Source organism: Enterobacter sp. SCRI0065, assembly GCF_059766475.1.
This window is the reverse complement of sequence record NZ_JCBAJB010000001.1, coordinates 287,824-344,424: the sequence shown is the minus strand read 5'-3', so window position 1 is coordinate 344,424 and position 56,601 is coordinate 287,824. Positions and strand designations below refer to the sequence as shown.

The following is a 56,601-nucleotide window of genomic DNA, read 5'->3' as shown; positions in this document are numbered from 1 at the left end:
CGCAAAGGGATGGCGGGGTATCACCTTACCTTTAGCGGCGTGGCGGCACATGCAGGCAACGATCCGGAGAAAGGCCGCTCGGCGATCGCGGCCCTGGCGAACAGCGTGATTGCCATTAACGCGCTTACCGACTGGGATCGCGGCACCACGCTTAACGTCGGCGTGATTAAAGGCGGCAGCGCCGCGAACGTGGTGGCTGACTGCGCCGTGGCGGAACTCGACGTGCGTTTCTGGGAAAACGACGAAGACGACCGCGTGGATCGCGCCCTGCGTGAATTGTGCGAAAAAGGGTTTCTGGAGGGTGTCACTACGTCGATCGCCCGTGTTAACCACAAGCCTGCTATGGCCGCAGGCGAAGCCACTCAGGCGCTGATGCAGCAGGTTGAAGCAGCAGGAAAAGCCGAAGGTATCGCCATTACCTGGCAGGCGGTGGGCGGTGGCAGCGACGCCAACCACACGGCGGCGCTCGGCATTCCCACGCTCGATGGCTTAGGGCCGATTGGTGCCGGGTTCCACAGCCCGGCGGAATGGCTGGATATTGCGTCGATTGAACCGAGAATTCGGTTACTGAAGCGCGTTGTTTCGATGTTGTGATTTTTTCCCTCTCCCCTATGGGGAGAGGGTTAGGGCGAGGGGTCAGCTATCCCGCGCAATCTACCCCAGCACCATCGTACTTAGCCGACAGGTACAGCAGCGCCGTCCCTGCTCGTCAAACACCACAATCTCCCAACTCTGGCTTTGACGCCCCAGGTGCAGCGGCTGACACACGCCGCGCACCTTACCCTGCGACACGGCGCGATGATGCGTCGCGTTCAGCTCTGTCCCCACGACGTTCTGGCCGTCGTGGGTCATCAGAAAACCGGCCATCGACCCCAGCGTTTCGGCCAGCGCCGCCGACGCCCCGCCATGCAGCAGGCCAAACGGCTGATGCGTGCGGGCATCAACTGGCATTTCGGCTTCCAGCGTCTCATCGCCGATGCGGGTATAGACCATGCCAAGATGCGCCACCATGGTGTTACGGCTGGTGGCGTTCAGCTCATCAAGCGACAGGTGACGTTTCCAGATCATCTTACGCTCCTAGTGTTGAGCCGCCGTCCACCACGATATCCTGCAACGTGATATGGCTGGCCTGGTCGGAAGCAAGGAAGAGCACCGTGCTGGCAATCTCCTGTGGACGGGCAATTTTACCCAGTGGAATACCCAGCTTAAACTGCTCGCCAAAGCCGCGAATGCGCTGCTGCTCGGCGTCATCACTCACCCACAGGGTGCGCTGCATGTCGGTATCCGTTGAACCCGGCGAGACGAGATTACAGCGCACGCCGCTGCCCGCCAGCTCCAGCCCGACGGTCAGCGCCAGGCTTTTCAGCGCCGCTTTCGACGCGCCGTACGCACTCATACCCATGCGCGGCGTGTGCGCCGCATCGGACGCCACGGTGACAATCGCCCCGCCCTGCTGACGCCGGAACTGGCCCATCGTCTGCTGGAACAGGTTAAATGCCCCGCCCACGTTGACCGCAAAAGTCTGCTGCCAGTCGTCCTGCGACAGCCGATCGGTCGCACCCATGCGCAGAATACCCGCCGCATTGACCAGCACGTCCAGGCGCTCGACGTGAGCCAGCGCGCGCCCGCACACCTCGTGAACCTGCTCCGCGTCCGCCACATTCAGCACCTGCGTGGTAAACGGATACTCACCCGCCGGGAAGGCCAGATCGAAGCCCGTCACCTGCGCGCCAGCCTCAACAAAGGCCAGCGCCGTGGCGTAGCCGATGCCCTTACCCGCGCCCGTCACCCAGACGGTTTTGCCGGTAAAATCGAATCCGGCCATTACTTCACCTCACGAGACAGCAGCGCCCACCAGGCGTCGAGGGTTGGATTTTTCGCCAGCATCACAAAATCGATGTCGCCGTGCACTTTGCGCCAGCGGGCCGCCAGCGCCATCATCCGTACCGAGTCCAGGCCGTAATCAATCAGGTTTTCGTCATCCAACGGCTCGTCGGATTCGTCCAGCAGCGGCAGCACCACAGCACGCAGCGCTGCTTTAGAGGCCGGAACGGACGGCAACAGTTCCTGGGTCATCACCACGCGTCCGGTACGACCGGCCACATAGTTGAGCGACATCAGATGCTCTTCACGGCTAAAGTCGGCCAGTGCGTCAGCGACAAAGAACGGCTTGATATCGCGCATAAACGCGTCGGTGGCGGTGGTCATGCAGCCGATATGCGCGTAGACGCCGGTGATCAGCAGCTGATTGCGGCCAGTGTCTTTCAGCATCTGCTCCAGCGGCGAGCGATGAAACGCACTGTAGCGCCATTTCACCAGTACGGTGTCGGCCTCATCCGGCGTCAGTTCAGCCACGATGCGCTGCTGCTCCGGCGAACGGGTCAGGCCCGGTCCCCACATGTCGTTCAGCAACGCGCGGTCTTCGTCGCTTTGTTCCTTCGGCTGCGCGGTGTAGTACACCGGAATATGATGCTTTTTGCAGTACTCGCGCAGTTGGGCGATGTTCGCCACCACCTGCTCCATCATCGGGCTGTTATCGCCCCAGAAGTTGAGGAAGTATTCCTGCATATCGTGGATTAATAACGCCGCACGCTCTGGCTCAAACGCCCAGCTCACTTTGTTATTCGGCAGATCGGCCGCCGTCGGCAGTGCATAGCCGGTTAATTTTGGAATCGCCATATTCTGTTCCTCAGCCCTGTGCGCGTTCTGCGAGCCACAGGCGCAACTGTTTCTTGTCTACTTTCCCGACCGGCGTCAGCGGCAGCGCGTCAACGCTCTCCACGCGGTCCGGCAGCTTGAATTCTGCAACGCCCTGCTCGCGCAGGAAGCGACGCACCTCGACCGCACGCAACGGCGTTTTCACCACCAGATACGCGCAGCTTTTTTCGCCCAGTAGGCTGTCTTCCATACTGACCAGCGCGGCGTGGATCACCGCGTCATGGCGCAGGAGCAGGTTTTCGACCTCTTCCGCCGCGATCTTCTCGCCGCCACGGTTGATCTGATCTTTCTCACGCCCCTGCACGGTGATGTACCCCTGCTCGTCAATCGCAATCAGGTCGCCAGAGCCGTAAAAGCCGTTGGCATCAAAGGCGCTGGCGTTGTGTTCCGGGCTGTTAAAGTAGCCGCGAAAGGTGTACGGCCCGCGCGTCATTAAGCGCCCCACTTCGCCGCGCGGCAGCGGTTGACCCTGTTCATCGGCCACCCACACTTCGTCATCCGGGCACATCGGACGGCCCTGAGTATTCATGATGCGCTCTGGCGTATCGTCGAGCGCGGTGTAGTTCACCAGCCCTTCCGCCATGCCGAATACCTGCTGAAGCTGGCAGCCAATTTCTGCCGGGATGCGCGCAGCAAGCGTTGCGGAAAGCCGCGCCCCGCCGACCTGCAACAGCTGGAGTGACGCCAACTGCGCGTTGCCCGCGCCTTCGGCAATCGCCTGAAGCCACAGACTCACCGCAGGCGGCACCAGCGAGGTGACGGTAATCTGATGCTTTTCAATCAGCGGGAAGCACAGCGTGGCGCTCGGATCGTTTGCCAGCACCACGCAGCCGCCCGCCATAAAGATGCCCAGTGAACCTGGGGAGCTCATTGCAAAGTTATGGGCCGCAGGCAGCGCGTTCAGGTAGCGGGTTTCGGCAGTGATACCGCACACCTCGTTACTGCGGCGAATACTGTATTCGTAGTCGTTATGGGTGCGCGGGATCAGCTTCGGCGTGCCGGTACTGCCGCCGGAGAGCTGGAAGAATGCCACTTCGTCGGCAGGCGTTGGGCTGGCGACAAAGTTATCCGCCGAACGCGCTATCGCCGCCTCCAGCGCATGTTCGCCCGTATCGCCGCGCAGCAGCACGACGCGTACGGAGCGGTGTTCATCGACAAAGGTATTGAGGAAGTCATCGCCCGCAAACAGCGCATGCAGGCGATCGGCAATCACCAGAGCCGGTTCAATCTGGGTCGCGTAGGCGTTTAGCTCGCTGCGCTGATGACTAAAAAGCGCGTTGACCGGAGCCACGCCCACCTGTAACAGCGCAAAAAAGGTGATGTAAAACTCCGCCACGTTGCCAAGCTGCACCAGCGCCGTTTCGCCACGCTTGATGCCCTGCGCCTGAAGCGACGAGGCCAGGTTATTCACCGCCTGATGAAATTCGCGGTAGGTATAGCGGCGGTCACCGTCGACGATAGCCACGGCGTCGTTGTCCGCATGACGAGTCAGAATGTCGGTCAGCGGCAGATCCTGCCAGTAGCCTTTTTCACGGTAGCGCCGGGCAAAATCGTCGGGCCAGCGGGTAAAGGGGATGGTCATGATGATTCCTCAGTGCAAACCAAAAACGTTGAGCATGGTAGAAAGCTTGACGCCGGTTTCGCGCCACTCGCCCACCGGCGAGGAGGCCGGGACAATACCCGCGCCCGCAAACAGGCGAACCGTTTTTTCATGTAGCCGCGCGCAGCGGATAGTGACCACCCACTCGCCGTTGCCTTCGCTGTCGCACCAGCCGACGATGCCGCCGAACAGCTCGCGATCAAACGGCTCCAGATCGGCAATGAGCGCTTTGGCCGCCTGATGCGGAAATCCGCTCAGGGCTGGCGTCGGGTGCAACAGACACGCCAGCGTCAGCGCGTTTTCGTTCTCACGCGCTTCGCCCTCAACCGGCGTTGCCAGATGCCACAGGGTTGGCGTGGTGATCAACTGGGGCGAAGATGGCATGGAGAGCTGATGGCTGCGTTTTTCCAGCACGCTCTTCATCGCCTGCGTCACCAGGTCATGTTCGTGACGATCTTTTTCCGAAGCCAGTAGCTTGTTGCCCGCCTCGCGATCCAGCATGTCGTCCGGCTGACGACGCGCGGAACCAGCCAGTGGCAAGGAGCTAAAGTGCGCGCCCTCTTTACGCAGCAGCAGCTCAGGGCTTGCGCCCAGCAGCACGCCGCCGTCTTCGAGCGGTACGTGGAAGTTAAAACTCGCCGGGTTCTGCGCGATCAGGCGCTCAAGCAGCGCGCCGCTGTCGATCTTCCGATCGGCAGCGATATCGATCAGGCGCGAGAGCACCACTTTGTTCACCTGCGGCGTGGCGGTGAGGGCGGCGGCGCGGGCTACCATCTCTTCAAACACCGGCTGCGGCGGGATTTCGGTGCGTTGCGCGATCGTCAGTGCCTGCGCGCCTGAAAGATAGCGCGCGGATTTTTGACGCGCGGTGCGCGAGAAGGTCTGCCAGCTTTGCGGAATAAACAGTGACGACGGTTTGCGGGTATCGAACGGAATGGCACCCACCATGATCGGGTGGGCAATGCCGCTGGCTTTCGCCTCGGCAAACGCCTGCGCCAGCTTTTGCTGGAAGGCTCCGGCCGGATCGTCGCCGCCGACGGCGGATTCAGAAAAACGGGCAAAGCAGCCTGACGTGGTAAAACTGCGATAAGGCGACATAAAGAAAAAGCTGTCTGATTGCAGCGTGGTCGCGGTGTGGTGAACTTCCTCAGCCAATGACGTATCCATATCATCCTCCTAAAATGATAAACGCAGTAAGAATAATTATCATTTATATTTTCGATGGCTAACCTAATCTTAGAGCGCGGCGGTGTCAACCGCAGAGCGAACATCTTGTGCGACTATTGCTTGCATCCCTCCCCTTCATTCATGAAAATGAGAAGCATTAAGCTCAACAAAATCAGGATGCCGCTTTGTGAAACTCCCCGCTGTTTGCCGTAACGCCCTGCTTTTAGCAGGACTTTTTGTTTTAGGACTAACCTCAGCGACCGCCGCCGACTGGCCGCGCCAGGTCACCGACAGCCGCGGCACGCATACGCTGGAAAGCAAACCGACGCGCATTGTCTCCACCAGCGTGACGCTCACCGGCTCGTTGCTGGCCATTGACGCCCCGGTGATCGCCAGCGGCGCAACGACGCCGAACAACCGCGTGGCGGATGCGCAGGGTTTTATGCGTCAGTGGGGAGATATTGCTAAGCAGCGCAAGCTGGCGCGTTTGTACATCGGGGAGCCGAGTGCCGAAGCCGTTGCCGCGCAAATGCCGGATCTGATTCTGATCAGCGCCACGGGCGGTGATTCTGCGGTCGCGCTTTACGATCAGCTCTCGACGATCGCGCCCACGCTGGTCATCAATTACGACGACAAAAGCTGGCAGACGCTACTCACCCAGCTCGGCGCGATAGTCGGGCAGGAAAAGCAGGCCGCCGCACGCATTGCCGAGTTTGATACCCAGCTTGCGAAGGTAAAGCAGCAGATGAAGCTGCCACCACAGCCGGTTAACGCCATCGTCTACACCGCCGCCGCGCACAGCGCAAACCTGTGGACCACGGAATCGGCGCAGGGCAAATTCCTGCAACAGCTTGGGTTCACGCTGGCCGACCTGCCTGCCGGGCTGCACACCTCGAAAAGCCAGGGTCAACGTCACGACATCATCCAGTTGGGCGGTGAAAATCTGGCGACGGGGCTAAACGGCGAAGGGCTATTCCTGTTTGCGGGAGACCAAAAGGACGTCGATGCGATCTACGCCAACCCGCTGCTGGCGCACCTGCCTGCGGTGCAAAACAAGCGCGTCTGGGCGCTAGGAACGGAAACCTTCCGTCTGGATTATTACAGCGCCATGTTGGTGTTGCAGCGGCTGGATACGCTATTCAAATAAGCGCGGACTATACCCTCTCTCCCGTTTGGGGAGGGGGATTCCCAGTCATTTTTATTTCCACAGCCATGAATATGGTGACATCAAAATATCAGACTTACCGCGATGACCTGGTCCGGCTGTAAATCGCCGAGTCGTTGACTGAAGGCCGGGGCGACGCGCATGGATACGCGGCGAGGGCGCATTTACAGGGACGTTGCAGCGCCCGTCCCCGATAGCCGTAAGGAATAAGACGAGGGTATCGCGAAGCGACGATTTTCGTGCCGGGAGCCCGGGTCGCCAGGGCGGTGGCGATTGAGCCGCCCTGGCACGTTCACCGTTTCCGGGTTCATAGAGAAGCACGAAACTGGAAGTGAACGGAATATCCTCCTGAGCCGCATGCTCCCCTCACCCCCGCCCTCTCCCCAAAGAGGAGAGGGAGTAAATTGTGCAAATCGTCGAGTCAGGCCGCACTATCCTTCAACACCACCTCCTGCCGGAACCGTCTTAACTCCGTCAGCGTCATCAGCAAAATCGCCCCGACGATCGCCAGCACAAATCCGCTGCTGCTCGCCGACGCTACTGGCGTCAGAATCACACCCAGCCCGCCGAGGATCGCCGCGCCAATCGCATCGCCCGTCACGTTCTGCGCGGTCCACAGGCCGTTAATTCGCCCGAGCATCCCTTCCGGCGTTTGGGTTTGAATCAGGGTGTATTGCAGCAGCGAACTGATTGCGCTCAGCCAGCCGAACAGCGCCAGACACACTACGCCCAGCGCCCAGAACGGCATCAGGCTAAACAAAGCAATGGCAATAAACGAGGCGACGGTGGCCGAGAGCATAATCAGCCCCGGCCGTGCGCTGTGCGCCAGGTTGCCGCTGGTCAGCGCGCCGAACGCCGCCCCGAGCGGGATCGCCGCGTACAGCAGGCCAATTTGTGACGCGCCCATTTGCCATTCAATCGCCAGCGCCGGATAAAGCACGCGCACCGCGCTCGCCATGGTCAGCAGGCCGCCCAACAGCGCAATGCCGCCAATCAGCGGGTTGCTGAACAGGAAACGGATCGCCGCCATCAGCGATGTTAAAGGATGCTCGCGCGGCTGCGGTGGCGGTGGCAAAAGCGGCAGGCGCAGCAGGGTCAACGTGGTGATAAAGGTCCCCGCCGCCGCCAGGCCGTAGTTCCAGGCCACGTTGCCGGTCGCTAGCAGCAGCCCGCCAACCATCGGCGAAATCACCGAGCCCAGACGGACGGTGAGCATGGTGATCGCCCCGGCCTGCATCAAATTCTCACGCCCGACCAACGCGGGAGTCGCCGCCAGCAGCGCCGTAACGCCCAGCGAGGCAAAAAATCCGTCCCACAGTCCCAGTAGGTAAATGGCGATGAGCGACGGCTCCGGCAGCATCGCATTCAGGCACAGCCCGATAAACCCGACGCCGCAGGTGCCACGCGCCAGCAGAATCAGCCTCTTACGCTCGTATCGGTCCGCCAGCACTCCGCCTACCATCAGGCCGATAAACATCGCGCTGCCCGTCAGGGTGACGGACAGGCCGACCAGCCAGCTGGACTGGGTCATGGCCTGAATCTGCACCGGGACGGCAACGCCGAGCAGACCAAGGGATAAAATGGAGATAAAGCGGGCGATAAAGACGGCGCGAAACGCCGGATGCGTTTTGAGCAGGCTGAGATTGAGCAGCCAGGATTTTTGATTCATGACAAGGCCTTGAGGTCTAACTATCTACCAATTTCATGGGCGCACATGCTAACATAGCCAAATAAGATAGATAACGATAATTACTATCATTATCAAATCATGGACGTTGCTATGTCGTTTTCCTCTTCCGCGTTGCGCGCCGCTGCGGTGCCCGTTTTATTACTGCTATTAATGCTGGCCGTGGCGCTCAGCCTGCTGGTTGGCGCAAAACCTTTGCCCGCATCCGTAATCGTCGATGCCCTGTCCGGTCGTTGTCAAAGCGCCGACTGCACGATCGTGCTGGATGCTCGCCTGCCCCGCACCCTTGCGGGACTGCTGGCGGGAGGCGCGCTCGGTCTTGCCGGTGCGCTGATGCAAACCCTCACCCGCAACCCGCTGGCCGACCCCGGTATTTTGGGCGTCAACGCCGGTGCCAGCTTCGCTATCGTGCTGGGCGCGGCGCTGTTTGGCTTTTCCTCCCCCACTGAACAGCTGATGATGGCATTCTGCGGCGCGCTCGCCGCATCGTTAATCGTCGCCTTTACCGGCAGTCAGGGTGGCGGGCAACTGAGTCCGGTGCGCCTGACGCTGGCGGGCGTTGCGCTCGGCGCGGTGCTCGAAGGATTATCCAGCGGCATTGCCTTGCTTAACCCGGATGTGTGGGATCAACTGCGTTTCTGGCAGGCCGGATCGCTGGATATCCGCACGCTGGAAACCCTGCGCATCGTCACCCTTCCGGTGCTGATCGCCGCCACCGTGGCGCTGCTTTTAAGCCGGGCGCTCAACAGCCTGAGCCTCGGCAGCGACACCGCCACCGCACTCGGCAGTCGCGTGGCGCGTACCCAGCTTATCGGCCTGCTGGCAATCACCGTGCTGTGCGGCAGCGCGACGGCGGTGGTCGGGCCCATTGCCTTTATCGGCCTGATGATGCCCCACATGGCGCGCTGGATAGTTGGGGCCGATCACCGCTGGTCGCTCCCGGTCACGCTGCTCGCCACGCCGGTATTGCTGTTATTTGCTGACATATTGGGCCGCCTGCTGGTCCCGGGCGAACTACGGGTGTCGGTGGTGAGCGCCTTTATCGGCGCACCGGTACTGATTTTCCTGGTGCGACGCCAGCGCGGAGGTGCCCTGTGATGGCGCCTTCCCGCCGTTTAGTCACCACCTGTCTGTTGCTGGTTATCGCAAGCGTGCTCACCGCCGTCTGGAGCTTGCGCAGCGGCGCGGTAACGCTCGATTTTGTACAGGTTTTTGATGCCCTCACCGGCAATGCGCCGCGTAACATCACTATGGTGGTCACCGAATGGCGACTGCCGCGCGTGATGATGGCGATTCTGGTCGGCGCGGCGCTCGGCGTCAGCGGGGCCATCTTCCAGTCGCTGCTGCGAAACCCGCTGGGCAGCCCGGACGTGATGGGCTTTAACACCGGAGCCTGGAGCGGCGTGCTGGTGGCGATGGTGTTGTTTGGTCAACACCTGACAGCAATTGCTCTGGCGGCGATGGCCGGTGGAGTCCTGACCTCGCTTGTCGTCTGGGCGCTGGCCTGGCGCAACGGCATTGAAACCTTCCGCCTGATTATTATCGGCATTGGCATTCGCGCCATGCTGATGGCGTTTAACACGTGGCTGCTGATGCGCGCGTCGCTGGAAACCTCGCTCACCGCCGGGCTGTGGAACGCCGGATCGCTTAACGGGCTAACCTGGGCTAAAACCCTGCCCGCCACGCCGATTATCGCGCTGATGCTTGTCTGCGCGTGGCTGCTGGTGCGCAGAATGCGCCTGCTGGAAATGGGCGACGATAGCGCCTGCGCGCTGGGTGTGAGCGTTGAACGGTCCCGCCTGACGCTGATGCTGGTCGCGGTAGTCTTAACCGCCGCCTCCACCGCCATCGCGGGCCCGATCTCCTTTATTGCGTTGGTCGCCCCGCACATCGCGCGGCGCATCAGCGGCACGGCGCGCTGGGGCGTGACCCAGTCGGCGCTGTGCGGCGCGCTGTTATTGCTGGTTGCCGACCTCTGCGCCCAGCAGCTGTTTATGCCTTATCAACTTCCGGTGGGCGTCGTGACCGTCAGCCTTGGCGGCATTTACCTTATCGTGTTGTTAGTTCAGGAGTCCCGCAAGAAATGAGTGCAACAACAACCCGCTTGCGCGGCGAAAACCTCACCCTTGGCTACGGCAAAAAAATCGTCGCCAGCGACTTAACCGTGTCGATTCCCGACGGCCACTTTACGGCGATTATTGGCCCGAACGGCTGTGGGAAATCCACCCTGCTGCGCACCCTGAGTCGCCTGATGACGCCCGCACAGGGCAGCGTGTTTCTCGATGGCGAGCCTATTCAGCAGTTTGCCAGCAAAGAGGTGGCGCGGCGCATCGGGTTACTGGCGCAGAATGCCACCACGCCCGGCGATATCACGGTGCAGGAGCTGGTGGCGCGCGGACGTTACCCGCATCAGCCTCTGTTCACCCGCTGGCGTAAAGAAGATGAAGAGGCCGTGACCCGCGCCATGAACGCGACGGGCATTACCGATCTTGCGCTGCAAAGCGTGGATACCCTTTCCGGCGGACAGCGCCAGCGCGCGTGGATTGCGATGGTGCTGGCGCAGGAAACGTCGATCATGCTGCTCGACGAGCCAACGACCTGGCTGGATATCAGCCATCAAATTGACCTGCTGGAGCTGCTGAGCGATCTCAACCGCACGCAGGGATATACGCTGGCGGCGGTGCTGCACGATTTGAATCAGGCGTGTCGATACGCTACGCATCTGATTGCGCTACGCGACGGTAAAATCGTGGCGGAAGGTGCGCCAAAAGAGATTGTGACGCCCGAACTTATCGAGCGGATCTACGGAATGCGCTGCATGATTATTGACGACCCGGTGGCGGGCACGCCGCTGGTGGTACCGCTGGGGAAACGTGCGGTCTGATGGCGGCTCCGGACGGTCCCTTCTCCCCTATGGGGAGAAGGTTAGGATGAGGGGCAAGGTTCAAGTCTTACGCCAGTATCCCCTTCAGCACCGGTCCAATCTGTTCAAACGCCTGCGGTGAGATGATATCCACGTGAGCGCAGTCTTGAGGGTAAACCTCCAGCTCATTCACCCATGGGGCCCAGGCCTGTTGCGGATCCATCGTTCGCGTGCGCTCGGCGACAAACAGTGTGGCTTTGCCGTCGAATCGCGCGCTATGGGCGGTGGTGAGCAACCGCACCGCATCCGCATAGTTGCCTTCGATGGCGGTAAACAGCTCGCTTGACGCCTGGCCCTGCTGGGCGGCGATAAACGCCTGACGTTCGCGCTCGATTTCGGCCAGTACCTCAGGATCCAGCCCGTTGGCCTCTTTCTCGGCCCAGTTCTGCGTCTCTGGCGGCCAGGTATCCAGCAGGCCGAGGAACGCCACCTCTTCACCCTGCTGACGCAGCCGCGCGGCAATGCCCTGCGCTAATGTCCCACCGAGCGAATAGCCGAACAGATAATACGGCCCGTGGGCCTGCTGGGCGCGCAGCGTCGCCAGATGGTGCTCAATCACAGCATCCAGATCCGCGCATCGCGCCATCGGCCCGTCCGGTCGCGGCGACTGAATGCCGATAATCGACCAGCGAGGGCTGAGGTAGCGAGACAGCACGCTAAACTGCCAGGCGAATCCGGACGCCGGATGGAAGCAAAACAGCGTCGGACCATTGCTTTGACGCAGGGGTAAAATCGTCTCAAAGCCCAGACGCTGAGCCTGTTCCTCGCTGATGGGCGAATCCAACAGCGTGCTGAGCTGATTCACCGTAGAGGCCACCATAATCTGCCCCGGCGTAACCCGGCGGGCAAACGCGCGGCTGAGCTGTGCCGCCAGGCGCATCGCCAGCAGCGAATGGCCGCCAAGGGCGAAGAAATCCGCTTCAATATCGTTCACGTCACAGCCCAGCAGAGCAGCAAACGCCTGCGCCACCGCGATTTCCGTGGCGCTTTGTGGCGCACGACCCGTAGCCCTGCTGGTCAATTCCGGCAGCGGCAGCGCCTTGCGATCGAGTTTGCCGTTAGCCGAGAGCGGTAGCGCGCTGATTTGCAGCAGCACCACCGGCACCATGTGCGGCGGAAGCTGGGCTTTTAGCGCCGCCAGCAGCGCGTCGCGATCCAGCGGCAGGCCGGATTCAGAGACCACGTAGCCAACCAGTTGACGCGCATCGCCACCCGTCGCCGCAGCCTGATTAAACACGCAGGCGTGCGCCACCGCCTGTGCCACGTCCGGCAGTGATAGCATCGCGCGGTCGATTTCACCCAGTTCAATGCGCTGGCCGCGAATTTTCAGCTGATCGTCGCTGCGGCCTAAATACTCCACCGCGCCGTTATCCAGCCAGCGGGCCACGTCACCCGTGCGATACATGCGCTCGCCCGGCGCAAAGGGATCGGCGATAAAGCGGCTGGCGGTGAGATCAGGACGCCCAAGATATCCCTGCGCCAGCTGGATGCCGGTGAGATACAGATCACCCGCCACGCCAAACGGTACCGGGCGCATCATCGCGTCCAGAATGCGCAGCCCGGTATTCCACACCGGGAAGCCAATCGGCACGCTGTTGCCCTCGACCGCTGCCAGCTCTGGTCCAAACGCCGGATACCAGCTCACGTCTACCGCCGCTTCCGTTGGGCCGTAGAGGTTGTGCAGCGGCGCGTGAGTGAGCGCTTCCCACTCGCGGCATAATGCCGTCGGCAGCGCTTCTCCGCTACAGAACACCTGCTTCAGGCTCGCGCAGCAGTCGGCGTTTTCCGGCGTCAGCGAGGCGACAAACGCCGCCAGCATCGACGGCACAAAGTGGGTAGTGGTCACGCCGTAGTGAGCAAAGAACTGCTGCATCGCCTGCGGATCGCGGTGTGCGTCCGGCTCGGCCATTACCAGCTTCGCCCCGGCGATAAACGGCCACCAGAACTCCCATACCGACACGTCAAAGCTGCACGGCGTTTTCTGCGCCACCACGTCCTGCGCGGTGAGCGGGTAATGATCCTGCATCCACATTAAGCGGTTAACGATGGCGGTATGCCCCACCATCACCCCTTTCGGGCGACCGGTCGAGCCGGAGGTAAAGATGATGTACGCCGTCTGATCCGGCGTCGCCAGGTTCAGCGGTTCACTGCCCGCAACCGGTAACAGTGTGTTGTAACTAAACGTCTCGACAGGCTGATCGCTAAAGCGCGGGAGGTGATCGTCAGTGGTAATCAGCAATGACGGACGCGCGTCTTCGAGCATCATGCGCAGGCGATCGTCCGGATAGCCGGTATCGAGCGGCAGCCAGGCGGCCCCCGCCTCCACGATGCCGTGCAGCGCCAGCGTCAGGAACACCGAGCGCGGCAGGGCCACCGCCACGCTGTCGCCCGGCTTGACGCCGCGTTCGCGCAGCAGTGTTGCCAGGGCGATAACCTGCTCTCGCATCTGGCGATAAGTGAGTGCAATGTGAGCATCCGCCAGCGCGGGCGCGTCCGGCGTGTTGTGTGCCTGCGCCGCGACCAGCGCGCTAAGCGTAGTGGCGGGCAACATCATGCCGGTGTCATTAATGCGCTCAAGCTGATGATATTCCGACTCAGAAACGGTTTCTGCGTCGCCGCACTTCAGATCAGGGTTGTCAGCAAACTGGGCCAGCAGCGCGTGCAGGCGCGCCACGTGACGGGTCAGCGTCGGCTCGTCGTAACGGTGTTTGTTGGCGAGGATTTCAATACTCAGCCCGCCCTGCTCGTCCGGGAACAGCGCCAGCTCCAGATCGTTGACCGGGCCGGTCGCCAGCGTGTGGGTGATAGCGTCTACGCCATTAATATCCAGTTGATAATCAAACACTTTGACGTTCAGAACCGGGCCAAACAGCGCTTCGTCACCCGCCGCGCGGCCGCTGTCGCGGACAATTTGCTCGGCGTCGTAACGCTGATGGCGACGCATCTTTTTCAACTGATTTGCCAGGCGCTGCGCCAGATCCGGCAGCGTGTCGTGCGCGGCAATGTTCACCGACAGGGGAAGAACGTTCAGCACCGGGCCAGTGGCGGTGAGCGCCGCCGATCCCATCCGCCGCATAAAGATAAACCCGGCGGCGTAGTCCAGCCGTCCGGTTAAGCGCCCTAACCACAGCGCCACCAGTGCGAGGGCCAGATCGGTGCGTTGCACCTGGTGTGCAGCCGACACCAGGCGGCTAAACGCTCGCTTATCGGCAACCAGCTTCAGGCGCAAAATATCGGTGGTTGCCGCACGGCCCGGCAGCGGCGTGGGGGAAAGCGACACGGGTGGCGGAAGCTGCTTGCGCTGCTCGGCCCAGAACGCGCCGTCGCGTTGATACGCCTCGCTGTCGCGGTAGCGCTGATATTCCTCCACCACCTCGGCGAACGGCGTAAACGGTGATGCCGGAATCGGTTCACCTTTGCTGAGCGCGGTATAAATGGCGGCGATCTGGCGGGTAATGGCCGGGAAGCTGAAGCCATCTACCACTAAATGATGATAACGCTGATACCAGTACCAGCGGTTTTCCTCGACCTGAATCAGCAGGTGGAACGCCAGCGGCTGACCGCTGTCTACGCGCAGATCCTGACTGAGATCGGCCTCCATCAGCGCCACGGCGGCGGCGTGCGATTCAGCGCGAACCATTGCCGGTTCCGGCAGCGTGATGGATTCATCGACCCACTGCCACACCTCGCCGTTATCTTCGCTAAAGCGGGTGCGCAGGGTATCGGCCTGCATCATCCCCGCGGCGATGGCTTTTGCCAGCAGCGGTGCGTTGATATCGCCTTTCAGCTCGGTGTAGTGCGCCACGCTCCAGGCATTCGGCAGCGTCGAAAGCTGTTCCGCCATCCAGATACCCGGCTGGGCAGCGACGAGAGGAAGATGCGCGCTCATGCCTTATCCCCCGCAAAATGAGTAGGCTCAAGCGTTCGCCAGTTTTCGGTCAGCCACTGCTGACAGGCTTCCTGTGACTGGGCTTCGCACACCACGCGCCAGCCCGCAGGCAAGGCGCACTGCTGCGGCCACAGGCTGTATTGCGCCTGGTCATTAGACAAAATCGCGAACTGTCCCTGCGGATTATCGAAAGGATTACTGAATTCCATACCAGACTCCGTTATTAAATAAGCGGCTGCCAAAGGGTCATCAGCCCCTGGGTCAGCCCGCCGCGCCAGCAAAGCGCATCATGTCCGCCGTCAACCTGACGCCAGATAACCGGTTGCTGTGTGTGTTGTAGTTCGGCGTAAATCGCCTGATTCGCACGGAAAATCAGCGGCTCGTTGCGGCCCGCCTCAAGGACAATGCGCAGCCCGCGCGCGGTTTTTTCACCCGCTTTGAGCTGTTCGATGAGTAGTCCGTCATGATGTGCGCCACGATGCGGCCACCAGTAGGAGCCGGACTGGCTGAGCACGCAGCCAAAGCGCTGCGGCCAGTTGAGGCCGGCATACAAGGACGACAGGCCGCCAAAACTTTGCCCGGCCACCACCGTACGGTCGGGGCGATCGCTAAATGGCGTAGTGGATGTCACAAGAGGGAGAAGTTCGTCCTGCACCGCCAGCCAGAAATCGGGATTGCAGGGCAGCTCGCGACTGCGGTGGGCAGTGTCGATTACATCGATCAGGATATACACCGCAGGCGGTAATTGACCTTCCTGAGTCAGCGCCGTGAGCGCAGGCCAGACGGGCATGCTTTCGGCCCAGAACTGGCCGTCAAGCAGGACGGCCAGCGGGCGGTCCTGGCTTTCATCGCCAGTGGTAAAAATCCAGACGCGACGACGATTACCCAGCCGCGCGCTCTGCCATTCAATGCAGACGGGCGGTTGATAAGGCGTATCAGGGTGATTCCAGCCAGGCTGGACCGGCGCATTCGGCATTTCGAGCGCCGACACCGGATGCCCGCGCCCACCGCGCCAGCTTTGTGGATTCAGCGGATCGGCAATCGCCTTCGGCAACAGTTTGCGCCAGCCTTCGCGCAGCGCCATGCGGTCGGGCGAGTCGGCGTTAAACACCGCGTCACCAAAGTCGTTGTCATTTTCTGTAGGGATAAAACAGTAGCTGCCGCGCCACTCGGGCGTAAAAGTGCCCTGCCACTGCCAGACGTCGGTGCCGGGTAGCCGCTCAAGCGACTGCGGACGGGCGTTTTGATGATGATCGGTCACGCCAGTGATGTAGATCCAGACCCGCTTAATGAGGGACGACCGCTCCGTACCTGCCGGATCGCGCCACCAGAACGTGACGCGGTAGTCCTCTCCTTCTTTTACCCTTTCCGGCCCCTGTTTCGAGTGCCACCAGGCATCGCTTCCCGCTGTTTGCACCGTCACTCTCTTAACCTCATGTTTCTCGCGTCATTTTTTGTTACAGGACAAATTTTATTGATAATATTATTGATAACTATTTGCATTTGCAATAGCGTAGTGCCCGCGCTGTGGGAAGCGCGCTCACATAATAACCATGCCGCCTCCTCTCCCCTTCGGGAATGGAGTCAAGGGGATGCGGCGCGAAAAGCAGGACGTACAATGAATAAGAAGATTCACTCTCTGGCCTTGCTGGTCAACTTAGGGATTTACGGCGTCGCGCTGCCAGCACTGGCAGACGACACAGCGACCACCAGCGCGCAGCATGAAGACACGATGGTGATCACCGCCGCCGAGCAGAACCTGCAGGCGCCGGGCGTATCAAAAATCACCGCTGACGAAATCCGTAAAAATCCTCCCGCTCGCGACGTGGCCGAAATCATCCGTACCATGCCGGGCGTTAACCTTACCGGTAACTCCACCAGCGGCCAGCGCGGTAACAACCGCCAGATCGACATCCGTGGCATGGGACCGGAAAATACCCTGATCCTGATCGACGGTAAGCCGGTCACCAGCCGCAACTCTATCCGTCTGGGCTGGCGCGGCGAGCGTGATACTCGCGGCGACACCGGCTGGGTACCGCCAGAGATGATCGAAAGCATTGAAGTCATCCGTGGTCCGGCGGCGGCACGCTACGGTAACGGCGCGGCGGGCGGCGTGGTGAACATCATCACCAAAAAATTCGACGACCAGTGGCACGGCTCGTGGAACACCTACCTGAATGCGCCAGAGCATAAAGACGAAGGCTCCACCAAACGCACCAACTTCAACCTGAGCGGCCCGCTGGGCGGCGATTTCAGCTTCCGCCTGTATGGCAATCTGGATAAAACCCAGGCCGACGCGTGGGATATCAACCAGGGCCACCAGTCCGACCGTACCGGCGCGTATGCCGACACGCTGCCTGCGGGCCGCGAAGGTGTCGAAAACAAAGACGTCAACGGCGTGGTTCGTTGGGAATTTGCCCCGATGCAGTCCTTGCAGTTTGAAGCGGGCTACAGCCGCCAGAACAACCTCTACGCGGGCGACACGCAGAACACCAACAACGACAACAGCTCAAACGGGCTGGTGAAGAAAAACTACGGTAAAGAAACTAACCGTATTTATCGCCAGAACTTTGCCGTAACCTGGAACGGGGGCTGGGATAACGGCGTCACCACCAGCAACTGGGCGCAGTACGAGCACACGCGTAACTCACGCCTGGGCGAAGGACTGGCGGGCGGCCTCGAAGGCCTGTTCAACAGCAACAAATTCACCGACACCGATCTGGCTGACGTGATGCTGCACAGTGAGATCAATCTGCCGATCGATTTCCTGGTCAACCAGAACCTGACGCTGGGTACCGAGTGGAACCAGCAGCGCATGAAGGATTCCACCTCTAACTCGCAGGCTCAGCAAGGCGGAACCATCCCGGGCATGAGCGACGATCGCAGCCCGTATTCCTCGGCGGAGATCTTCTCCCTGTTTGCCGAAAACAATATGGAGCTGACCGACAGCACCATGCTGACCCCAGCGCTGCGCTTCGATCATCACTCCATTGTGGGCAACAACTGGAGCCCATCCCTGAACCTGTCACAGGGTCTGGGCGATGAGTTCACCCTGAAGATGGGTATCGCGCGGGCGTATAAAGCGCCGAGTCTGTATCAGACCAACCCGAACTACCTGCTGTACAGTAAAGGCCAGGGCTGCTACGCCAGTTCCGACGGCGTGGGCTGTTACATGATGGGTAACGACGACCTGAAGGCCGAGACCAGCATCAACAAAGAGATTGGTCTGGAGTGGAAACGCGAGGGCTGGATGGCGGGCGTGACCTGGTTCCGCAACGACTATCGCGACAAGATTGAAGCGGGCTACGCGCCGATTGGTCAGACATCCACCAGCAAAGTCAGTACCGATATTTACCAGTGGGAAAACGTACCGAAGGCCGTCGTAGAAGGCCTGGAAGGTTCACTGAATGTGCCGGTCACGGAGACCGTCAACTGGACCAACAACATTACCTACATGCTGCAAAGCAAGAACAAAGAGACCGGCGACCGTTTGTCGATTATCCCGGAGTACACGCTGAACTCAACGCTGAGCTGGCAGGTACAACAGGACGTATCGGTGCAATCGACCTTCACCTGGTACGGCAAGCAGCAGCCGAAGAAATACAACTACAAAGGCCAACCTGTGACAGGCTCTGAGAAGGACGAAGTTAGTCCGTACAGCATTGTCGGCCTGAGCGCGACCTGGGACGTGACCAAAAACCTTAGCCTGACCAGCGGCGTGGATAACGTCTTCGACAAACGTCAATGGCGTGCGGGTAATGCCCAGACCACCGGGAATGCCACCACTGGCGCATATATGTACGGTGCAGGGGCATACACGTATAATGAACCGGGTCGAACCTGGTACATGAGCGTTAACACCCGATTCTGATTCAGGTAATGACTTCCCCTCTCCTCTTTTAGGGGAGAGGGGGAATATGCGACTCCATCGCCGCCGTTAATTTTCCTCGTCAACATCCCCTTTAATTCCTCACCTTCATCTGAAAGTCTACATTCCACCTTCTGAATAAAAGTATACATTTATTTATTTCACCGCATTCGTGATGTCTACATTAAACTTTTTGGTTATTCATCACAAACACCTAACAAACGATGACATTATTTTTCGCGATATTCAAAATGATTATTTAAAATGAAAAATAAGAAATTTTTACAATAACAAACATCTTGTTTCTCCTTTAGCGACAGAGGTATTCTCTGCCTCGCCTACTGACCAAGCAGGCAAACACCTCAAAAAAGCCATGAACTATTACAGGCGTTTTTAATTATCGAGAATGAATAATTCACTTTCTCTGGTAATTAAAAATGACGTAATGCGCGTTGTTACCGTTTGGCATTACCCCAAGGATTTCCATTGTGAATTCCTGGTCCGCTATATTTAATCAAATGCGAGTTTACAATGAAGAAGTCCGTTATTGCCGTTATGCTGTCTGTCGTTATTACGCCTGCCGCTTATGCTGGCTTATATTCCTATGATGTCAATCAATCGGGCGTGGCAACGTCGTTCGTAGACAGGTCAGGGCAAAGCGTGTTTGACGTAAATCCGACTCAGGGCAAGCTGACTTTTTTTGGTTCCGATGATCACGTAATCAACTTTGATCAGATTCAGGGAAATCTGGATCTCCTTGTGGATCATCAAAACCAGATTACTGAAAACCATAATGCTATTGACGATAACACCAAAGACATCGCTGATAACAAAACCAACATCGATAATAATGCTCAGGCGATCCACAACACCGACAACCATTTACAGTCCGTCGACAACCAGACGCAAACCCTGGAAATCAACAATATTCAGGATCGTCAGGAGCTGGCAACCCATGACCAGACCATCAAGGATAACCAGCGCGATATCACCAACAACGTCGCCGCTCTCCAGCAGACCAATGCTGATGTCACTAAAAATACAGGCAATATTGCCGGTAACCGCACTCTTATCGGCGACAATGCCAAAGGCATCGCTGATAACAAAACCGATATTGAAACGAATGCTCAGGCGATCCACAACACGGACAACCATTTACAGTCCGTCGACAACCAGACGCAAACCCTGAAAATCAACAACATTCAGGATCGTCAGGAGCTGGCAGCCCACGACCAGGCTCTTAAGGATAGCCAGCGCGATATCACCAACAACGTCGCCGCTCTCCAGCAGACCAATGCTGATGTCACCAAAAATGCAGGCAATATTGCCGGTAACCGTACCCTTATTGACGACAATGCCAAAGGCATCGTGACCAACAAAACCTCTATCGATAGTCTTACCGTGCAGAACAAGACAACCTATAACCTCGCCGCTGATGCCTCCCGCATGAGCATTAATGGGGAGCACGAAATTGTCGCTCTGGGCAAAGAGACGAAAATCGCCAAAAGCAGCGGTGAGTACGCCCAATCTCGCGCTCAGGCCGCGCTGGATAATACCGAGAAGAACCGTGCTGCATTAAGCGCAACCAACAAAAAAGTTGCCGCGAATAGCGCCGAACTGACCAACCACGAGCAGCGTATTGAGACGCTTGAGCAAAGCAATAGCGCCAGTTTTGGTAAGCTTAAAAACGAAGTGGAAGACAACCGTAAACGTGCATCCGCGGGTATCGCAGGCGTGGCGGCAATGGCAAACATTCCGCAGGTGACTAACACCCAGAACTTCTCCGTTGGCGCAGGCGTGGGTAATAGCGATGGTGAAAACGCGTTGGCAGTCGGTTTCTCGGCGCGCGCCACGGAAAATGTAGTGGTTAAAGCCTCCGTGTCTGACGATTCCCAGCATAGCTTTGTGGTCGGCGGCGGGATCGCTTACGGCTGGTAATGTGACTTGCCGGGTCGCACCTGCTGACCCGGCGCGTTAACTGCGGTATGGTTCTCACTTTCAGAAGACAGCGAGAACCATCATGCAGGCGAATTACTCCACGTTTCTTCTTGCCGGGCACACCGTCCACCGCATCGAATTTTTCCCTGCCACCTTCATTGACGCCGATCTCCTTTGGCTCCCCCACCACGCTCAACTGACTGACGCCGGACGCAAGCGCAAAAGCGATCATCTTGCCGGGCGGATAGCGGCGGCTCATGCGCTCAACGCACTAGGCGAGCGCACTATTCCTGGCATCGGTCCAAGCGGCGAACCGCTCTGGCCGCAGGGTATTTCAGGCAGTATTTCCCACAGCGGTACGCAGGCCATGGCCGTGGCTAGTCGCGATCAAAAGGTACTGATAGGCATCGATTGCGAAGCCATTCTTTCAGAAAATGAAGCGAACGAGATCAAAGAGGGAGTCATTGATGCGCAGGAAGAAAGCGTGATTTCTCGCGCAGGCTTCCCGTTTGCCCTCGCCCTGACGTTGACCTTCAGCGCCAAAGAGAGCCTGTTTAAGGCGCTGTTTCCGGAGGTTAAAACGATGATGGGATTTGACAGCGCCCGCCTCACGATGCTCGATAATGAAAGTTTAACGTTGGCGCTGACCCGCCCACTGGCGGGGTTTGAGGAAGGCACTGCCTTTGCACTTAACTGGATGCGCGATCGCGAGTGTGTCATCACGCTGCTGTAAGATTTTCCCGCCGCTTCGCGTTCACGCTGGTCACCACAAAGGTGACGATAAATACCAGCGCGAACAGCACCACAATCGTCGGCGCGGGGGCGCTGTCGAGGTAAAACGACAGATAAACGCCGCTCACCGACACCAGCATAGAGATAGCTACCGCCACCATTAGCGCGACGTGAAAGCGCCGGGTGATCAGCACCGCAATCGCGCCGGGTGCAATCAACAGCGAAATCGACAGAATAATCCCCACCGCCTTTAGCGTCGCCACGATGGTGAGCGACACCATGCACAGCAGGCCGTAATGCAGCCAGCGGGTGCGCAAGCCGCTTGCCTGCGCCTGCTGATAGTCGAAGCAGAACAGCAGGAAATCGCGCCATTTCACGCCAATCACCACCGCTATCAGCCCCGCCACGATGCCGCTTTGCAGAATGTCCATCCCGTTAATGCCCAGCATATCGCCGAACAGAATGTGGTCGAGATGCACCTCGGGCTTAACGGCAATATAGAGGATTAACCCGACGGCGAACATGCCGGAAAAAACGATCCCCATGACGGTATCCTGCTTGATCCGGCTGTTATCTTTCAGGTATCCGGTGGCAACCGCGCAGAACAAACCGGCGACGAATGCCCCAACCGCCAGCGGCAGGCCCATCATCCAGGCGAGCACGATGCCGGGAAACACCGCGTGGCTCATGGCGTCGCCCATCAGCGCCCAGCCCTTTAACACCAGAAAGACCGACAGCAGCGCGCACGGCACGGCCACCAGCAGTGAAATGAGCAGCGCGTTGTTCATAAACGCAAACTGGAAGGGTTCAAGAAGTAAGGTCATCATTCCTGCACCTCCAGCGCGTGACGCGCCCGGCGGCGACTTGCCAGCAGGCCGTGCTTCGGCGCAAAGACAAAGGCCAGCAGAAACAGCAGCGTCTGGGCGACCACGATAATGCCACCGGTCGCACCGTCCAGATAATAGCTGGCCCACGCGCCGAGGAAGCTGGTGATGCTGCCAATCGCCACCGCAATCATCAGCAGGCGCGGGAAGCGGTCAGTGAGGAGCCACGCGGTCGCGCCAGGCGTGACCACCAGGCAGATGACCAGAAATGCGCCGACGGTTTGCAGCGCCGCTACCGTGGAGACCGCCAGCAGCGTGAAGAACAGGATTTTCAGGCGCTCGGGGCGCAGGCCGATGGCGCGGGCGTGGTTCTCATCGAAAAAGGTCACCATCAGATCCTTCCATTTGAACAGCAGAACGAGGATCGAGACCACGCCAATAATCGTCAACTGCACGATATCCTCCGGGGCGATGGCCAGGATATTGCCCAGCACGATGGTCTGAATATTCACTGAGGTCGGGTTGAGCGATACCATAAACAAGCCCAGCCCGAAAAAGGAGGAGAAGATCAGCCCGATAATGGCGTCCTCCTTCAGGCGGCTGCGCTGGTTCAGAAACAACATGCTGGCCGCCGCCAGCCCACCGGACAAAAACGCGCCCAGCGCGAACGGCAGCCCGAGCATGTAGGCTCCCGCCACGCCGGGTACAATCGAGTGCGACAGTGCGTCGCCAATCAGCGACCAGCCTTTGAGCATCAGATAGCAGGAGAGAAAAGCGCACAGCCCGCCCACCATCGCCGAGACCCACATCGCGTTGAGCATATACTCATAGCCGAAGGGTTCGAGAAGCGTGTTCATTTTGCCTCCCGCTCGACGCCCGGCGGGCGATGCATCACGAAAGGCCGCTCGTCGTCGGTGATAATGCGGTCTTCGGATCCGCTAAGCACCACGTGCCGCAGCACGCCGCTGAAGGCGCGCTCAAGATTATCGGCGGTGAAGGTGGTATCCGTTGGGCCGCTCGCCAGCACGGTGCCTTTGACCATCACCGTGTAATCGCAAAACTCCGTCACCGAACCTAAGTTGTGGGTCGAGACCAGCATCGTTTTGCCTTCGTCGCGCAGTTCGCGCAGCAGGCTGATAATTCTGGCTTCGGTTTTAACGTCGACGCCGGTAAAAGGCTCATCGAGCAGGATCACCTCGCCCTGCTGGGCAATCGCCCGCGCCAGAAAGATGCGTTTTTTCTGGCCGCCGGACAGTTCGCCGATCTGCCGATGGCGCAGTTCGAGCATATCCACGCGCCGCAGCGCCTCGGTCACGATCTCGCGATCCTGCGCTTTGGGAATGCGCATAAAGCCCATGTGGCCGTAACGCCCCATCATCACCACGTCTTCGACCAGCACCGGGAACGACCAATCGACCTCTTCCGACTGCGGCACGTAGGCGACCAGGTTCTGGCGCAGCGCGCGGTGCGGGGCCATGCCCAAAATAGCAATGTTGCCGCTCGCCACCCGCACAAAGCCCATCACCGCCTTAAACAGCGTCGATTTACCCGAGCCGTTGACCCCGACCAGCGCAGCAATCGACCCGCCCGGCACGCTGAACGACGCATCGCGCAGCGCCGTGTGGCCGTTGCGGTAGGTCACCGTTACGTCCGTGACGACAATACCTTTAGCCTGCATGTGCTACTCCTTCATGCCGTCGCGGATCCCCTGCACGAGCGTGCGGGTCGTGACGTTCAAGAGATCGATATAGGTCGGTACCGGGCCGTTTTCCGCACTCAGAGAGTCAACGTACAACACGCCGCCATAATGGGTGTCGGTTTCGCGCGCCACCTGACGAGCGGGTTTATCGGAAACGGTGCTTTCACTGAACACGGCTGGAATGTGATGTTTTTTCACCAGATCGATGACCTTACGCACCTGCTGCGGTGTCCCCTGCTGATCGGCGTTAATCGGCCACAGGTACAGCTCTTTCAGTCCTAAATCCCGCGCCAGGTAGGAGAAGGCCCCTTCGCTGGTCACCATCCAGCGCTTGTCTTCGGGAATATCTGCCACCTGCTTGCGCAGCGGTTCGAGGGTTTTGGTGATTTTCTGTTTGTAGATCTCGGCGTTGCGCTGATAGATCTGGGCGTTCGCCGGATCGTACTTGACCAGAGCGTCGCGAATGTTATCGACGTAAATCAGCGCGTTGTCCGGAGACATCCACGCGTGCGGGTTAGGCTTGCCGTTATACGGCCCTTCGCTGATGCCCATCGGCGTGATGCCCTTCGTGACCTCCACCTCCGGTACGCCTTTCAGGTGCTGGTAGAAGCGCTGGAACCACAGTTCCAGGTTCATGCCGTTGGAGAGGATCAGTTGCGCATTTTGCGCACGCTTGATGTCGCCTGGCGTCGGCTGATATTCGTGGATTTCTGCACCCGGCTTGGTAATGGAGGTCACGTCAGCCGCATCGCCCGCGACGTTTTTCGCCATATCAGCAATGACGGTAAAGGTGGTGACCACCCTGAACTTTTCAGCTGCAAACGCGCCCGTGGTGGTCACGGCGGTTAACAGCATGCTGAATAACACCTTCTTTAATCCTTGCCCTGGTCGCATCGCAGAAATCTCCTGATGTGGTTAAATTCAAAGCAAAATTAGCCTGTGCTATATGGTATAGCACAGGCTATATTTAAATGAAAATAGTTATCATTAAAGTTCTGTCAACGAAGATGTTACAGTATGGCTTGTATCGTCATTTTACGATTAACGCTGTGGCGTAAATGAGCACTGCATTAATCAGTACCGAAGCGACCATCATGCTAATCATATACAGTGCATCCCAGTCTGATTCCGTTATAAAGCTCACGGAGTCACTGTAAAGATGAAAGAGATACACTTCAGGTAATAATATATAACTCACTGAAAAAATTATAAAAAATGAAATAAATTGAATAATCCAAATTCCGACAAATTTTATAGGAGTCATTGTTAATACACCTGTACCGTACCATACGCAGAAAATGAAGCTGACACCATTATTTTGGGTGTACTCATTAACGCCTCCCGGAGCACTGCAAAATGATGGGGAGAAGGCAGCGTGATGCAACCGTTACTTATCCCCGCGTAACCTGCCGGATGAAGCCTGAAGTTTCCTCTAGCCACTTCATTAATAAAAGTGTGGTCATCAAGATTGTCATCCACGCGGTAAAGGGCAAACCATATAGAGTGATCAGAACCAGTGTATTTTGATGCAAAAACGTCATTCACTCGGGTACTTAAACTTCTCGGCCGGTCGACTATGTAATATTTTCCCGGTGGCAGTGGGCCAATATTTTTCACAGTGACAGAATCTGGGTTGTTCCGGTGATGCCCCTCATTGCCAGAATATGCGGGAAAAAAACCTATTCCAGGACAGCTTAAATTGGACAAGCCGTTACCATTAAGCCGAAATGTGCAATGAATCATCGTTCGTTCCAGGCATCGGTGAACATGATATTGCCGTCGCAGTGTTTCCAGGTGATCTTCTCATAGCGAAGTGAAACGGCTTCGAGGTGGTTGTGTTTCTCGGTGCTGGCGTTCTTGCAGTTATGCATCAACGGGCAAACAGAGACGACTTTGACGTCTTCGAGTAGCATGTTGAAGTATTCCACTTCCTGCCCAGCATTGTTGATGTGATACCACTTTAATTCGGCACTTTTCAACGTCTGGCCCTTTGCAACGGCCTTGTAGAGATAAGGGCTGGATGAATCGAATTCTTTTTCAAACGACAGTGCGCTATGTAAACGAGTACCCGTTATTTTACCGTTCATATTGTCTGTCGGAAGATGCAACCCATGAGCGAAACTATGAATTTCAATACTACCCTCTCTGTTCATTACATCTACAGAGCCTTTAATGTCGACACCGCCATCGTCTTTAAGCCATAAGTACGCTGGAATAGCCATTTTATCTCCTTATAAAAAAGGAATTATGCTCGCGATTATATTTATGTATTAATGCATTTGTGCTTAAGGAATGCCTTACGAATAACCCTTAACATTTATAAATGGATTATGAATAGTGGATAAGTATAATTTCAGAAAATGAATAACATCACGCCGTTGGACTATAAATATAAAACAAGAGAGCACATGATAACTCTGGCACTCTCGTGATTCTTGATATCTCAGCCCACGATAACCTTACTCATATTAATACCCGTAACCCCAAAGCCACTGGTCTCGTAGACATGTCGGGCACGGGCGTTGTCACCCGCCACGCGCAGCCTGATCTCTTTAAAACCTTTTTCTCGCAGATATTCTTCGAAATCCCGAAGCGCCTGTTTAGCAAGCCCCTGTCCCTGGAGGGCATTGAAAATGTGAAAGTCATAGATAAATACAGTTCGCATAATCGTATCTGGTTTATACCAGAGGTAGCCTACGTGCTTGTCTTGATGAATTGACGCTTCAATAAGGCACAGTAACATTTGCCCATGAGTATTGACGCCCTCATTGAGCGCATCTGATATTTCTTTATTGGCTCTTAAAAGAGCATCATCTTGAGATAACCCATAATTAGCCACAATCTCATCTGTATAATCAGGAATAAAATAGTCAAGATAAGCTGGAAACTCTTCTTCTGTCATTGCACGGAACGAGATCATCTCTGAGTCCTTAGCGATAGATCTTATTAGGAGATTGGACGATATGAATAACGCCAGCGGCGCTGGAAAGTCAATATTATTCCGTTGCGACGACTACCAGGCGTGCAGCCTCTGGCGGTTCTTATTAGCAGGAATTAGCTGGCGCGAATGGCTTCAAGACCAACACGCTGCCCGTAAGACAGCTCAAGGGTATTACCGTCAGGATCAGCAAAAAATACAAAATAGCCTACCGGATCGCCATAATATTCCGGTTCTTTGCGCAGCTTCCCTTCGGCCCGTGCCATTTCAGTTTTACGATCGATTTCTTCTCGAGTTGCGCAGGCAACACCAAGGTGACCGAAAGGACCCAGCGGGGTATCCGTCACGTTATCCGCTTGCACAAGGACCAGTGCAAATGGGCGGGTATGATCGCTTAGCCACGCCACTTTACGCGCATCCGGAACGCCGGGTTCGCGTGAATGGATAACCTCCATTCCAGCGTATTGACGATAAAATTCGATACTCTTGTCCAAATCTCTGACGACAAAGGCAACATGCGTGAGACCCACATCAAACTCTTTCATATGCACACTCTCTCCGGGTTGAATTCATTCCTCGCATCTTAAAAGCTCAAGTTAACTTCAGGTCAAGATAAAGTCATGATTCACTGTTTAGATTGAGCACAAAGTAGACACATGCCCCCGCTTATTTTTAAGGGGCATAGCGTCAGTTAACGGGAATTACCTTACCTGCATCCGATATTCAATCATCCCACTTTTTTTCGCCACCCAGTCGTACAGCCTTTGCCCACGGAAATTGGATTCATGTGTATGCCAATAAAGATGGCTGGCATGACGTTTTCGGGCTTCTCGTTGAACATATTCAATTAACTGTTTGCCAACCTGTTGTCCCCGAATGGTTTCGCAAACATATAAATCTTCAAGATAACAATAATCACTCTCAGCCCAGGTCGAACGGTGAAAAAGATAATGCGCAAAACCGACCACTTCTCCGTTATATCTTGCTACCACGCAAAATATAGGTTCAATGGGGCTAAAAAATCGTTGCCAGGTCCGTTTTGTGACGGATTCTGAAATATCGACATTATAAAATTCTTGATATTCTTTCCAGTTTGGCAACCAGCTTTCATAATCACTTTCCTGGACAGCATCAATAGTGACAATCACATTATTCATCATAATAACCTCTTTGTTTATTTATGTTCGATTGTGTTTATGTTGGCGCAAATAGATTATTTCAAAACAAATGACAATGTTGTCTTTACTGTTCATTTTTAGCCCCTGCGCTCACTCTTGCGAAAGGATTATAAGGGCCAAATGGCACGATTAGCCCTGCCAATTTTAGTGAGTCAAGCAGACCAATTCATCAACGTGAAGCCGACATTTTTGCTTTAGAATGAATGATGACACGAGGAATAGTGGGGAAACGGATGTTTAAGCACGCACAGCTTGAAACGGTAAAGGCATGGATAACCGATCCTGCAAACGGATCGCTACCGCTCCATGAAAGGATCCAGAGAGCAATACGGACACTCATACTGGAGGGGATTTTATCTAACGGTAAGGCCCTTCCGGCTTCACGCGCGCTGGCAAAATCACTGAGTGTTTCTCGGGATACCATTGAAGCGGCCTACACCAGCCTGCATGCAGAAGGTTTTATTGAGAGGCATACTGGAAGAGGTAGCTTTGTTTCTGCCAGCGCACGATTTTTGAAACCACATTCCCGCCAGCGTCAGTTAGCCGCTGATGTACGTAAAGCAAAACTCAGTGCCCGAGGCGAGGTGATTTATGAGAGTGGAGGGATACGCGAATTTTCCTCACCTCGCCCACTGGCTCCGGGTATCCCCGAAACGCGTTTGTTTCCGATTCCAGCCTGGGAGCGTCTTCAGCGACAGGTGCTGAAAGAGTATCGCCACCAGGCATTAGAACAAAGTCCACCGCAAGGTATGGAGCGCTTACGGCGGGCCATCGCGGAATATGTCAATCTGGAGCGCGGCACTCATGCCACGGCAGAACGGATAATTATTCTGACAAGTTCCCAACAGGCGCTGGCTCTCTGTTCTCACGTCCTGATGGACAACGGGGATGGCGTTGTGATTGAGGATCCTGCTTATCAAGGGGCGCACAAAGCGTTTAAAGCTGCCGGACTGAACAGCATTCCGGTTCCTCTTGATGATAAAGGCATTTGTATTGAGCACCTTAATTCTCTGACAGAGCCTGCAAAAGCTATCTACCTTACCCCTTCCCATCAGTATCCTACCGGGGTCACGCTATCTCTGGACCGACGTCTGGCGGTCATCGATTGGGCCAACCGCCACCACGCCTGGATAATCGAGGATGACTATGACAGTGAGTTTCACTATGAAGGCAAACCTATGGCCTGCGTTCAGGGCCTGGATGCTTTTAACCGGACAATCTATATCGGGACGTTCACTAAGTCTCTTTTCCCGGGGCTACGCATTGCATACATGATTGTGCCCGCAGAACTTGTCGAGCCCCTGACGATGGCAAGGACACTCATGGACGGTCATACCGCCTCAATCACCCAACTGACTCTGGCGAAATTTTTGGAGGGGGGTCATTTTGGTTCCTATGTGCGCATGATGCGTAGTGTTTATGTGACTCGACGTGACAAGCTGGCCAGCCTGATAGACACCTATCTTTCTGATTATGTGGTCTGCGTAACGCCAGCGGGTGGCATGCAGATGCCTTGCCATCTCAGGCAGGGAATATCTGAGGCAGAGATCGCCGTTGCTGCCCGCCGCGCAGGCGTCGATATCCTTGGGCTTACCGAATTATATGCAGGAAGCCCTGCATCCACAGGGTTCTTGATGGGGTTTGCCGCTTACACCGAGAGAGAGATAGAAGACGCAGTAAAACAGCTCGCCGCTATTTTTCGCGGTCTCTAGTGCTTTCCATTGCCAGACAGCAGTTTCCGTTCTGGAGCGCGGATTAAGCCTTGATTAAACAGGTTCGGCATCTAAAAGTGACGAGCCATAAGAGTTATCGATAGTGCAAAGCCAGCGATGTTGGCCTTCCTGCCTGAAAACATAAGTGGCACGACGCGTGGTTTCGACCGTTCCCCCTTGTCCATCAGGATAACGAAGAACGGTTTCCATGATCACGAGAGCATTACCACCACCTTCAATAACCTGCATATCTCCCTGCTCAACGATAAGTTGATCCTGAAAATATTCAGAGATGGCAATGAACGCGTTGCGAATATTGTTTTTGCCTTTAACGATCAGGCCCGGTTTTACCACCAGAGCGGCATCCTCGGAATAATTCTCCATCAAAGAATCAAAGTCTTTAGCAGAGATCGCTCTATCGCACGATTCAATAATCTGGCGTAGTGGGTGTGACGGCATGGACATTCTCCTGTTAAGCAACCAAAACGTATTAACTGACAACTCGACGTAAATGTATAGCTACCCGTTTTTTGGAGATAAGTTTCCGCATCATGAGGGTTGGACAGGGGAAGTTTTGTTAACAAATACAACCTCTGGATGGCAGATAATGGGGTACCTGAGTTTGGCCTGACACACTAATCTGGCGATGTATCAGAGAGAAGCACCACAGATTATCAGGTCATTTCAAATCCGTTTACGAACGGTTTCTGCTTGTGTACGAGCGTCGTTTGATTTAGCATTTACTAAATTTAGCAAACTCTAAAATTAAAGATGAAAGATACTCAACTGCACCAGTTACAGGAAAGCGCCTCGCTGGCCACAAAACTGCTTAAGTCGATGAGTAACAGCAGGCGACTATTGATCCTTTGCATTCTCATTGATAGGCCAGGCACCTCGTCAGGGGATTTGGGGCAATTGACCGGTTTAACGCCTTCTGCGACCTCACAGCACCTGGCGAAAATGAGAGAGGATGGCTTGATTGAATCTGAAAGAGTGGCGCAAAGGGTGAACTATTCCATCAAAAACGAGGCTGTTAAAAAGATCATCAACACCTTAAAAGACATTTACTGCCCGGAGGACCTCAAATGATGCCAGAATCCATTTCACCGCTTGAAGCCAAAAAGCTTGTTGAGCAAGGGGCTGTACTCATTGATATTCGAGACCGTGCTGAATACCTGCGTGAGCACATACCGCACGCACGCTCGGTACCTCCTACCGATATCGCGGAAGGTAAAACGGTGGAGGGCGCAGAGCGACAGCCCGTCATTTTTCATTGTCAGTCAGGGGTGCGTACGGCACAAAATGCGACTACGCTCATCAACGCCGTCAGTTCAGCGCCGGTTTTACTGATGACTGGCGGGATCAATGCGTGGAAAAATGCCCAACTCCCTACTATTGAAGACAAAAAACAACCGTTACCTGTCATGAGACAAGTTCAGATTGTTGCGGGCACACTCATTCTTATCAGCGTTGTATTAGGGTACACCGTTAATAGCGGGCTATTTTTACTGTCAGGCTTTGTCGGCGCAGGTTTACTCTTTGCCGGAGTCAGTGGCTGGTGTGGTATGGCAAAATTACTGTTAAAAATGCCCTGGAATCGCTCAGAGAAATAGCGTTGGCAACGTCCGCCCAGGCACAACCGTACCCCCCCCCCACACACAAAATCGGCGTCACACTCAAGCATGACGCCGATCTCTCAAAACAACCCTAGCTACCCTCTCACACGTCCGGGAACATTACGCTATTCCCCGGAGCTTCCCTGTGCAGGTGGATAAAGTTCAGGTGCCTTTCATACTGGTCCAGAATATCCGTAATGACCTGCTCCTTGCTGTAATCCATCAGGTCATTCCCCTGGCTGCCTTCCAGCAGGAACGTCTCCAGGCGGTAATACGTCGATTTACCGCTGCGCGCGCGATACGTGAATCCAGGCACCGAATATTGCTGCGGCCAAATCTGGTAAACGTAGTTTTGCTCGTCGCCCATGTGCACGCGCAGCTCCAGATGCCCCAGCGTCTCGCTCTCTTCCGGCGGCAGGCTTTTCAGCTCGACGTTTGCACCGCGCAGCTTCAGCTCCTGCGCCACCTCTTCCATAGCCGGATAGCACACCGTCTCCATCATCTGCTTGGTGTAGCGCGTGCCCGGATAGTTCATCAGGCGCGACAGGCGTTTCTTCCAGCTCAGCCTGTCCTGCGTGCCCATTGGGCGCGGCGCGGTGTCGCGGTTGGCGCTCTCGCGGCGGTAGTCTTCCACCTTCAGCGATTTATACAGCCCGGCCATCACGAAGAAGATCACAAAGCTGAACGGCAGCCCCATAATCACCGTCGCGTTTTGCAGGGCCGAGATGCCGTTGGTCATTAACATACCCAACGTCAGCAGGCCAATCACCAGCGACCAGAAAATACGCAACCAGTTGGGTGCATCGCTGTTGATATCCTTTAGCTTCGAGGTGAAGTTCCCCAACACCAGCGCGCCGGAGTCCGCCGAGGTGACGTAAAACAGCAGGCCGGTGATGGTGGCGACCGAGGCGCTAAAGGTAAACGCCGGATACTGCGCCAGCAGGCTATAGAAGCCGCGCTCCGGGTGCGCCATCGTCTCTTGCGCAAACGCCGCGTCGCCGTGAATGATCTCGTACAGCGCACTGTTGCCGAAAACCGACAGCCACAGCAGGGTAAAGGTAAACGGAATAATCAGCGTACCCAACACGAACTGGCGAATGGTGCGCCCGCGCGAAATACGCGCCAGGAACAGGCCGACAAACGGCGACCAGGCTACCCACCATGCCCAGAAGAACAGCGTCCAGTTATTCATCCACTCGACCGGGCGATCGAAAGCGAAGCTGTTGAGCGTCATGCCCATAAAGCGGTTCACATAATCGCCGACGTTGAGGACCAGCGCGTTCAGCAGGAACGACGTGTCGCCCATAAACAGCACGAACAGGATCAGGCCCAGCGCCAGCACCACGTTCAGCTCGGACAGAATACGAATGCCCTTATCCACGCCAGAGGTCACGGAGATGGTGGCGATAAGCACCGACAGCCCAATCAGCGCCGCTTTAGCCGCCATCGAATCCGGGATATCAAACAGCACGCTCAGCCCGTAGTTGAGCTGCACCACGCCAATCCCGAGCGTCGTGGCAATACCAAAGATAGTGCCGATCACCGCCGCGATATCCACGGTGTGACCAATCGGTCCGTTGATTCTTTTACCGAAGATAGGATAGAGCGCGGAGCGGATCGTCAGGGGCAAATTATAACGGTAGCTAAAGTATCCCAACGCCATGCCCATCAGAGCGTACATCGACCAGCCGGTCAGCCCGTAGTGGAACAACGTCCAGACCATCGCCTGGCGCGCGGCCTCCATGGTCTGCCCCGCCCCTTCCGGCGGCTGCATGTATTGCGTCACCGGCTCCGCGACCGAGAAGAACATCAGGTCGATGCCGATGCCCGCCGCGAACAGCATCGCCGCCCAGCTTAGCAGGCTAAACTCCGGCTTCGACTGCTCTGGCCCGAGCTTGACCGATCCAAAACGCGAGCAGGCAATGCACACCACAAACACGATATACAGCGTCGCGGCGAGCAGGTAGTACCAGCCAAACGTTTTTGAAACCCAGTTCAGCGTTCGACCAATCCACAGCGCGGAAAAGTCGCTAAAGAAGATTGTCATCAGGGAAAACAACAAAATCAGTCCTGCGGAGGTGTAAAAAACAACCGGATTGATTTTGTCCTTTTCTCTGCTTTGTGAAAGGTCTGTCATCCAGTATCCCCACCTTTTTCGTAACTATTAAAAACAGAATCCGCAACAATTAAGACACATTTTATATTGAACGTCCAATCAAAAACCGCTTTAATAGTTAACCAACGCTGATGAATGGAGTGGCAAAAATGCCCAAAGTGGGGATGCAGCCGATCCGGCGCAGGCAGCTAATTAACGCCACGCTGGAAGCAATAAATGAAGTGGGAATGCACGACGCGACCATCGCGCAGATCGCCCGTCGCGCGGGGGTATCGACCGGCATCATCAGCCACTATTTCAAGGATAAGAACGGCCTGCTGGAAGCGACGATGCGCGACATCACCAGCCAGCTGCGCCACGCGGTGTTAAGCCGCCTGCGCGCCCTGCCCGATGGCAGCGCCGAGCAGCGATTGCAGGCGATTGTATCCGGCAACTTTGACGAAACGCAGGTCAGCAGCGCGGCGATGAAGGCCTGGCTGGCCTTCTGGGCGAGCAGCATGCATCAACCGATGCTCTACCGATTGCAGCAGGTGAGCAGCCGCCGCCTGCTGTCGAACCTGGTCAGTGAATTTGCCCGCGAGCTGCCGCGTCCGCAGGCGCAGGAGGCGGGCTACGGACTGGCGGCGCTGATTGACGGGCTTTGGCTGCGCGCGGCCCTCAGCGGTAAGCCGCTGGACAAACCGCTTGCCGAGTCGCTCACCAGCCACTTTATCAGCCAGCATTTACCGACCGATTAACCGAGGAGACATTATGTCCCGAATGGCAGAACAGCAGCTTTATATCAATGGGGGCTATACATCGGCCACCAGCGGAAACACCTTCGAGACCATCAACCCGGCCAACGGTGAAGTCCTGGCGACGGTCCAGGCCGCGGGGCGCGACGACGTGGATCGCGCCGTGAAAAGCGCCCAGGAAGGGCAAAAAGTCTGGGCGGCGATGACCGCGATGGAACGCTCACGCATCCTGCGTCGGGCGGTCGATATTCTGCGCGAACGCAACGACGAGCTGGCGAAGCTGGAAACCCTCGACACTGGCAAACCGCTTTCTGAAACCGCCGCCGTTGATATCGTCACTGGCGCGGACGTGCTGGAGTATTACGCGGGACTGATCCCGGCGCTGGAAGGCAACCAGATCCCCCTGCGCGATACCTCTTTCGTCTACACCCGCCGCGAGCCGCTGGGCGTGGTCGCCGGGATTGGCGCGTGGAACTATCCGATCCAGATCGCACTGTGGAAATCCGCCCCGGCGCTGGCCGCGGGCAACGCGATGATCTTCAAACCGAGCGAAGTCACTCCGCTCACCGCCCTGAAGCTGGCAGAAATCTATACCGAAGCGGGTCTGCCTGACGGCGTATTTAACGTCCTGCCGGGCGTGGGTGCGGAAACGGGCCAGTTCCTGACCGAGCATCCGGGCATCAGTAAAGTGTCCTTCACCGGCGGCGTCGCCAGCGGTAAAAAGGTCATGGCGAACTCGGCGGCCTCGTCCCTGAAAGAGGTGACGATGGAGCTGGGCGGCAAATCACCGCTGATCGTGTTCGATGACGCGGACCTCGATCTGGCCGCCGACATCGCCATGATGGCCAACTTCTATAGCTCCGGCCAGGTCTGTACCAACGGCACTCGCGTGTTCGTGCCGCTGAAGTTCAAGGCCGAATTTGAGCAGAAAATCGCCGAACGCGTAGGTCGCATTCGCGCGGGCGATGTGTTTGATGAGCAGACTAATTTTGGCCCGATGGTCAGCTTCCCGCACCGCGAGAACGTGCTGCGCTACATCGCCAAAGGCAAAGCGGAAGGCGCGCGCGTGCTGTGCGGCGGCGACGTGCTGAAGGGCGGCGGCTTTGATAACGGCGCATGGGTGGCACCAACGGTGTTCACCGACTGCACCGACGAAATGACCATCGTGCGCGAAGAGATCTTCGGCCCGGTGATGTCCATCCTCACCTATGAAAGCGACGACGAAGCGATTCGCCGCGCCAACGATACCGACTACGGTCTGGCGGCAGGCATTGTGACCACCAGTCTGAACCGCGCCCACGGTGCGATTCATCAGCTTGAAGCGGGTATTTGCTGGATCAATACCTGGGGCGAATCCGCCGCCGAGATGCCGGTGGGCGGCTACAAGCACTCGGGCATTGGCCGCGAGAACGGCGTGATGACGCTCCAGAGCTACACCCAGGTGAAGTCCATCCAGGTTGAGATGGGTACATTCCAGTCCATATTTTAACCGGGAGGTTTATTTGCAATTTGACTACATCATTATTGGCGCCGGTTCTGCCGGCAACGTACTGGCTACGCGCCTGACGGAAGACACAAACACCACCGTGCTGCTGCTAGAGGCAGGTGGCCCGGACTACCGCATGGATTTTCGCACCCAGATGCCCGCCGCGCTGGCGTTTCCGCTGCAAGGCAAGCGCTACAACTGGGCCTATGAAACCGAGCCTGAGCCGTATATGAACAACCGCCGCATGGAGTGCGGACGCGGTAAAGGGCTGGGCGGCTCGTCGCTGATCAACGGTATGTGCTACATCCGTGGCAACGCCATGGATCTGGACAACTGGGCCACGGCACCGGGTCTGGAACACTGGAGCTACCTGAACTGCCTGCCCTACTACCGTAAATCGGAAAGCCGCGACGCGGGGCCGAACGACTGGCACGGCGGCGACGGTCCGGTGAGTGTCACCACTTCCAGGCCGGGCGTGAACCCGCTGTTTGAAGCGATGGTGGAAGCGGGCGTACAGGCAGGGTATCCGCGCACCGACGATCTCAACGGCTATCAGCAGGAAGGTTTCGGGCCGATGGACAGGACCGTGACGCCGAAGGGCCGACGCTCCAGCACCGCGCGCGGCTACCTGGACCAGGCGAAAGCGCGTCCGAATCTGACCATCCGCACCCACGCCATGACCGATCATATTATTTTTGACGGCAAGCGCGCGGTGGGCGTCGAGTGGCTGGAGGGCGAAAGCACTATCCCATCCAAAGCGACGGCCAATAAAGAAGTCCTGCTGTGCGCCGGGGCGATCGCCTCTCCGCAGATTTTGCAGCGCTCGGGCGTGGGCAATGCCGAGCTGCTAAAGCAGTTCGATATTCCGTTGGTACACGATTTACCAGGCGTGGGCGAAAACCTGCAGGATCACCTGGAAATGTACCTGCAATATGAATGCAAAGAACCGGTCTCGCTCTACCCTGCCCTGCAATGGTGGAACCAGCCGAAGATCGGCGCGGAATGGTTATTTGGCGGTACTGGCGTGGGCGCGAGCAACCACTTCGAAGCGGGCGGGTTTATCCGCAGCCGCGAAGAGTTCGAATGGCCGAACATTCAGTACCATTTCCTACCGGTGGCGATTAATTACAATGGCTCCAATGCGGTGAAAGAGCACGGTTTCCAGTGCCACGTCGGATCCATGCGATCGCCAAGCCGTGGGCACGTGCGCATTACGTCGCGCGATCCGCACGACCATCCGGCAATCCTGTTCAACTACATGTCCCACGAGCAGGACTGGCAGGAGTTCCGTGACGCTATCCGCATCACCCGCGAGATCATGCACCAGCCCGCACTGGACCCTTATCGCGGCCGTGAAATCAGCCCCGGCGTAGAATGCCAGACCGACGAAGAGCTGGATGAGTTCGTGCGCAATCACGCCGAAACCGCCTTCCACCCGTGCGGCACCTGTAAAATGGGCAGCGACGAAATGGCAGTCGTGGACGGCGAAGGCCGCGTTCACGGGCTGGAAGGGCTACGTGTGGTAGATGCGTCCATTATGCCGCTGATTATTACCGGCAACCTGAATGCCACCACCATCATGATTGGCGAGAAAATCGCCGATGCCATTCGCGGGCGCGAGCCGCTGGCGAAGAGCACGGCGGCTTATTATGTGGCGGACGGTGCACCGGTGAGGGGCTAAGTTGCATCTACTAACGTGTACACGTTGACCGAAATGGCAGTTCCACGGAGTCAATCCCCGGAAGTAACCGCCGGGGATTGACTCCGCTCAGAATGCATTGTTCCTGAGACGAAAAGAACGGGTGATGCGATCCCAGATCGCCACAAGCTCAGCTTCGCTATAGGCTGACGGAGGAGCTGTGTCGCTGCCTTCGGGTGGAATTTCGTTGCTTAGCGTCAGATCAAGATTGGGATGCATGAAGTCTGCATTTGTCTCATTCGCTACCGCGGTAAACATGAGTTGTGCTGGGGGATTATCGGATGAGCTTTTTGGCGGGGCCGTAATCAGCCATTCACTGGCCTTGAAACCAGCAATCTGCGCTTCACCCTTACGTAGCGTGCGTCCATTAATGCTGTTGATATACGACTGAATTTCCCCGGTTCGCTCCAACATGGTTGTGCTTTCTTTCAGAGCATTATTGCTCCCGACGGTAAAAGAAAAGACCGAACTGTGCGGATAAATCAAGGTGATATCTTCCTTTGGTTTTTCGCGCCCGTCGCGGATAAACCCCTCTGAAATACAGGTGCCCGGCTGTGTCGGGATTTCGTCATCTTTTCGCCCGCTCAGACGGGACATTAAGTCCTGTAGCTCCGCGAGTTTCTGAGCTTTGTTGTTTAGAAAATCGATACTGACGCCAGCATTGATAAAATCCGCCTTATCTTTTTGATATTTTGGGTCAGATAAATCGGTGATTTCCTGAGTAAGGGTAAATGCTACCCCGTCAACATACAGATGACCTTCCAGAATACGGCCAAAACCCGGTACACTTTCATTTTCATTGCGGTCGAAAATCACTGATCTGTCACTCAGTCGAAAAATTTGCTTTAAAAAAGGCTGATCCATTTTCCGTACCGTATGACTGTTTAACAATTCCTCCTCCCGCAGCCGGATACGCTGCGCAAACGCTGGGGGATACAGTCTCTTGCTGCTGATACTGACCTCATTAATCTGGGCGCGGTCCGCACGGGTGTTTTCGAATGAGGCCGGAACTTCAAACATATAGCGCCCCACGCACTGGGCTTTGGTGGAGGCAAAAAGGGTGTCAACCATACGTTCTTCCTTAACGGTTAATTCCGGTGGCGTATGCACAAACGTCACATAGTTGTGAATATAGAATCCTGCCGCCAGCAACAGCATCGCCAGCGGAATAAGGAGGGGAAACGGGAGTTTTTTCATGGTGCCGGCACCTGCTGTGCAATTTTTACCACCGAGCGGACCGTGAACATCAGGGCGTCGGACAGGTCACTGTAGACCGAGAGTTTTTCTTTCATCCGGCACAAAATCTCGAACTTAACGCCCTCGCAATCATCTATTAAAGACGTGGTAAAACAGCGGGTTAATTTGTCATTCCTGGTGTCATTCATATCTCAGATTCCATTCCCTTTATCCATGACACACGCTATTCAGAATGCATTGTTCCTGAGACGAAAAGAGCGGGTGATGCGATCCCATACTTCTAACAGTTCGGCATCGCTGTAGGTCGGTGGCGGCAAGTTATGATTACTTAAAGTCAGGTCAATAATCGGATGTCGAAAATCCACTATTTTTTCATTGGCTATGATGTTAAACAGGAGTTGCTTGGCAAGGGGATCGGATGATCTTTCTGACGGGGCGGTGTTAAGCCATTCATCGGCCTCAAAGCCTGCTAACTGGGTTTTACCCTTCCGCAGCGTCCTCGCTTTAACTTCTGTAAGGTAAGGCTGAATTTCATGACTCCGCTCCAGCATGCTTTTTGGATCGCCAAGAGAAGTATTTGTGGAAACCGACAGGGAAAAGACCTGATTATGCGGATAGACAAAAGTAATATCTTCCTTTGGTTTTTCGCGCCCGTCGCGGATAAACCCTTCTGAAATACAGGTGCCGGGCTGTGTCGGGATTTCATCATCTTTTCGCCCGCTAAGACGAGACATTAAGTCCTGTAGCTCTGCCAGTTTCTGAGGCTTGTTATTGGCCATCCACTCAGGTCTTCCCGCCTCTTTCCGTAACCAGAATGCCCGCTCTTTGGCAAAGCGCGGGTCTGAGTAATCGATAATCTCCTGAGTGAGGACAAACGCCACCCCATCAACATACAGATGCCCTTCAAGAATGCGACTAGAACCCGCCACACTCTCATTTTGATTACGGTCAAATATCACCGCGTTGTCATTTGTCCGGTGCACCTGCTTGAGAAAAGGACTATCTACGGCATCCACGGTATGGCTGTTTTTCAGCTCCTCCTCCCGCAACCGAATGCGCTGCGCAAACGCCGGGCGATAAAGTCGCTTGCTGCTGATGCTGACCTCATTAATCTGGGCGCGGTCCGTCCGGGTGTTTTCGAATGAGGCCGGAACTTCAAACATATAGCGCCCCACGCACTGAGTTTTGGTGGAGGCAAACAGGTTGTCAACCATACGGATTTCCTTATCGGTTAATGCTGGAGGGGGGTGCACAAACGTTACGTAGTTGTATATATAATATCCGGCTGCCAGCAGCAGAAGTGTTATTGTGACAATGACAGGAGACTTGCTTTCTTTCATGGTGCCGGCACCTGCTGCACGATTTTTACCACCGAGCGGACCGTGAACATCAGGGCGTCGGACAGGTCACTGTAAACCGAAAGTTTATCTTTCATCCGGCACAAAATCTCGAACTTAACACCCTCGCCATCATCTGTTAAAAACGTGATAAAACAGCGGGTTAATTTGTCATTTTTGGTGTCATTCATATCTCAGATTCCATTCCCTTTACCCATGACTCACGCTATTCAGAATGCATTGTTCCTGAGACGAAAAGAGCGGGTGATGCGATCCCAGATCGCCACAAGCTCAGCTTCGCTATAGGTTGATGGAGGAGCTGTGTCGTTGCCTTCAGGTGGGATTTCGTTGCTTAGCGTCAGATCAAGATTGGGATGCATGAAGTCTGCATTTGTCTCATTCGCTACCGCGGTAAACATGAGTTGCGCTGAGGGATTATCGGATGAGCTTTTTGGCGGGGCCGTAATCAGCCATTCACTGGCCTTGAAACCAGCAATCTGCGCTTCACCCTTACGTAGCGTGCGTCCATTAATGCTGTTGATATACGACTGAATTTCCCCGGTTCGCTCCAGCATGGTTGTGCTTTCTTTCAGAGCATTATTGCTCCAGACGGTAAAAGAAAAGACCGAACTGTGCGGATAAATAAAAGTGATATCTTCCTTTGGTTTTTCGCGCCCGTCGCGGATAAACCCTTCTGAAATACAGGTACCCGGCTGTGTCGGGATTTCATCATCTTTTCGCCCGCTAAGACGAGACATTAAGTCCTGTAGCTCTGCCAGTTTCTGAGGCTTGTTATTGGCCATCCACTCAGGTCTTCCCGCCTCTTTCCGTAACCAGAATGCCCGCTCTTTGGCAAAGCGCGGGTCTGAGTAATCGATAATCTCCTGAGTGAGGACAAACGCCACCCCATCAACATACAGATGCCCTTCAAGAATGCGACTAGAACCCGCCACACTCTCATTTTGATTACGGTCAAATATCACCGCGTTGTCATTTATCCGGTGCACCTGCTTGAGAAAAGGACTATCTACAGCATCCACGGTATGGCTGTTTTCCAGCTCCTCCTCCCGCAACCGAATGCGCTGCGCAAACGCCGGGCGATAAAGTCGCTTGCTGCTGATGCTGACCTCATTAATCTGGGCGCGGTCCGTCCGGGTGTTTTCAAAAGAGGTCGGAACCTCAAACACATAGCGCGCTACGCACTGAGTTTTGGTGGAGGCAAACAGGTTGTCAACCATACGGATTTCCTTATCGGTTAATGCTGGGGGTGTGTGCACAAACGTTACGTAGTTGTATATATAATATCCGGCTGCCAGCAGCAGAAGCGTTATTGTGACAATGACAGGAGACTTGCTTTCTTTCATGGTGCCGGCACCTGCTGCACGATTTTTACCACCGAGCGGACCGTGAACATCAGGGCGTCGGACAGGTCACTGTAGACCGAACGGGAGCTATCCACCGGATCAACGGCATAGGCCCCTTCATGGTCAACATCAGTCGCCAGTACGGCATGGATATGAGGAGATGAAGTACGAATAGCTTTGACCGGCACGGTGCCATCGCCGGGGCTACCGGAAGAAATCAGTTCGTGGGCTCTTAATGGCGACAGTTCAATAAAATCTCCAGCGTGACTTCGAACTCTCTGGGCCTCCCGCACGCTCTGGGGGATACGCTCTTTCCACGTCAGAAACGCATCAGAGGGGTTACTTACGCTGGAACCGTAAAACAACCAGGTTTGCGGGTGGTATTTTCCATTCAGATTTTCAATGAATTTTCGGACTTGATCGTTGATCCTATTCTCATATTTGTCCCACTCAGCCGCAGTATCCCCCAGCAGCAAATCCTTCTCACACAGCCGCCACCAGGCCGTTTTATTCAGGTATATTTCCGTGTACGGATCGCTTTTCGGCAGAGACTGTTGCGTACCGCCGCTCTCGATTTTCAGCCAGCCAGGACCGTACGCCTTGCCCGGCAGCAGTTGTAACGGGCCGGGCGACTGGGCCAGTACCGGCATCAGTTTCTCAGCACTGTCCCCGATAATCATCCCGGTCACACCTCGTTCACCGGTTTTCATCCGGCGATAGGCTGCCGGCGAGCCAAGGTCCGGCATCACGCCGTGTACAATCCCCAGAATGTTGCCCTGTCCGTTCATGTTTTCAGAGTAATGACGGGCAACAAGACCGCCCATTGAGTGGGTGACCAGAATGACTTTGTCCACCGCCAGACGGCCGTGATAATCCCCCAGCACCTTTCTGATATATTTACCCAGCAACGTCGCCGAGTCGGCATTGGACTGTAGCCAGTTATAGCCAAAAACGTGCAGCGGATATAAAAAGTGGTGTCCGTGCGCCGTTTCTTCTTCCGTCAGCACCTGCTCCGCAGGTTCGTCGCCAATCCTGACACCGGTAAAACGCTGCCGCGCCGTTTGTAATTGTGCTTCACGAAAGTAGTTATCTATCAGGATGTCGTCGTCACTGAGCAGGTATTGCAGGCGGTCAAGCGCTTCGCCGTAGCTCATGTAAAACGCACTTCCCCACCCGCGTGCGCGCCGGGACGGGAATTTTTTGCCATCAGCCCCGTCATTGAAGATCTCACCGCGGTCATCTACGGATGTAGTTTTTGGATCAAGAAGTTGCTTTCTTTTCTTTGGGTTGGCAAGTGGCCATTTTTTTAGCGATTCAAAGCTGCATTGCCAGACCTCACCGTCATCATTTCTCAGATTTGATCCCATCACTCCTGGAATAAAAATAACCGGAATGATTTTGTGCGGCGGCTTAAGGCAAACCGCCACGTAATTATTTTCTTTCGGCTGGGAGGTAACTTCATAATGAAACCCTCCATTGTCGTCCCAGATAGGCCGATGATAAGCACGGTTTTCAGTATCATCCATGAGTTAAGTTCCTGATATACTCAGTCGGAAGCGGCATTAACGCATAAAACCTTCGAGCAGAACTTAACCTAAATCAACGTTAAAATTCACTCTGCGAACCCCTCCCTAAATTTATTTTCATTTTCCTGCATCCAGTTTCCCCCCTGCCCTCGTATGTGAGTATGTGAGCAACGACTTGCTCCCCAATCCGAGGATAGATGATGAAAAAGCTAATCAGTGTTGCATTCGTATCCAGCGCTTTACTGTTCTGTGCTGGCGCATCAGCGGCCATGGATTCCGGTTCCGTGATGGTGGGTGGCGCAGAGATGCTCCCGAGCAAAAATATCGTTGAAAACGCCATGAACTCGAAGGATCACACTACGCTTGTGGCGGCGGTGAAAGCGGCAGGGCTGGTGGATACGCTACAGAGCAAAGGGCCGTTTACCGTGTTTGCGCCAACCGATGCGGCATTTGCAAAATTGCCTGCGGGCACGGTCGATAAGCTGGTCAAACCGGAAAATAAAGCGATGCTCACCAGCATCCTGACCTACCACGTGGTGGCCGGTAAGTACGACATGAAAGCGCTGGAGATGAAAATCAAACAAGGTGGTGGGCACGCGGAGCTGAAAACCGTCAACGGCCAGCCGCTGTGGATCATGAGCAACGGCCCGCACAATATCCAGTTGAAGGATGGCCAAGGCAACGTGGCGAATATCAGCATCTATGACGTCCATCAGAAAAATGGCGTGATCGATGTTATCGATACGGTCCTGATGCCTAAGTAGTTGTCTATACTTTGGAAGTCAACATCCACTTGCGGGAAAAGCATGGATAACGCGCTTGCTGAGCAGCACACCCTATTAATGCAGGCGGTCGCAACCGGCGATCGCCGCGCATTTGAGCAACTGTATCGACTGACCTCTCCGCATCTTTTTGCCGTGGCGCTGCGCATGTTACGCCATCGCGCATGGGCCGAAGAAGTCCTGCACGACTGCTTTATCACCGTCTGGAGCAAAGCCGAAACCTATAACGCCGCCCTAAGCTCACCGATGACCTGGCTGACGCACATCGTGCGTAACCGCTGCATCGACTGGCTGCGCAGTGGACAGGCGCGTTCCACGCACGTGGAAGAAGAATATACCGACCAGTTAGTAATTGCGGATAGCGACGAACCTAACGGCTGGTATGACGAATCACAGGCGGAACGTCTGCGCCACTGCCTCGGGCATTTAAGCAACGACCAGCGCCAGAGCATCTCGCTCGCTTACTATCAGGGAATGTCTCACGGCGATATCGCTGACTGGCTCCAGCAGCCCGTAGGATCGGTGAAAAGCTGGATCCGTCGTGCAATGGACCATCTTCGGGAGTGCGTTGGACTATGAACGATCTTGAGAAACGCGATGATATGCTGGCTGCCGAATATGCCCTGGGTACCCTGCGAGGCGGTGCGCGGTTGCAGCTTCAAAGAAGGCTTGCCGATGAGCCGGATCTGGCCGCACGCGTAGCGTACTGGCAGGAGATGTTCAGCACCCTCGATAGCCATCTTGCGCCGATCCATCCGCCGGAGGCGGTGTGGAAAAAGATTGCCCTCGATCTGCCCCTGAAAGCGCCTTTACGCAACACCCGACCTTATCTTGGCTGGATGGTGGCGGCAGGCCTCGCCGCCGTGACGGTCGTGACCTGGCTCTCCACCCGCGCGCCGGAACTCGCGCCGCTGATGGTCCTGAACGATGGTCAGCAGCACGGACAGTGGGTGGTCAGCGCCGATAGCCGTCGCCAACAGTTGAGCATTACGCCGTTGCGCCCAACCAATGTCGCGGCGCAAAACAGCCTGCAACTTTGGCTGATCCCGCCGGGACAAGCTCCTGTCTCGCTGGGGCTGGTGGATAACCGCGCGCCAACGCAGGTTTCGCTGAAGAACGCGTCGATTGTCACTGATGCGGTAATCGCGATAAGCCTCGAACCGCAGGGCGGGTCACCAACCGGCCAGCCAACAGGCCCGGTGCTGTACAGCGGGAAGATATAATTCTCAGGCCTTCATCGGAAGGCCTCGAGCTTTTGGATCTGCCGCCCTGCCCCGTCGAAATTCTCCACCGCCAGCCAGGCTCGGAGCGACGCGTCGCGCTCTGGCCATTCGCCATCGATAATAGAAAGCATATCGCTGTCGCGGGTGCGTCCTTTACGCACCAGCTTCTGGCGCAGACAGCCCTCCCAGGTGAACCCGAGCCGCTCAGCCGCACGGCGCGAGGCAATGTTCATCGAATCGCACTTCCACTCCAGCCTGCGGTACCCGTGCTCGAAGGCATTTTTCAGCAACAGCCAGACGGCCTCTGTTCCCATCGCGGTATTTTTCATTTTGCGCGACCAGGTCACGTGGCCGATTTCTACCGATCCCAGTTGGCGCTCGTTCGCCATATAGCTCACCAGGCCGACCGCGCGCTCGGTACGCAGATCGATAACGGCATACGGCACCAGTTCATCGTCCATGGCTTTTACGATAACCCAGTGGGTGGTCGCCTCAACGCTTTCGGGCTGGGTGCTGGCAAGCCACGTCCAGTCGCTGTCGTCGCCCAGCGCGTAGGCTTCAAACAGATCGGCGGCGTGGCGATGGGCATCCAGCGGCTCCAGGCGGCAGAAGCGTCCGTTGAGCGGCGTGCGGGTCAGGACTCGCGCGCCCTTCCAGTCTGGGACGATATCGTTAACGATCTGACCATGTTGATTGATTTCGGGCACGGCGGTGACTCCCTGAAAGGTAAGGCTTTTGTTATAGCAGGTTAAAAAGAAGACGCAAAGAGCGCAGAGCTAATAGCCAACCGGCATGCCTTATACCCTGCGGGCATAAGCAAAGCAGAATTTGAACTTTGCGGATTTTCTGACTCAGCCTAACGTAGCGGAACATAAAACAATCACAATAATTCTTTTTCAGGGATCGCTATGACCAAAAAACTGCTGCCGTTACTGGTGCTGGCTGCGCTGTCTGCCGCCGCCCATGCCGCTACTCCGCCTAATACGCTGGTGGTCGCTCAGGGTCTGGATGACATCGTGAGCCTTGACCCGGCCGAAGCCAACGAACTGTCCAGCATTCAGACCGTACCGAGTCTTTATCAGCGTCTGGTTCAACCGGACCGCGATAACCCTGAAGAAATCACCCCCATTCTGGCAGAAAGTTGGCAAGCCGACGCGGCAGCAAAAACCCTGACGATTAAACTCAAGCCCGATGCAAAATTTGCCTCCGGCAACCCGCTGCGCCCGGAAGACGTCATCTTCTCGTATACCCGCGCCGTGACGCTGAACAAATCTCCCGCCTTCATCCTGAACGTATTAGGCTGGGAGCCTGGCAACATCGCCAGCCAGTTGAAAAAAGTAGACGATCATACGCTCACCCTCAGTTGGACGGCCGACGTCAGCCCGGCGGTGGCGCTGAATATTCTCTCAACGCCTATCGCCTCGATCGTCGATGAGAAGCTGGTTTCCGCCAACGTGAAGGACAACGACTTCGGCAACGCGTGGCTGAAAATGCACTCTGCGGGCAGCGGTGCGTTTAAAATGCGCGTCTATCAGCCGCATCAGGCTATCGTGCTTGAAGCCAACGACACCGCCCCCGGCGGCGCGCCCGCGCTTAAAAGCATCATTATCAAAAACGTGCCAGACCCGGCTTCTCGCCGCCTGCTGATTCAGCAGGGCGATGCGGACGTGGCCCGCGATCTGGGCGCAGATCAGATCAGCGCCCTGGAAGGCAAAGCGGGCGTGAAGGTGTTGAGTATTCCCTCTGCCGAGCAGAACTATCTGGTGTTTAACGCGGGCAACAGCGCCAACCCGTTGCTGAACAATCCCGCGTTCTGGGAAGCCTCGCGCTGGCTGGTGGACTATGAAGGCATCACCAAAAACCTGCTGAAGAGCCAGTATTTTGTCCATCAGAGCTTCCTGCCGGTCGGCCTGCCGGGCGCACTGGAAGACAATCCGTTCACGTTCGATCCGGCAAAGGCAAAGGAAATCCTCGCTAAAGCGGGTATTAAAGACGCGCACTTCACGCTGGACGTGGAGAACAAACCGCCGTTTATCACTATCGCCCAGTCAATGCAGGCGAGCTTTGCCCAGGGTGGTGTGAAGGTCGATCTGCTCCCGGCGGCGGGTAGCCAGGTCTATGCCCGCGTGCGTGCGAAGCAGCATCAGGCGGCCATTCGCCTGTGGATCCCGGACTACTTTGACGCGCACTCTAACGCCAGCGCCTTTGCGTGGAACGATGGTAAATCCAGCACCGTGGCGGGGCTGAACGGCTGGAAGATTCCGGAGATGACCAAGGCCACGCTGGCGGCGGTGGCAGAGCCGGATCCGGCTAAACGTCTGGGTCTTTATAAGAAGATGCAGGAAGAGATACAGCATAACTCGCCATACGTGTTCGTCGATCAGGGTAAAACCCAGATTGTGGTACGCGATAACGTGAAGGGATATCAGCAAGGGCTGAACGCGGATATGGTTTGGTACGATCGCGTCACGAAGTAGATTTTTCCCTCTCCCCAAAGGAGCGAGGGGACTGTTTCGTGCAACGATTATTACTGGCGATCCCTCAGGGAGAGAGGGGTCTCCCCCGCAAATTTTCAGGATAACGATTTTCCATGCCACATCTTTCCACCCGCGTACTTCAGGGCTTTCTTACCCTGCTGCTCACGCTCTTCGGGCTATTGCTCGTCACGTTTGCGCTTTCCGCCTTTTCTCCCGTCGACCGCGTACTACAGATCGTTGGCGATCACGCCAGCCAGTCCACCTACGATCAGGTTCGCCACCAGTTGGGGCTGGATCGGTCACTGCCCGTCCAGTTCTGGCACTATCTGCAAAACCTCGCTCACGGCGATCTTGGCACCGCCAGCGCTACCGGGCAGCCAGTGTTGCAGGATCTGCTTCATGCATTCCCCGCGACGCTCGAACTGGCGACGCTGGCGCTGATTATCGGCTCCGTGATCGGCGTGATCGCAGGCGTGCTATGCGCCCGTTATGCCGGTTCGCCGCTGGATCTCGGGATTCGGACCCTCACCCTGCTCGGCAATTCGGTGCCGATTTTCTGGCTCGGCCTGCTGATGCTGGCGCTGTTCTACGCGAAGCTACAGTGGAGCGCAGGCCCCGGCAGGCTGGATGATATCTGGCAGTACACCGTCGAGCCGCGCACCGGCTTTGCGCTGATCGATACCTGGCTTTCAGGCGATCGCGATGCGTTTAAAAACGCCGTCAGCCACCTGGTGCTGCCGGTTTTGCTGCTGGCCTATTATTCGCTGGCAAGCATCACCCGCCTGACGCGCTCGGCGTGTCTAAGCGAAATGAACAAAGAGTACATTCTGCTGGCGCGCGCCAAAGGTGCCGGGGAGATGACCATCCTGCTGCGCCACGTTCTGCCAAACATTCGCAGCACTTTGCTGACGGTGATTGCCCTGGCTTACACCAGCATGCTGGAGGGCGCTGTGTTGACGGAGACGGTCTTCTCCTGGCCGGGCATAGGTCGCTATCTCACCACCGCACTGTTCGCGGGCGATACCACCGCCATCATGGGCGGCACGCTGTTGATTGGCGTGAGCTTTGTGCTAATTAATAACCTCACCGACCTGCTCGTGCGGGCGACCGATCCCAGGGTGCGCTGATGCCATTTTATCTATTTTTACGCCGCCTGCGCCGCTCTCCCGCCGCGTGTTGCGGGCTGATGGCCATCACGCTGCTGGTGCTCATCGCTCTCTTTGCGCCGTGGGTTGCCCCACTCGATCCCAACTGGCAAGACGCGGCATCGCGTTTACAAGCGCCAAATGCGCAACACTGGCTGGGCACCGACAGCTACGGGCGCGACCTGCTCTCACGCCTGATCTACGGCAGCCGTCCGGCGCTGGGCTTAGTGGCGCTGGTCACCATCATCACCCTGCCCGCCGGGCTGCTGGTGGGCATTTTGTCCGGCTATTACGGCGGCTGGATGGAGCGGATTTTAATGCGTTTTACCGACGTGGTGATGTCGATGCCGCGCCTGATTCTGGCATTTGCTTTTGTCGCGATGCTTGGCCCCAGTCTGGTGAACGGCGCGCTGGCACTGGCGCTCACCACCTGGCCTGCGTATGCGCGTCAGGCGCGCAGTGAGATTCAGCGCCTGCGCCATAGCGATTATCTCGCCGCCGCCGAAATGATGGGTATCCGCGGGTTCCGGCTGCTGATCGGCCATATTCTGCCGCTGTGCCTGCCGTCCGCGATCGTGCGGCTGGCGCTCGATCTCGCCGGAATTATTCTCGCCGCCGCCGGACTAGGCTTTCTCGGCCTGGGTGCGCGTCCCCCGATGGCGGAATGGGGCGCGATGATTGCCGACGGTATGCTGGTGATTTTCGATCAGTGGTGGATTGCCGCCGTGCCGGGGGGAGCAATTCTATTCGCCAGCCTGGCCTTTAATTTGCTGGGCGATGGCCTGCGCGATGTACTGGAGCCGCAACATGACTGAACCCCGCGTCATCGTCGAGGCGCTAAACATCGACTATCCCGCCGCACGCGTGGTGAACAACCTGAGCTTTACGCTCGGCAACGAACGCCTCGCGCTAGTGGGGGAATCCGGCTCGGGTAAATCCATGTCTGCCCGCGCGTTGATGGGCCTGGTACGCCAGCCCGGAGTCGTGAGCGCCAAACAGCTCAACGTGCTCGGCAACAACCTGCTGACCCTGAGCCCTCGCCGCTGGCAGGCGCTACGCGGCAACGGTATTGCAATGGTACTTCAGGATCCACGCTATGCGCTCAATCCGGTGAAAAACGTCGCGGCGCAGCTGGAAGAGTCCCTCACGCTGCATCACTCCCTGTCGCGCAAAGAACGTCGGGAGCGTGTTCGCGACATCATTCACGCCGTCGGGCTGAACGACGCGGCGCTTGCTCGCTACCCCGGCGAGCTCTCCGGCGGGATGGGCCAGCGCGTGATGATCGCCATGGCGCTCATTAACAATCCGCAGGTGCTGATTGCCGACGAGCCGACCTCCGCACTCGACGCGCGCCTGCGTAACCAAATCCTCGAACTGCTGGTGCAGCAGTGCGAACAACGTCAGATGGCCATGCTGCTGATCAGCCACGATCTGCCGCTGGTGGCGGAACATTGCGACCGCGTGCTGGTGATGTATCAGGGTGAAAAGGTCGACGAGATGGCGGCGAATCAGCTGCCGCAGGCTACTCATCCGTACACCCGCACGCTGTGGACCTGCCGTCCCGATGCCAGCACCTATGGGCAGATGCTGCCCACGCTCGACCGCACCCAGCCTGGGAAGGAGGCAAACAATGGCCCTCGTTGAAGTCAGTCAGTTACAGGTGACGTTTGGTGAAAAAACGGCAGTGTCGGCAGCAAGCTTTGCCATCGAGAAAGGTGAAACCTTTAGCCTGATCGGCGAATCCGGCTGCGGCAAATCAACCCTCCTGCGGGTGCTTGCCGGGCTACAGCGCGAGTGGCGCGGCGATATCACCGTAATGGGCGAAGCGCTACAGCCGGGTCGACGCTTTGCAGGCCAGCTTCGCCGTAACGTGCAGATGGTGTTTCAGGATCCGTGGGCATCCCTGCATCCAAACCACACAATCTCGCGCACGCTGGCAGAACCGTTAAACATCCACGGTGAAACGCAGATTGCTGAAAAGGTCGCGGAGGCATTGCAGCAGGTGGGGCTTGCGCCTGATGCGGCTAAACGCTACCCGCATCAGCTCTCCGGCGGCCAGCGTCAGCGCGTGGCGATTGCCCGCGCCTTGCTGCTTCGCCCTCAGCTTCTGCTGTTGGATGAACCGACCTCGGCGCTGGATATGTCGGTGCAGGCGGAGATCCTTAACCTGCTCAATCGCCTGAAACAGCAGCACGGCATGACCTATCTGCTGGTGAGCCACGATGCAGATGTGGTTGCGCATATGTCCGATCGCGCGGCGTTCATGGCTCAGGGGATCATTCAGCGCGTATTTGACCGGGAAGCAATGATAAAGGGCGAGCACCGAATGGGGTAAGGGGTGGACTTTCTGGAAGGAGCCTCGCAAACCTACAAATAACTCTATGTAATTCAGAGTTCTTGCTTTTCTTCCTTTTATCTCCACCGTAAAGTGCGTGCATTGCGGCATATCCGCAATCGGGCGTAGGAACCCGTTGGCATAACATGATTAATTTTTTGCATACGGAGGATGCTAAATGGCTACTATCCCAGCAATGTCTAAAACGCTCTCTGAAGAAAGCGTTGTTCACCATCTGATCCACATGCCGCTTCCAGCTTCTGCGGATCTCTTCGAACTGGCCGAACTCTGCACCGCCTATGTCAGCGTGTTGCTTGAAACAGACGATCGCCCAACGCGCACTACGCTTTGTGAACGCCTGCTTCAGGCGCTCGCACACCTGCGGGAACGTTGCGATACCGATCTCCCGCCATATCTTGTGGAAAGGCTTATTGCCGGTGAGAAAATGTCCTCCTGCGTACCGGATTGCTGGCAGGAAACGGCGTTACAGGTAGATTATGCGCTGGCGTTAACACAGGCTGTGATGGGTGGGAAATTGCCTGCTAACGTAGAAAACGATCTCACCAGGCTGCTGCATGATATGGTCTGGCTGCTGGCGGAGTTCGTGAGGGAGCCGAAATTCAGCGAATAGCTGGCACAGGATTTCGGCACACAATCAGCCTGAATGACTCAGACTTTCAGCATTTTCACGGTGGCTTCGATGTCGATCTCATCTTCTGAGAAGATGTGCGTCGTTCCCTGGAAAGTGGTGATCGCCAGTTGTTTCACCGCGCGCATTTCGCCGGGTTGCGGGGCTGATTTCGGTCTGATGTTGCCCATCAATAATCCCACTGACAGCACCGCATTCTCTTTGTCGATGCGGGTATCGGCTGGAATTTCTTCGCTGTAAACCACGAAAGACTTGATCGAGGTAAGCTTAAGGCGCTCGCCCGCAATATAGATGTATTTGTTTTCCGGCAGCACCTTCACGGCAAACGCCGACAGGCCCTTGTTGTTGGTGGTCGGTTCAAAGGTCACCGCCGCATCTTTCTTGATCAGATCAGGGTTGGCGACCTTAATCACATGAAAATAGCGGTTATCACCGTTTTCATCTTTGATAAATCCAAAACCTTTGTCTTCAAACCAGGTTGTGATTGTTCCGTTCATCGCCATTACCGCCTAATTAATCGTTCATCAACACAATTTTTGCAGCGCGCAGTGTAATGCACATTGCCTGCGCAGACCACGTCTTTGGGTTAAGTGTGGATGATAAATTTGCGCGGTGCGAGCGAACACGTTGAGATCCTGACCGCGGTATGTCTCGTCCGGTGTTGCATCGCCCACCTTCGCGCAAAAGGCGAATCAACGCTGTTGTCTATACTCATCTCATTAACGACAACGGAGCACGCCATGCCTCTACCCGACTTTCACTCTTCCGATCCTTTTACTCTCGGCATTGAGCTGGAACTGCAGGTGGTGAATCCGCCGGGTTACGACCTCAGCCAGGACTCCTCGGCGCTGATTGCCGCCGTCAAAAACGACATCAAAGCCGGTGAGGTTAAGCACGACATCACCGAAAGCATGCTCGAAATCGCCACTGGCGTGTGTCACAACATCGATCAGGCGGCGGCGCAGTTTTCCGCCATGCAGCAGGCGATTCTGCGCGCGGCAACGGAGCAGCATATTCAGATTGCCGGTGGAGGCACGCATCCTTTCCAGAAGTGGCAGCGCCAGGAGGTGTGCGACGATGAGCGCTACAACCATAATCTGGAGCTGTTCGGTTATTTGATATTACAGGCGACCGTTTTTGGTCAGCACGTGCATGTGGGTTGTCGAAACGGTGACGATGCCATTTACCTGCTGCACGGGCTCTCGCGTTTTGTACCGCACTTTATCGCCCTCTCGGCCTCGTCACCCTATATGCAAGGCAGCGACACCAAATTTGCTTCATCGCGCCTGAATATTTTCTCAGGATTTCCGGATAACGGCAAAATGCCCTGGGTGAGCAACTGGCAAGCGTTCGAAGGGCTATTTCGCCGCCTGAGCTATACCAGCATGATCGAAACCATCAAAGACGTACACTGGGATATTCGCCCCAGTCCGCATTTTGGTACGGTCGAGGTGCGGGTAATGGATACCCCGCTAACGCTGTCGCACGCCATTAATATTGCCGGGCTGATTCAGGCAACCGCGCACTGGCTGCTGACCGAACGGCCCTACAAGCATCAGGAACAGGACTATCTGTTGTATAAATTTAATCGGTTCCAGGCCTGCCGCTACGGCTTAGACGGCCTTCTGACCGACGTAAATACCGGCGAGCAGAAAACCATCGCTGAAGATCTGAAAGGGTTGCTGGAGCGCGTCGCACCGTCAGCCGAAAAGCTGGGCGGTGCGAGCGCGATTCAGGAAATTGCCCTGATGCTGAAACAGGGCAAAAGCGAGGCGCAGCGGATGCGGGACTTTATTGCCGACGGCGGCTCGCTTATCTCCCTGGTACAGAAGCACTGCGAGCTGTGGGCGACTAGTCCGTAAGCTTATGTCCCCACTCGCGCAGGCGCTGGAACAGCACAAACAGCGCCGGGATAAACACAATGCCCACCACGGTCGCCACCAGCATGCCGCTGAACACCGTGGTCCCAATAATACGGCGGCTCTGCGCACCCGCGCCGGTCGCCAGCATCATCGGCAGTACGCCGATAATAAACGAGACGGCGGTCATCATCACCGCGCGGAAGCGGCGCGACGCCCCTTCGCGGGCGGCATCGATAATCGGCATCCCTTCCATGCGCCGCGCGCGGGCAAATTCCACGATCAGGATAGCGTTTTTCGCCGCCAGGGCGATCAACAAGACCAGCCCAATCTGCACGTACACGTCGTTCGCATATCCCGCAATCCATAGCCAGACCAGCGCCCCACCGATGGCGAATAGCACCGAGAGCATCACGCTCGCGGGCAGCGTCCAGCTCTCGTACTGCGCCACAAGGAACAGCCACGCCATGACTACCGCCGCCAGCACGATCCACATCGCCTGGTTGCCGGTCTGCTGCTCCTGATAAGACATGCCGCTCCACGCATAGTCGTAACCATCAGGCAGGTTGTCTGCCAGCAGTTGGCCCATCACCACCATCGCCGTGCTACTGCTGACACCCTCTGCCGCCATACCGCTGACCGATACCGACGGGAACTGGTTGTATTGTTGCAGGAACGGCGCGCCCACGGTCGGCGTAATCGTGACCAGGTTGCTCAGGCGCACCCGCTCGCCATTATTGCTGCGCACGTACAGGTCGCTGATTTGCTCGGCGCGCTCGCGCCACTGCATCTCGTTTTGCATCACCACGTGGTAGACGCGGTTGTTGATGCTGAAATCCCCGGCACGGGTACCGCCGAAAGCGGTTTGCAGGCTAGAGAAGATGCGCGAAACCGGCACGTCGAGCCGGGCCGCGCGCTCGCGATCGACCGTCAAAGTCAGTTGCGGCACGTTGCTGCTCCAGGTCGTAAACACGCGGTTAAGCTGCGGATCCTGATTCGCTTTCGCCAGAACCTGACGCGTGACGGCTTCCAGTTCCGCCGGGCTTTGTCCCGCCTGCGCCTGAATGCGCAGGTCAAAGCCCGACGCGTTGCCCAGGCCCGGCAGCGTCGGCGGCGCGAAGGTCATAATGGTCGCTTCCGGCAGGGCCAACAGCTGGCGCTGCAAGGTGCCCATGACGTCGTCGAGCGGCGGGCGCTCGCTCCAGTCCTTGAGCATTACCGAGATAAACCCACCGTTTGAGGCGCTGGTCCCGTTAAGAATGTTAAAACCAGAGACCTGAATCACATCCTCGACCGCCGGATTGGCGGCGATTAGCGCGCGAGCGGTGGTCATCACCGCCTCGGTACGCTCCAGCGACGCCGCTTCCGGCAGTTGCACGCTGGCGAAGAAGTAACCCTGATCCTCCTGCGGCAGGAAGCCTTTCGGCATGGCGGTAAAACTGAATACCACCACCGCAGCGGCACCCGCCGTAGCAAGCAGCGCAATCCACGGGCGCAGGTTGAACACGGTGACGACCCTGGCATAGGTGTGACGCGTAGCGTCCAGCCCACGGTTGAACACGCGGAACACCGCCGCCGGACGCGTGGTGCGCGGGCGCAGCAGCATAGCGCACAGCGCAGGAGTTAGCGTCAGGGCGACCAGGCTTGAGAGCGTGACGGCAGTAGAGAGCGTAACCGCAAACTGGCGGTACAGCTCGCCCACAATCCCCGGCAGCAGCGCCACCGGCACAAACACCGCCAGCAGCACCAGCGTGGTGGCAATCACCGGCCCGGCAATCTGACGCAGCGCCAGCGCAGTGGCGGCAGTGCGGCTCTGCCCTTCGGCCATCAGAGTTTCGACGTTTTCGACCACCACGATGGCGTCATCCACTACCATGGTGAGCGCCAGAATAATGGCGAACAGGCTGAGCGTATTCGCGGAGTAACCCAGGGCGTAGAGCACCGCGAAGGTCCCCACCAGCGAAACCGGTATCGCCAGGGTGACAATTAGCGTGGCACGCCAGCTTTGCAGGAACAGCGAGACCACCACCACCACGGCCAGCATCGTCAGCGCCAGCGAAACCCCAATCTCTTTGATGGTCGCCGCGACGAACTCGGTCGTGTCGAACTTGACCTCATATTTCAAATCGTCCGGGAATCGCGATGACAGCCGTTCCAGCTCGGCACGTACGACCTCTGCGACGCGCAGAGCGTTAGCGGACGGCGTTGGGTAAATGCCCATATAGGCAGAAACGTGGCCGTTCAGCTGTGCGCCTGAACTGTAGCTGCGCGAGCCCAGTTCGATGGTGGCGACATCCTGCAGGCGCACCAGTTGCCCCATCTCTCCGGCGCGAATAATGATATTGCCAAAGTCATCGGCCTGATTCAGACGCCCCAGGCCGTTGATGGTCAGAGTTTGCTGCTGGCCGTTAAATACCGGCGGTGTGCCAACCTGCCCCGCCGCGCCCTGCACGTTCTGCTCACGCAGCGCCTGCGAGACATCGTCCGTGGTGACATTGAGCGCGTTCATCCGATCCGGTCGCAGCCAGATGCGCATGCTGTAGTCACGCGCGCCAAACATCTGCACTTGCCCGACACCGGGCAGACGCGAGAGCGCCTCCAGCACCTGCGTGCTGGCGTAGTTACTGACGAACAGCGGAGAATGCGTGCCGTTCGGTGAGTAAAGGCTCACCCCCATCATCAGGTTGGTGGCGCGCTTACGTACCTGCACGCCGTTTTGCTGTGCTTCGGAGGGCAACTGGGCTACGGCTTGCGCCACGCGGTTTTGCACGTCGATAGCCGCCAGATCCGGGTCGGTGCCTGCGGCAAAGGTGATGTTCAGGCTGTACGCCCCTTCATCGGAGCTGGTCGATTCCATGTACAGCATGTGGTCCACGCCGTTGAGCTGGGTTTCGAGTGGCGTGGCGATGGCCTCCGCCACGTCAGCCGAGCTGGCCCCCGGCCAACTGGCCGACACGTTCACTACCGGCGGCGTGATCTGCGGATATTGCTCCACGGGAATGATTCTAAGAGCGATGG

52 protein-coding genes (2 of these 52 cut by a window edge) are annotated in these 56,601 nt (G+C 56.7%); 24 read left to right on the top strand and 28 right to left on the bottom strand.

What is annotated here, in order from left to right:
* A protein-coding gene (locus AC6EMZ_RS01625) for a M20 family metallopeptidase (RefSeq protein ID WP_498400663.1) crosses the window boundary here: on the top strand, positions 1–594 show its 3' portion. The gene continues 519 nt to the left of window position 1, outside the view; 594 of the gene's 1,113 nt are visible here — the last part of the coding sequence; its start codon lies off the left edge, out of view; it ends in the stop codon at positions 592–594.
* A gap of 60 nt (positions 595–654) precedes the next feature.
* Here AC6EMZ_RS01625 and entH read toward each other — a convergent pair whose 3' ends face one another.
* From entH to entC, 5 genes are read right to left on the bottom strand one after another with little or no spacing between them, the layout of a single operon-like run.
* The gene (entH, locus tag AC6EMZ_RS01620; protein ID WP_498400662.1) at positions 655–1,068 is read right to left on the bottom strand and encodes a proofreading thioesterase EntH; all 414 of its coding nucleotides are present in this window, start codon (positions 1,066–1,068) and stop codon (positions 655–657) included.
* 1 nt (position 1,069) lies between these two features.
* The gene (entA, locus tag AC6EMZ_RS01615; protein ID WP_498400661.1) at positions 1,070–1,825 is read right to left on the bottom strand and encodes a 2,3-dihydro-2,3-dihydroxybenzoate dehydrogenase EntA; all 756 of its coding nucleotides are present in this window, start codon (positions 1,823–1,825) and stop codon (positions 1,070–1,072) included.
* Complete coding sequence (locus AC6EMZ_RS01610; RefSeq protein ID WP_498400660.1) at positions 1,825–2,679, bottom strand: isochorismatase; 855 nt, start codon at positions 2,677–2,679, stop codon at positions 1,825–1,827. Before AC6EMZ_RS01610 ends, entA begins: the two co-directional genes overlap by 1 nt.
* Positions 2,680–2,689: 10 nt before the next feature.
* Entirely contained in the window at positions 2,690–4,300 is a 1,611-nt protein-coding gene (gene entE, locus AC6EMZ_RS01605) for a (2,3-dihydroxybenzoyl)adenylate synthase EntE (protein ID WP_498400659.1), read from the bottom strand.
* 9 nt (positions 4,301–4,309) lie between these two features.
* On the bottom strand, positions 4,310–5,485 hold the full coding sequence (gene entC, locus AC6EMZ_RS01600; protein WP_498400658.1) for an isochorismate synthase EntC: 1,176 nt from the start codon (positions 5,483–5,485) through the stop codon (positions 4,310–4,312).
* Positions 5,486–5,672: 187 nt separating this feature from the next.
* On the opposite strand from entC, the gene fepB reads away from it, so the two are divergent.
* The gene (fepB, locus tag AC6EMZ_RS01595) at positions 5,673–6,632 is read left to right on the top strand and encodes a Fe2+-enterobactin ABC transporter substrate-binding protein (RefSeq protein WP_498400657.1); all 960 of its coding nucleotides are present in this window, start codon (positions 5,673–5,675) and stop codon (positions 6,630–6,632) included.
* A 439-nt stretch (positions 6,633–7,071) separates the two neighbouring features.
* On the opposite strand, the gene entS is transcribed toward fepB, so the two are convergent.
* Positions 7,072–8,319: an enterobactin transporter EntS gene (entS, locus tag AC6EMZ_RS01590; protein ID WP_498400656.1), complete on the bottom strand. Its 1,248-nt coding sequence runs from the start codon at positions 8,317–8,319 to the stop codon at positions 7,072–7,074.
* A gap of 111 nt (positions 8,320–8,430) precedes the next feature.
* Between entS and fepD the strand changes: the two genes are divergently transcribed.
* From fepD to fepC, 3 genes are read left to right on the top strand one after another with little or no spacing between them, the layout of a single operon-like run.
* On the top strand, positions 8,431–9,435 hold the full coding sequence (gene fepD / locus AC6EMZ_RS01585) for a Fe(3+)-siderophore ABC transporter permease (RefSeq protein WP_498400655.1): 1,005 nt from the start codon (positions 8,431–8,433) through the stop codon (positions 9,433–9,435).
* Positions 9,432–10,424 carry an iron-enterobactin ABC transporter permease gene (gene fepG, locus AC6EMZ_RS01580; protein ID WP_498400653.1) on the top strand — a complete coding sequence of 331 codons (993 nt, stop codon included), beginning with the start codon at positions 9,432–9,434 and terminating at the stop codon, positions 10,422–10,424. Before fepD ends, fepG begins: the two co-directional genes overlap by 4 nt.
* Entirely contained in the window at positions 10,421–11,221 is an 801-nt protein-coding gene (fepC, locus tag AC6EMZ_RS01575) for an iron-enterobactin ABC transporter ATP-binding protein (RefSeq protein ID WP_498400651.1), read from the top strand. Before fepG ends, fepC begins: the two co-directional genes overlap by 4 nt.
* Positions 11,222–11,288: 67 nt before the next feature.
* Here fepC and entF read toward each other — a convergent pair whose 3' ends face one another.
* Genes entF through fes form a run of 3 tightly spaced genes read right to left on the bottom strand, consistent with a single transcriptional unit; the run spans position 11,289 to position 16,572 of the window.
* Positions 11,289–15,149 (bottom strand): enterobactin non-ribosomal peptide synthetase EntF, encoded by a 3,861-nt coding sequence (gene entF, locus AC6EMZ_RS01570; RefSeq protein ID WP_498400650.1) that lies wholly within the window; start codon positions 15,147–15,149, stop codon positions 11,289–11,291.
* Positions 15,146–15,358, bottom strand: coding sequence for an MbtH family protein (locus AC6EMZ_RS01565; RefSeq protein WP_498400648.1), 213 nt, complete (start codon positions 15,356–15,358; stop codon positions 15,146–15,148). Before AC6EMZ_RS01565 ends, entF begins: the two co-directional genes overlap by 4 nt.
* Before the next feature lie 14 nt (positions 15,359–15,372).
* Positions 15,373–16,572, bottom strand: coding sequence for an enterochelin esterase (fes, locus tag AC6EMZ_RS01560; protein ID WP_498400647.1), 1,200 nt, complete (start codon positions 16,570–16,572; stop codon positions 15,373–15,375).
* 195 nt (positions 16,573–16,767) lie between these two features.
* On the opposite strand from fes, the gene AC6EMZ_RS01555 reads away from it, so the two are divergent.
* From AC6EMZ_RS01555 to entD, 3 genes are all read left to right on the top strand, one after another.
* Entirely contained in the window at positions 16,768–19,020 is a 2,253-nt protein-coding gene (locus tag AC6EMZ_RS01555; protein ID WP_498400645.1) for a TonB-dependent siderophore receptor, read from the top strand.
* Between the two features lie 528 nt (positions 19,021–19,548).
* On the top strand, positions 19,549–20,955 hold the full coding sequence (locus tag AC6EMZ_RS01550) for a YadA-like family protein (RefSeq protein WP_498400644.1): 1,407 nt from the start codon (positions 19,549–19,551) through the stop codon (positions 20,953–20,955).
* 82 nt (positions 20,956–21,037) lie between these two features.
* Positions 21,038–21,688 carry an enterobactin synthase subunit EntD gene (entD, locus tag AC6EMZ_RS01545; RefSeq protein ID WP_498400642.1) on the top strand — a complete coding sequence of 217 codons (651 nt, stop codon included), beginning with the start codon at positions 21,038–21,040 and terminating at the stop codon, positions 21,686–21,688.
* Here the strand turns inward: entD and sitD are convergent.
* The 9 genes from sitD to AC6EMZ_RS01500 all read right to left on the bottom strand — a co-directional run bounded on the left by sitD (position 21,675) and on the right by AC6EMZ_RS01500 (position 28,308).
* Positions 21,675–22,514 carry an iron/manganese ABC transporter permease subunit SitD gene (gene sitD, locus AC6EMZ_RS01540; RefSeq protein ID WP_498400641.1) on the bottom strand — a complete coding sequence of 280 codons (840 nt, stop codon included), beginning with the start codon at positions 22,512–22,514 and terminating at the stop codon, positions 21,675–21,677. The two genes, entD and sitD, sit on opposite strands and share 14 nt — an antisense overlap.
* A complete protein-coding gene (gene sitC, locus AC6EMZ_RS01535; protein WP_498400639.1) occupies positions 22,511–23,368 on the bottom strand; it encodes an iron/manganese ABC transporter permease subunit SitC in 858 nt (285 codons plus the stop codon). The genes sitD and sitC overlap by 4 nt, the downstream gene beginning before the upstream one ends.
* Positions 23,365–24,189 (bottom strand): manganese/iron ABC transporter ATP-binding protein, encoded by an 825-nt coding sequence (locus tag AC6EMZ_RS01530; protein ID WP_498400638.1) that lies wholly within the window; start codon positions 24,187–24,189, stop codon positions 23,365–23,367. Before AC6EMZ_RS01530 ends, sitC begins: the two co-directional genes overlap by 4 nt.
* Before the next feature lie 3 nt (positions 24,190–24,192).
* The gene (locus AC6EMZ_RS01525) at positions 24,193–25,065 is read right to left on the bottom strand and encodes a metal ABC transporter substrate-binding protein (protein ID WP_498400637.1); all 873 of its coding nucleotides are present in this window, start codon (positions 25,063–25,065) and stop codon (positions 24,193–24,195) included.
* Between the two features lie 411 nt (positions 25,066–25,476).
* Positions 25,477–25,953: a DUF2778 domain-containing protein gene (locus AC6EMZ_RS01520; protein WP_498400635.1), complete on the bottom strand. Its 477-nt coding sequence runs from the start codon at positions 25,951–25,953 to the stop codon at positions 25,477–25,479.
* The gene (locus tag AC6EMZ_RS01515) at positions 25,950–26,432 is read right to left on the bottom strand and encodes an Hcp family type VI secretion system effector (protein ID WP_498400633.1); all 483 of its coding nucleotides are present in this window, start codon (positions 26,430–26,432) and stop codon (positions 25,950–25,952) included. Before AC6EMZ_RS01515 ends, AC6EMZ_RS01520 begins: the two co-directional genes overlap by 4 nt.
* 221 nt (positions 26,433–26,653) lie before the next feature.
* On the bottom strand, positions 26,654–27,130 hold the full coding sequence (locus tag AC6EMZ_RS01510; RefSeq protein WP_498400631.1) for a GNAT family N-acetyltransferase: 477 nt from the start codon (positions 27,128–27,130) through the stop codon (positions 26,654–26,656).
* A gap of 134 nt (positions 27,131–27,264) precedes the next feature.
* Positions 27,265–27,693, bottom strand: a complete 429-nt coding sequence (locus AC6EMZ_RS01505; protein ID WP_498400630.1) for a VOC family protein — start codon at positions 27,691–27,693, stop codon at positions 27,265–27,267.
* Between the two features lie 156 nt (positions 27,694–27,849).
* Positions 27,850–28,308: a GNAT family N-acetyltransferase gene (locus AC6EMZ_RS01500; protein ID WP_498400629.1), complete on the bottom strand. Its 459-nt coding sequence runs from the start codon at positions 28,306–28,308 to the stop codon at positions 27,850–27,852.
* A gap of 251 nt (positions 28,309–28,559) precedes the next feature.
* Between AC6EMZ_RS01500 and pdxR the strand changes: the two genes are divergently transcribed.
* On the top strand, positions 28,560–30,038 hold the full coding sequence (gene pdxR, locus AC6EMZ_RS01495) for a MocR-like pyridoxine biosynthesis transcription factor PdxR (RefSeq protein WP_498400627.1): 1,479 nt from the start codon (positions 28,560–28,562) through the stop codon (positions 30,036–30,038).
* A gap of 54 nt (positions 30,039–30,092) precedes the next feature.
* Here the strand turns inward: pdxR and AC6EMZ_RS01490 are convergent, their stop codons facing one another.
* Positions 30,093–30,497, bottom strand: a complete 405-nt coding sequence (locus tag AC6EMZ_RS01490) for a YybH family protein (RefSeq protein WP_498400626.1) — start codon at positions 30,495–30,497, stop codon at positions 30,093–30,095.
* 312 nt (positions 30,498–30,809) lie between these two features.
* On the opposite strand from AC6EMZ_RS01490, the gene AC6EMZ_RS01485 reads away from it, so the two are divergent.
* Both AC6EMZ_RS01485 and AC6EMZ_RS01480 read left to right on the top strand, forming a co-directional pair.
* Positions 30,810–31,127 (top strand): ArsR/SmtB family transcription factor, encoded by a 318-nt coding sequence (locus tag AC6EMZ_RS01485; protein ID WP_498400625.1) that lies wholly within the window; start codon positions 30,810–30,812, stop codon positions 31,125–31,127.
* Entirely contained in the window at positions 31,124–31,651 is a 528-nt protein-coding gene (locus AC6EMZ_RS01480; RefSeq protein WP_498400624.1) for a rhodanese family protein, read from the top strand. Before AC6EMZ_RS01485 ends, AC6EMZ_RS01480 begins: the two co-directional genes overlap by 4 nt.
* A gap of 106 nt (positions 31,652–31,757) precedes the next feature.
* On the opposite strand, the gene betT is transcribed toward AC6EMZ_RS01480, so the two are convergent.
* A complete protein-coding gene (betT, locus tag AC6EMZ_RS01475; protein WP_498400623.1) occupies positions 31,758–33,791 on the bottom strand; it encodes a choline BCCT transporter BetT in 2,034 nt (677 codons plus the stop codon).
* A gap of 128 nt (positions 33,792–33,919) precedes the next feature.
* Between betT and betI the strand changes: the two genes are divergently transcribed.
* Genes betI through betA form a run of 3 tightly spaced genes read left to right on the top strand, consistent with a single transcriptional unit; the run spans position 33,920 to position 37,671 of the window.
* Positions 33,920–34,507, top strand: a complete 588-nt coding sequence (gene betI, locus AC6EMZ_RS01470; protein ID WP_498401453.1) for a transcriptional regulator BetI — start codon at positions 33,920–33,922, stop codon at positions 34,505–34,507.
* Positions 34,508–34,520: 13 nt separating this feature from the next.
* A complete protein-coding gene (betB, locus tag AC6EMZ_RS01465) occupies positions 34,521–35,993 on the top strand; it encodes a betaine-aldehyde dehydrogenase (RefSeq protein WP_498400622.1) in 1,473 nt (490 codons plus the stop codon).
* A 13-nt stretch (positions 35,994–36,006) separates the two neighbouring features.
* Complete coding sequence (gene betA, locus AC6EMZ_RS01460) at positions 36,007–37,671, top strand: choline dehydrogenase (protein WP_498400621.1); 1,665 nt, start codon at positions 36,007–36,009, stop codon at positions 37,669–37,671.
* Between the two features lie 87 nt (positions 37,672–37,758).
* Here betA and AC6EMZ_RS01455 read toward each other — a convergent pair whose 3' ends face one another.
* The 5 genes from AC6EMZ_RS01455 to AC6EMZ_RS01435 all read right to left on the bottom strand — a co-directional run bounded on the left by AC6EMZ_RS01455 (position 37,759) and on the right by AC6EMZ_RS01435 (position 43,113).
* Positions 37,759–38,760: a Tli4 family immunity protein gene (locus tag AC6EMZ_RS01455; RefSeq protein ID WP_498400619.1), complete on the bottom strand. Its 1,002-nt coding sequence runs from the start codon at positions 38,758–38,760 to the stop codon at positions 37,759–37,761.
* A gap of 353 nt (positions 38,761–39,113) precedes the next feature.
* Positions 39,114–40,226 carry a Tli4 family immunity protein gene (locus tag AC6EMZ_RS01450; protein ID WP_498400618.1) on the bottom strand — a complete coding sequence of 371 codons (1,113 nt, stop codon included), beginning with the start codon at positions 40,224–40,226 and terminating at the stop codon, positions 39,114–39,116.
* Positions 40,223–40,414 carry a hypothetical protein gene (locus tag AC6EMZ_RS01445; RefSeq protein ID WP_498400617.1) on the bottom strand — a complete coding sequence of 64 codons (192 nt, stop codon included), beginning with the start codon at positions 40,412–40,414 and terminating at the stop codon, positions 40,223–40,225. The genes AC6EMZ_RS01450 and AC6EMZ_RS01445 overlap by 4 nt, the downstream gene beginning before the upstream one ends.
* A gap of 39 nt (positions 40,415–40,453) precedes the next feature.
* On the bottom strand, positions 40,454–41,461 hold the full coding sequence (locus AC6EMZ_RS01440) for a Tli4 family immunity protein (RefSeq protein ID WP_498400616.1): 1,008 nt from the start codon (positions 41,459–41,461) through the stop codon (positions 40,454–40,456).
* Between the two features lie 122 nt (positions 41,462–41,583).
* Positions 41,584–43,113, bottom strand: coding sequence for an esterase/lipase family protein (locus AC6EMZ_RS01435; protein WP_498400615.1), 1,530 nt, complete (start codon positions 43,111–43,113; stop codon positions 41,584–41,586).
* A gap of 200 nt (positions 43,114–43,313) precedes the next feature.
* On the opposite strand from AC6EMZ_RS01435, the gene AC6EMZ_RS01430 reads away from it, so the two are divergent.
* The 3 genes from AC6EMZ_RS01430 to AC6EMZ_RS01420 are packed head-to-tail and all read left to right on the top strand — an operon-like array spanning position 43,314 to position 45,118.
* On the top strand, positions 43,314–43,877 hold the full coding sequence (locus tag AC6EMZ_RS01430; protein WP_498400614.1) for a fasciclin domain-containing protein: 564 nt from the start codon (positions 43,314–43,316) through the stop codon (positions 43,875–43,877).
* A gap of 42 nt (positions 43,878–43,919) precedes the next feature.
* Positions 43,920–44,474: an RNA polymerase sigma factor gene (locus AC6EMZ_RS01425; RefSeq protein ID WP_498400613.1), complete on the top strand. Its 555-nt coding sequence runs from the start codon at positions 43,920–43,922 to the stop codon at positions 44,472–44,474.
* Positions 44,471–45,118 (top strand): anti-sigma factor, encoded by a 648-nt coding sequence (locus AC6EMZ_RS01420; protein WP_498400612.1) that lies wholly within the window; start codon positions 44,471–44,473, stop codon positions 45,116–45,118. The genes AC6EMZ_RS01425 and AC6EMZ_RS01420 overlap by 4 nt, the downstream gene beginning before the upstream one ends.
* Positions 45,119–45,129: 11 nt before the next feature.
* Here AC6EMZ_RS01420 and AC6EMZ_RS01415 read toward each other — a convergent pair whose 3' ends face one another.
* Positions 45,130–45,825: a GNAT family N-acetyltransferase gene (locus tag AC6EMZ_RS01415; protein WP_498400611.1), complete on the bottom strand. Its 696-nt coding sequence runs from the start codon at positions 45,823–45,825 to the stop codon at positions 45,130–45,132.
* Between the two features lie 201 nt (positions 45,826–46,026).
* On the opposite strand from AC6EMZ_RS01415, the gene AC6EMZ_RS01410 reads away from it, so the two are divergent.
* From AC6EMZ_RS01410 to AC6EMZ_RS01385, 6 genes are all read left to right on the top strand, one after another.
* The gene (locus AC6EMZ_RS01410) at positions 46,027–47,595 is read left to right on the top strand and encodes an ABC transporter substrate-binding protein (protein WP_498400610.1); all 1,569 of its coding nucleotides are present in this window, start codon (positions 46,027–46,029) and stop codon (positions 47,593–47,595) included.
* Between the two features lie 113 nt (positions 47,596–47,708).
* On the top strand, positions 47,709–48,722 hold the full coding sequence (locus AC6EMZ_RS01405; protein ID WP_498400609.1) for an ABC transporter permease: 1,014 nt from the start codon (positions 47,709–47,711) through the stop codon (positions 48,720–48,722).
* The gene (locus tag AC6EMZ_RS01400; protein ID WP_498400608.1) at positions 48,722–49,555 is read left to right on the top strand and encodes an ABC transporter permease; all 834 of its coding nucleotides are present in this window, start codon (positions 48,722–48,724) and stop codon (positions 49,553–49,555) included. Before AC6EMZ_RS01405 ends, AC6EMZ_RS01400 begins: the two co-directional genes overlap by 1 nt.
* The gene (locus AC6EMZ_RS01395; RefSeq protein WP_498400607.1) at positions 49,548–50,384 is read left to right on the top strand and encodes an ABC transporter ATP-binding protein; all 837 of its coding nucleotides are present in this window, start codon (positions 49,548–49,550) and stop codon (positions 50,382–50,384) included. The genes AC6EMZ_RS01400 and AC6EMZ_RS01395 overlap by 8 nt, the downstream gene beginning before the upstream one ends.
* Complete coding sequence (locus AC6EMZ_RS01390) at positions 50,371–51,075, top strand: ABC transporter ATP-binding protein (protein WP_498400606.1); 705 nt, start codon at positions 50,371–50,373, stop codon at positions 51,073–51,075. The genes AC6EMZ_RS01395 and AC6EMZ_RS01390 overlap by 14 nt, the downstream gene beginning before the upstream one ends.
* A 178-nt stretch (positions 51,076–51,253) precedes the next feature.
* A complete protein-coding gene (locus AC6EMZ_RS01385) occupies positions 51,254–51,706 on the top strand; it encodes a hypothetical protein (protein ID WP_498400605.1) in 453 nt (150 codons plus the stop codon).
* Between the two features lie 38 nt (positions 51,707–51,744).
* On the opposite strand, the gene AC6EMZ_RS01380 is transcribed toward AC6EMZ_RS01385, so the two are convergent.
* The gene (locus tag AC6EMZ_RS01380) at positions 51,745–52,227 is read right to left on the bottom strand and encodes a cold-shock protein (protein ID WP_498400604.1); all 483 of its coding nucleotides are present in this window, start codon (positions 52,225–52,227) and stop codon (positions 51,745–51,747) included.
* A 237-nt stretch (positions 52,228–52,464) separates the two neighbouring features.
* Here AC6EMZ_RS01380 and AC6EMZ_RS01375 point away from each other — a divergent pair, with 237 nt between their 5' ends.
* Positions 52,465–53,586, top strand: a complete 1,122-nt coding sequence (locus AC6EMZ_RS01375; RefSeq protein WP_498400603.1) for a YbdK family carboxylate-amine ligase — start codon at positions 52,465–52,467, stop codon at positions 53,584–53,586.
* Here the strand turns inward: AC6EMZ_RS01375 and AC6EMZ_RS01370 are convergent.
* Positions 53,576–56,601, bottom strand: partial view of an efflux RND transporter permease subunit gene (locus tag AC6EMZ_RS01370; protein ID WP_498400602.1) — the 3' portion only. It continues 70 nt past the right edge of the window; 3,026 of the gene's 3,096 nt are visible here — the last part of the coding sequence; its start codon lies beyond the right edge, outside the window; it ends in the stop codon at positions 53,576–53,578. The two genes, AC6EMZ_RS01375 and AC6EMZ_RS01370, sit on opposite strands and share 11 nt — an antisense overlap.

What these genes read in the sequence shown, in the direction of transcription:
- AC6EMZ_RS01515 (WP_498400633.1), bottom strand. Translation starts at nt 26,432, where the DNA reads ATGGCTATTCCAGCGTACTTATGGCTTAAAGACGATGGCGGTGTCGAC.
- AC6EMZ_RS01450 (WP_498400618.1), bottom strand. Translation starts at nt 40,226, where the DNA reads ATGAAAGAAAGCAAGTCTCCTGTCATTGTCACAATAACACTTCTGCTG.
- AC6EMZ_RS01430 (WP_498400614.1), top strand. Translation starts at nt 43,314, where the DNA reads ATGAAAAAGCTAATCAGTGTTGCATTCGTATCCAGCGCTTTACTGTTC.
- AC6EMZ_RS01420 (WP_498400612.1), top strand. Translation starts at nt 44,471, where the DNA reads ATGAACGATCTTGAGAAACGCGATGATATGCTGGCTGCCGAATATGCC.
- AC6EMZ_RS01505 (WP_498400630.1), bottom strand. Translation starts at nt 27,693, where the DNA reads ATGAAAGAGTTTGATGTGGGTCTCACGCATGTTGCCTTTGTCGTCAGA.
- pdxR (WP_498400627.1), top strand. Translation starts at nt 28,560, where the DNA reads ATGTTTAAGCACGCACAGCTTGAAACGGTAAAGGCATGGATAACCGAT.
- entC (WP_498400658.1), bottom strand. Translation starts at nt 5,485, where the DNA reads ATGGATACGTCATTGGCTGAGGAAGTTCACCACACCGCGACCACGCTG.
- entF (WP_498400650.1), bottom strand. Translation starts at nt 15,149, where the DNA reads ATGAGCGCGCATCTTCCTCTCGTCGCTGCCCAGCCGGGTATCTGGATG.
- betT (WP_498400623.1), bottom strand. Translation starts at nt 33,791, where the DNA reads ATGACAGACCTTTCACAAAGCAGAGAAAAGGACAAAATCAATCCGGTT.
- AC6EMZ_RS01610 (WP_498400660.1), bottom strand. Translation starts at nt 2,679, where the DNA reads ATGGCGATTCCAAAATTAACCGGCTATGCACTGCCGACGGCGGCCGAT.
- AC6EMZ_RS01410 (WP_498400610.1), top strand. Translation starts at nt 46,027, where the DNA reads ATGACCAAAAAACTGCTGCCGTTACTGGTGCTGGCTGCGCTGTCTGCC.
- AC6EMZ_RS01510 (WP_498400631.1), bottom strand. Translation starts at nt 27,130, where the DNA reads ATGATCTCGTTCCGTGCAATGACAGAAGAAGAGTTTCCAGCTTATCTT.
- fepC (WP_498400651.1), top strand. Translation starts at nt 10,421, where the DNA reads ATGAGTGCAACAACAACCCGCTTGCGCGGCGAAAACCTCACCCTTGGC.
- AC6EMZ_RS01550 (WP_498400644.1), top strand. Translation starts at nt 19,549, where the DNA reads ATGAAGAAGTCCGTTATTGCCGTTATGCTGTCTGTCGTTATTACGCCT.
- AC6EMZ_RS01425 (WP_498400613.1), top strand. Translation starts at nt 43,920, where the DNA reads ATGGATAACGCGCTTGCTGAGCAGCACACCCTATTAATGCAGGCGGTC.
- AC6EMZ_RS01405 (WP_498400609.1), top strand. Translation starts at nt 47,709, where the DNA reads ATGCCACATCTTTCCACCCGCGTACTTCAGGGCTTTCTTACCCTGCTG.
- AC6EMZ_RS01390 (WP_498400606.1), top strand. Translation starts at nt 50,371, where the DNA reads ATGGCCCTCGTTGAAGTCAGTCAGTTACAGGTGACGTTTGGTGAAAAA.
- AC6EMZ_RS01395 (WP_498400607.1), top strand. Translation starts at nt 49,548, where the DNA reads ATGACTGAACCCCGCGTCATCGTCGAGGCGCTAAACATCGACTATCCC.
- entD (WP_498400642.1), top strand. Translation starts at nt 21,038, where the DNA reads ATGCAGGCGAATTACTCCACGTTTCTTCTTGCCGGGCACACCGTCCAC.
- AC6EMZ_RS01565 (WP_498400648.1), bottom strand. Translation starts at nt 15,358, where the DNA reads ATGGAATTCAGTAATCCTTTCGATAATCCGCAGGGACAGTTCGCGATT.
- AC6EMZ_RS01385 (WP_498400605.1), top strand. Translation starts at nt 51,254, where the DNA reads ATGGCTACTATCCCAGCAATGTCTAAAACGCTCTCTGAAGAAAGCGTT.
- AC6EMZ_RS01435 (WP_498400615.1), bottom strand. Translation starts at nt 43,113, where the DNA reads ATGGATGATACTGAAAACCGTGCTTATCATCGGCCTATCTGGGACGAC.
- AC6EMZ_RS01480 (WP_498400624.1), top strand. Translation starts at nt 31,124, where the DNA reads ATGATGCCAGAATCCATTTCACCGCTTGAAGCCAAAAAGCTTGTTGAG.
- AC6EMZ_RS01455 (WP_498400619.1), bottom strand. Translation starts at nt 38,760, where the DNA reads ATGGTTGACACCCTTTTTGCCTCCACCAAAGCCCAGTGCGTGGGGCGC.
- AC6EMZ_RS01400 (WP_498400608.1), top strand. Translation starts at nt 48,722, where the DNA reads ATGCCATTTTATCTATTTTTACGCCGCCTGCGCCGCTCTCCCGCCGCG.
- AC6EMZ_RS01555 (WP_498400645.1), top strand. Translation starts at nt 16,768, where the DNA reads ATGAATAAGAAGATTCACTCTCTGGCCTTGCTGGTCAACTTAGGGATT.
- AC6EMZ_RS01520 (WP_498400635.1), bottom strand. Translation starts at nt 25,953, where the DNA reads ATGATTCATTGCACATTTCGGCTTAATGGTAACGGCTTGTCCAATTTA.
- betB (WP_498400622.1), top strand. Translation starts at nt 34,521, where the DNA reads ATGTCCCGAATGGCAGAACAGCAGCTTTATATCAATGGGGGCTATACA.
- entA (WP_498400661.1), bottom strand. Translation starts at nt 1,825, where the DNA reads ATGGCCGGATTCGATTTTACCGGCAAAACCGTCTGGGTGACGGGCGCG.
- entH (WP_498400662.1), bottom strand. Translation starts at nt 1,068, where the DNA reads ATGATCTGGAAACGTCACCTGTCGCTTGATGAGCTGAACGCCACCAGC.
- sitC (WP_498400639.1), bottom strand. Translation starts at nt 23,368, where the DNA reads ATGAACACGCTTCTCGAACCCTTCGGCTATGAGTATATGCTCAACGCG.
- AC6EMZ_RS01525 (WP_498400637.1), bottom strand. Translation starts at nt 25,065, where the DNA reads ATGCTGTTAACCGCCGTGACCACCACGGGCGCGTTTGCAGCTGAAAAG.
- AC6EMZ_RS01445 (WP_498400617.1), bottom strand. Translation starts at nt 40,414, where the DNA reads ATGAATGACACCAAAAATGACAAATTAACCCGCTGTTTTATCACGTTT.
- AC6EMZ_RS01440 (WP_498400616.1), bottom strand. Translation starts at nt 41,461, where the DNA reads ATGGTTGACAACCTGTTTGCCTCCACCAAAACTCAGTGCGTAGCGCGC.
- betI (WP_498401453.1), top strand. Translation starts at nt 33,920, where the DNA reads ATGCCCAAAGTGGGGATGCAGCCGATCCGGCGCAGGCAGCTAATTAAC.
- fepD (WP_498400655.1), top strand. Translation starts at nt 8,431, where the DNA reads ATGTCGTTTTCCTCTTCCGCGTTGCGCGCCGCTGCGGTGCCCGTTTTA.
- AC6EMZ_RS01490 (WP_498400626.1), bottom strand. Translation starts at nt 30,497, where the DNA reads ATGCCGTCACACCCACTACGCCAGATTATTGAATCGTGCGATAGAGCG.
- entS (WP_498400656.1), bottom strand. Translation starts at nt 8,319, where the DNA reads ATGAATCAAAAATCCTGGCTGCTCAATCTCAGCCTGCTCAAAACGCAT.
- sitD (WP_498400641.1), bottom strand. Translation starts at nt 22,514, where the DNA reads ATGATGACCTTACTTCTTGAACCCTTCCAGTTTGCGTTTATGAACAAC.
- AC6EMZ_RS01380 (WP_498400604.1), bottom strand. Translation starts at nt 52,227, where the DNA reads ATGGCGATGAACGGAACAATCACAACCTGGTTTGAAGACAAAGGTTTT.
- entE (WP_498400659.1), bottom strand. Translation starts at nt 4,300, where the DNA reads ATGACCATCCCCTTTACCCGCTGGCCCGACGATTTTGCCCGGCGCTAC.
- AC6EMZ_RS01530 (WP_498400638.1), bottom strand. Translation starts at nt 24,189, where the DNA reads ATGCAGGCTAAAGGTATTGTCGTCACGGACGTAACGGTGACCTACCGC.
- AC6EMZ_RS01500 (WP_498400629.1), bottom strand. Translation starts at nt 28,308, where the DNA reads ATGATGAATAATGTGATTGTCACTATTGATGCTGTCCAGGAAAGTGAT.
- AC6EMZ_RS01485 (WP_498400625.1), top strand. Translation starts at nt 30,810, where the DNA reads ATGAAAGATACTCAACTGCACCAGTTACAGGAAAGCGCCTCGCTGGCC.
- AC6EMZ_RS01375 (WP_498400603.1), top strand. Translation starts at nt 52,465, where the DNA reads ATGCCTCTACCCGACTTTCACTCTTCCGATCCTTTTACTCTCGGCATT.